Origin of the sequence: Psychrobacter nivimaris (assembly GCF_904846365.1) — a bacterium.
GTDB lineage: Bacteria > Pseudomonadota > Gammaproteobacteria > Pseudomonadales > Moraxellaceae > Psychrobacter > Psychrobacter nivimaris_B.
On record NZ_CAJHAL010000029.1, the window covers coordinates 1 to 42,146 of the forward strand.

General features: G+C 42.5%; 30 protein-coding genes. 18 read left to right on the forward strand and 12 right to left on the reverse strand.

All coding sequences use genetic code 11. The annotated features are described in order from the left end of the window. Nucleotides 1-180 precede the first annotated feature (180 nt). Nucleotides 181-1,431 carry a sulfate adenylyltransferase gene (gene sat / locus JMX63_RS11575; protein ID WP_201572501.1) on the reverse strand — a complete coding sequence of 417 codons (1,251 nt, stop codon included), beginning with the start codon at nucleotides 1,429-1,431 and terminating at the stop codon, nucleotides 181-183. Nucleotides 1,432-1,774: 343 nt separating this feature from the next. On the opposite strand from sat, the gene JMX63_RS11580 reads away from it, so the two are divergent. The 3 genes from JMX63_RS11580 to JMX63_RS11590 all read left to right on the forward strand — a co-directional run bounded on the left by JMX63_RS11580 (nucleotide 1,775) and on the right by JMX63_RS11590 (nucleotide 4,802). Beyond that, entirely contained in the window at nucleotides 1,775-3,466 is a 1,692-nt protein-coding gene (locus JMX63_RS11580; RefSeq protein WP_201572503.1) for a nitrite/sulfite reductase, read from the forward strand. Beyond that, nucleotides 3,459-4,079 carry a DUF934 domain-containing protein gene (locus tag JMX63_RS11585; RefSeq protein WP_201572505.1) on the forward strand — a complete coding sequence of 207 codons (621 nt, stop codon included), beginning with the start codon at nucleotides 3,459-3,461 and terminating at the stop codon, nucleotides 4,077-4,079. Before JMX63_RS11580 ends, JMX63_RS11585 begins: the two co-directional genes overlap by 8 nt. Nucleotides 4,080-4,163: 84 nt before the next feature. Beyond that, a complete protein-coding gene (locus JMX63_RS11590; RefSeq protein WP_101205909.1) occupies nucleotides 4,164-4,802 on the forward strand; it encodes a phosphoadenosine phosphosulfate reductase domain-containing protein in 639 nt (212 codons plus the stop codon). Nucleotides 4,803-4,875: 73 nt separating this feature from the next. Here JMX63_RS11590 and JMX63_RS11595 read toward each other — a convergent pair whose 3' ends face one another. After that, nucleotides 4,876-5,844 carry a WG repeat-containing protein gene (locus tag JMX63_RS11595; protein ID WP_102093561.1) on the reverse strand — a complete coding sequence of 323 codons (969 nt, stop codon included), beginning with the start codon at nucleotides 5,842-5,844 and terminating at the stop codon, nucleotides 4,876-4,878. Between the two features lie 246 nt (nucleotides 5,845-6,090). On the opposite strand from JMX63_RS11595, the gene cysG reads away from it, so the two are divergent. The 3 genes from cysG to JMX63_RS11610 all read left to right on the forward strand — a co-directional run bounded on the left by cysG (nucleotide 6,091) and on the right by JMX63_RS11610 (nucleotide 13,463). Then, nucleotides 6,091-7,731 carry a siroheme synthase CysG gene (gene cysG / locus JMX63_RS11600; RefSeq protein WP_201572507.1) on the forward strand — a complete coding sequence of 547 codons (1,641 nt, stop codon included), beginning with the start codon at nucleotides 6,091-6,093 and terminating at the stop codon, nucleotides 7,729-7,731. A 153-nt stretch (nucleotides 7,732-7,884) separates the two neighbouring features. After that, the gene (locus JMX63_RS11605) at nucleotides 7,885-9,504 is read left to right on the forward strand and encodes an exonuclease SbcCD subunit D C-terminal domain-containing protein (RefSeq protein ID WP_201572509.1); all 1,620 of its coding nucleotides are present in this window, start codon (nucleotides 7,885-7,887) and stop codon (nucleotides 9,502-9,504) included. A gap of 83 nt (nucleotides 9,505-9,587) precedes the next feature. Next, the gene (locus JMX63_RS11610; RefSeq protein WP_201572511.1) at nucleotides 9,588-13,463 is read left to right on the forward strand and encodes an AAA family ATPase; all 3,876 of its coding nucleotides are present in this window, start codon (nucleotides 9,588-9,590) and stop codon (nucleotides 13,461-13,463) included. A 124-nt stretch (nucleotides 13,464-13,587) separates the two neighbouring features. On the opposite strand, the gene JMX63_RS11615 is transcribed toward JMX63_RS11610, so the two are convergent. Further along, on the reverse strand, nucleotides 13,588-18,435 hold the full coding sequence (locus JMX63_RS11615) for an NAD-glutamate dehydrogenase (protein ID WP_201572513.1): 4,848 nt from the start codon (nucleotides 18,433-18,435) through the stop codon (nucleotides 13,588-13,590). Nucleotides 18,436-18,889: 454 nt separating this feature from the next. Here JMX63_RS11615 and purD point away from each other — a divergent pair, with 454 nt between their 5' ends. Further along, complete coding sequence (purD, locus tag JMX63_RS11620; protein WP_201572540.1) at nucleotides 18,890-20,206, forward strand: phosphoribosylamine--glycine ligase; 1,317 nt, start codon at nucleotides 18,890-18,892, stop codon at nucleotides 20,204-20,206. A gap of 449 nt (nucleotides 20,207-20,655) precedes the next feature. Next, entirely contained in the window at nucleotides 20,656-22,050 is a 1,395-nt protein-coding gene (locus JMX63_RS11625) for an ABC1 kinase family protein (RefSeq protein ID WP_201572515.1), read from the forward strand. 134 nt (nucleotides 22,051-22,184) lie between these two features. On the opposite strand, the gene JMX63_RS11630 is transcribed toward JMX63_RS11625, so the two are convergent. Next, nucleotides 22,185-22,859, reverse strand: a complete 675-nt coding sequence (locus tag JMX63_RS11630) for a class I SAM-dependent methyltransferase (protein WP_201572517.1) — start codon at nucleotides 22,857-22,859, stop codon at nucleotides 22,185-22,187. A 189-nt stretch (nucleotides 22,860-23,048) separates the two neighbouring features. Here JMX63_RS11630 and JMX63_RS11635 point away from each other — a divergent pair, with 189 nt between their 5' ends. After that, on the forward strand, nucleotides 23,049-23,240 hold the full coding sequence (locus JMX63_RS11635) for a DNA gyrase inhibitor YacG (protein ID WP_201572519.1): 192 nt from the start codon (nucleotides 23,049-23,051) through the stop codon (nucleotides 23,238-23,240). A gap of 40 nt (nucleotides 23,241-23,280) precedes the next feature. After that, complete coding sequence (locus JMX63_RS11640; RefSeq protein ID WP_201572521.1) at nucleotides 23,281-24,462, forward strand: aspartate aminotransferase family protein; 1,182 nt, start codon at nucleotides 23,281-23,283, stop codon at nucleotides 24,460-24,462. A 120-nt stretch (nucleotides 24,463-24,582) separates the two neighbouring features. Here the strand turns inward: JMX63_RS11640 and JMX63_RS11645 are convergent, their stop codons facing one another. From JMX63_RS11645 to JMX63_RS11670, 6 genes are all read right to left on the reverse strand, one after another. Then, nucleotides 24,583-25,482 (reverse strand): LysR family transcriptional regulator, encoded by a 900-nt coding sequence (locus JMX63_RS11645; protein WP_057760292.1) that lies wholly within the window; start codon nucleotides 25,480-25,482, stop codon nucleotides 24,583-24,585. Nucleotides 25,483-25,715: 233 nt separating this feature from the next. Further along, nucleotides 25,716-27,731: a DNA polymerase III subunit gamma/tau gene (dnaX, locus tag JMX63_RS11650; protein ID WP_201572523.1), complete on the reverse strand. Its 2,016-nt coding sequence runs from the start codon at nucleotides 27,729-27,731 to the stop codon at nucleotides 25,716-25,718. Between the two features lie 69 nt (nucleotides 27,732-27,800). Next, on the reverse strand, nucleotides 27,801-29,063 hold the full coding sequence (locus JMX63_RS11655) for a hypothetical protein (RefSeq protein ID WP_201572525.1): 1,263 nt from the start codon (nucleotides 29,061-29,063) through the stop codon (nucleotides 27,801-27,803). 115 nt (nucleotides 29,064-29,178) lie between these two features. Further along, complete coding sequence (gene lysS, locus JMX63_RS11660) at nucleotides 29,179-30,717, reverse strand: lysine--tRNA ligase (protein WP_102090341.1); 1,539 nt, start codon at nucleotides 30,715-30,717, stop codon at nucleotides 29,179-29,181. A gap of 130 nt (nucleotides 30,718-30,847) precedes the next feature. Beyond that, entirely contained in the window at nucleotides 30,848-31,939 is a 1,092-nt protein-coding gene (prfA, locus tag JMX63_RS11665; RefSeq protein ID WP_057760300.1) for a peptide chain release factor 1, read from the reverse strand. Between the two features lie 234 nt (nucleotides 31,940-32,173). Continuing rightward, on the reverse strand, nucleotides 32,174-33,319 hold the full coding sequence (locus JMX63_RS11670; RefSeq protein WP_201572527.1) for a beta-ketoacyl-ACP synthase III: 1,146 nt from the start codon (nucleotides 33,317-33,319) through the stop codon (nucleotides 32,174-32,176). Between the two features lie 296 nt (nucleotides 33,320-33,615). Between JMX63_RS11670 and pnuC the strand changes: the two genes are divergently transcribed. The 4 genes from pnuC to creD all read left to right on the forward strand — a co-directional run bounded on the left by pnuC (nucleotide 33,616) and on the right by creD (nucleotide 37,285). Next, entirely contained in the window at nucleotides 33,616-34,326 is a 711-nt protein-coding gene (gene pnuC / locus JMX63_RS11675; protein ID WP_201572529.1) for a nicotinamide riboside transporter PnuC, read from the forward strand. After that, nucleotides 34,298-34,885 carry an AAA family ATPase gene (locus tag JMX63_RS11680; protein WP_228153160.1) on the forward strand — a complete coding sequence of 196 codons (588 nt, stop codon included), beginning with the start codon at nucleotides 34,298-34,300 and terminating at the stop codon, nucleotides 34,883-34,885. The genes pnuC and JMX63_RS11680 overlap by 29 nt, the downstream gene beginning before the upstream one ends. A 96-nt stretch (nucleotides 34,886-34,981) precedes the next feature. Then, on the forward strand, nucleotides 34,982-35,506 hold the full coding sequence (locus JMX63_RS11685) for a TIGR00645 family protein (RefSeq protein WP_102093027.1): 525 nt from the start codon (nucleotides 34,982-34,984) through the stop codon (nucleotides 35,504-35,506). Nucleotides 35,507-35,665: 159 nt separating this feature from the next. Continuing rightward, nucleotides 35,666-37,285 (forward strand): cell envelope integrity protein CreD, encoded by a 1,620-nt coding sequence (gene creD / locus JMX63_RS11690; protein ID WP_201572531.1) that lies wholly within the window; start codon nucleotides 35,666-35,668, stop codon nucleotides 37,283-37,285. 137 nt (nucleotides 37,286-37,422) lie between these two features. On the opposite strand, the gene JMX63_RS11695 is transcribed toward creD, so the two are convergent. After that, nucleotides 37,423-38,106 (reverse strand): DUF421 domain-containing protein, encoded by a 684-nt coding sequence (locus JMX63_RS11695; RefSeq protein WP_101204363.1) that lies wholly within the window; start codon nucleotides 38,104-38,106, stop codon nucleotides 37,423-37,425. A gap of 320 nt (nucleotides 38,107-38,426) precedes the next feature. On the opposite strand from JMX63_RS11695, the gene JMX63_RS11700 reads away from it, so the two are divergent. Beyond that, nucleotides 38,427-39,344 carry a DMT family transporter gene (locus JMX63_RS11700; protein WP_201572533.1) on the forward strand — a complete coding sequence of 306 codons (918 nt, stop codon included), beginning with the start codon at nucleotides 38,427-38,429 and terminating at the stop codon, nucleotides 39,342-39,344. Between the two features lie 171 nt (nucleotides 39,345-39,515). On the opposite strand, the gene JMX63_RS11705 is transcribed toward JMX63_RS11700, so the two are convergent. Further along, nucleotides 39,516-39,929: an organic hydroperoxide resistance protein gene (locus tag JMX63_RS11705; RefSeq protein ID WP_101204365.1), complete on the reverse strand. Its 414-nt coding sequence runs from the start codon at nucleotides 39,927-39,929 to the stop codon at nucleotides 39,516-39,518. Nucleotides 39,930-40,095: 166 nt separating this feature from the next. Here JMX63_RS11705 and JMX63_RS11710 point away from each other — a divergent pair, with 166 nt between their 5' ends. The 3 genes from JMX63_RS11710 to JMX63_RS11720 all read left to right on the forward strand — a co-directional run. Next, nucleotides 40,096-40,947 carry an AraC family transcriptional regulator gene (locus JMX63_RS11710; protein ID WP_201572535.1) on the forward strand — a complete coding sequence of 284 codons (852 nt, stop codon included), beginning with the start codon at nucleotides 40,096-40,098 and terminating at the stop codon, nucleotides 40,945-40,947. 342 nt (nucleotides 40,948-41,289) lie between these two features. Continuing rightward, a complete protein-coding gene (locus JMX63_RS11715) occupies nucleotides 41,290-41,541 on the forward strand; it encodes a hypothetical protein (protein WP_201572536.1) in 252 nt (83 codons plus the stop codon). Nucleotides 41,542-41,623: 82 nt separating this feature from the next. Then, nucleotides 41,624-42,146: transposase (locus JMX63_RS11720; protein ID WP_201572538.1), on the forward strand; the 523-nt coding region annotated here is incomplete at its 3' end.

Below are 42,146 nucleotides of genomic sequence, written 5' to 3' on the forward strand. Positions count from 1 at the left end.
CCAAAAAGTGGTCGATGCCAATCCGTAACTGGACGTCTGCTCTGAATCGTTTTATGATTATGTTTGATGACCGTATCAGCAAGCATTTAATCTAAACGGCAGTTACACAGAATTCGGGATGGTCTCGACACCTTTTTTACGACTGATTCAGTACAAGTTTTTTATACTGACGATCTGCCTTTATACCGCAGATGCACCCGTTAATTTAACTTCAGCACGCTCTTCTTTTGCGATGCCGGCATAGTAGTCACGCAAAATCTGTAGTACTTCTGGACGGCTAAAGTTTTCTGGTACATCTTCATCTTCCGATAGTGCTTTACGCAGCTTAGTACCTGACACTTTAACGTGCTCAGAGGCGTCATGCGGGCAAGTCTTATCAGAGGCCATCGCATTACAAGCATTACACCAGAACGTCCAGCCAATTTTGAGCGGTTGGGTGATAAGGTCATCTTTACCAACGTGCTCAAAAATCGTTTGCGCATCAAATGCACCGTAGTAATCGCCGACACCCGCATGATCACGACCAACAATCAGATGGCTACAGCCGTAGTTTTGACGGAATAGCGCATGTAATAACGCTTCACGTGGACCAGCATAGCGCATATCTAACGGATAACCTGCTTGAATAACAGTATCTTGTCTAAAGTAGTTATCAATTAGCGTTTTGATGGCTTCTTGACGGACTTCTGCTGGGATGTCGCCAGGTTTCAATGCGCCTAATAATGAATGAATCAATACACCATCACAGATTTCAATTGCAATTTTAGCCAGATACTCATGTGAGCGGTGCATTGGATTACGCGTTTGGAATGCCGCCACTGTTTTCCAGCCTTTAGCATCCAAAATTGCGCGCGTTTCTGCTGGCGTTTTGTAGATTTCTGGATATAACGTTGGGAACTCACCTTCGCTAAGTACTTCAACACTACCGGCAATATTGACTGCTTCTTGGTTCAATACTTGTTGTACGCCTGGATGCTCTGAATCCGTGGTCGTAAATACTTGCTGACACTCGTGCTCTTTATCGATGGTATAAGTCTCTTCTACCGTCAAGATACCCATGACTTCACCATCTTGAGCGACCAATGCTACTTTGTCACCTTGGCTCAAACTATCCGCAGTTTCTTTTGGCGCAGACAAAGTGATAGGAATTGGCCAAAACAAGCCAGCGTTTTCACCGCTTTGCAAACGCATGGTATCAACCACACCTTGCCAGTTGGCTTGATTCATAAAGCCATTTAACGGAGTGAAACCGCCGATACCGAACATGATTAAATCACCGCGCTCACGTGAGCTTAGAGTGATGGTAGGCAATGTGCTAGCAAGCTCTAATGCTTGATCACGTGCATCGCCTTCTAACAGGAGTGGCTTTAGCTCGGCACTGCCATGTGGAGGAACAAGTTTTGATTGGGTTGGGCTTTGAGTTTGAGACATATAGTTATTAAAACCTCTTATTAGAAAGAATGGTCGATGAAAACAATCAACAAAGTAAGCAGCTGATAAGCCAGCCACGAATAGATGATAATGAGAATAAAGCGCGAAAAAGCGCGAACGATCAGGCGTTAAATTTGATAAGCATAGGCTACCTAACTTTCGTTATGAAAATTTATGCTGTGTTTGGATATGGATATGTCTGAAAGGAATTTATGTTTCTGGGTACAAGCTTATATGATGTATAGCTGAATTATTTACATTGCGAACGGCAATAAAACCTATTACACACGCAAATCATTTTCGTCGCTGATTTTAAGATTAAAAACAAAACTGAGATTACGTCATGTATCAATATAATTACGCTGACCAGACTTTGGTAGAGGAACGAGTTGCCCAATTTCGCGACCAAACCGAGCGGTTTTTGGCAGGTGAGCTGCCAGAAGAGCAGTTTTTGCCATTACGGTTGCAAAACGGCCTGTACATCCAGCGTTATGCGCCGATGTTGCGTATCGCCATTCCTTACGGATTGCTTGCCAGCTACCAGTTACGCAAATTGGCCGAAATTACTCGCAAGTATGATAAAGGCTATGGACACTTCACGACCCGTACCAATATTCAGCTGAACTGGCCAAAGCTAGAAGATGTGCCAGATATTTTGGCAGAGTTGGCATCAGTACAGATGCATGCCATCCAAACCTCAGGCAACTGTATTCGTAATACCACCACCGATCCATATGCTGGTATCCATAAAGAAGAAATCGCTGACCCACGTCCTTACTGTGAGATTATCCGTCAGTGGTCAACCTTCCACCCTGAGTTTGCTTTTTTGCCGCGTAAATTTAAGATTGCTGTGATCGGTACTAATGATGACCGCGCGGCAACCCAAGTACATGATGTCGGTCTACACGTAAAAACCAATGATGAAGGTGAGATTGGTTTTGAAGTATTGGTTGGCGGTGGTCTAGGACGTATTCCTGTCCTTGGTAAAGTCATCAATAAATTCTTGCCACGTCAGCATTTGCTGAGTTATTTAGACGCCATCTTGCGTGTCTATAACTTGCATGGTCGCCGTGACAAAGGCAGCAAATACAGATCACGTATCAAAATCTTGGTCGAAAGCATGGGCGGTCCAGCCTTTGCTAAATTGGTCAATGCCGAGTGGGAAGCCCATACCAAAGATGGCCGACTTACTTTGACTGATGAGAACTTTGCCACAGCGAGCAGCTTCTTTAGTGAGCCTGACTATGTCTCATTTGACGCACTACAAGTACAGTCTGAGCTACAACAGCAACTGAGCGCTGATAAAGATTTTGCCAATTGGTATAACCAAAACACCGTAGCGCACAAAATAGCTGGCTATCGTGCCGTGGTTATTTCTCTTAAGGCAGGCTTGGTCGATGGCAAATATGTACCATCCGGTGATGTCAGTGAATCACAAATGGATGCTCTGGCTGACCTGTCTGACAAATACAGCTTTGGTGAGCTACGTGGTACTTATCAGCAGAACCTAGTATTCGCTGATGTGGAGACCAATAAGCTTTATGAGTTATGGCAGCAGCTATCAGAATTGCATTTAGCGCGCGCAAACATCAATACCCTAACGGATATGATTGTCTGCCCAGGTTGGGATTATTGCTCGCTTGCCAATGCAACGACGCACAACATCGCTGAGCAAATCGAAAAACAGTTCGATGACCTAGACTATCTATACGATTTGGGTGAGATTCGCCTAAACATGTCTGGCTGTATCAATGCTTGTGCGCACCATCATACAGGCGATATTGGTATCTTGGGTGTCGATAAAAAAGGCGAACATTGGTATCAGATTAGTCTTGGCGGCAACTCTAGCGACGACGCCAAACTTGGTAAAATCTTAGGCAAATCTGTGCCTGCTCTCGAGGTTGCTAACACCATACAGCAGATCGTTGATGTCTATGTGGAATTACGTGCCAGCACTGATAACGATGTAGAGAGCTTTGGTCAATTGGTTGAGCGCGTTGGTATTGATCCATTTAAGGAGAAGGTCTATGGCTAATCACCATATTTTGGACAGTCATGGCGTCGATATTGGCAGTCAAGATACATGGCATGTACTCATTACTGATGCACTACCAGAGAGCATCGTATCGACTAACATTACGTTGCTTGAGCTACTTCAAAAACAAGAGAAGCCGGACGTCATCGTGCCACTTGTTGATCTGTTAGATACGACAGGCGCACAAGCTGGTGGTCTGATCAAAGAAGTCTATGAGTTGATCGTACAGCACAGTAGCCGACTTGGATTGTGGGTTACTGCCGATACTGACGCTGATGCCCTAGAAGGACTTAGTGAGTTCTTATCAACGCACGCGCTTATCGTGATTGATGTGCCTAAGTTCGCTGATGGTCGTCACTTTAGCTTTGCACGTACGCTGCGCCAAATCGGTTATACAGGCGAGATTCGAGTGGCTGGCGCGTTTGGCCGCGATCAAATTGCTTATATGCTACGCACTGGGATTGATAGCTTTGTATTGAGCGAGCATGACCTAGAAGCCGATTCTAAGTTTGGCATTGAGCAAGCCTTTACTGCCCTTGCCAGCAGCTATGACGGTCGAAGCGCTTCAGATTTACCGATGTTTGCACAACCGTCAGAGCCTTCAGTCGCATAACTGTCGCATTGACCACAATTTTTATAGTAATACACAATATTTTTAATCAACCCTTTTATATTAACAACAATTAAGGAACGTATCATGAGCCAATTACACCCAAACCTAGATATCGACCAAGCAAACCAAGATTTGCAAGGTAAATCACCTGAGCAAATCGTTGAGTGGGCATTGACGCAAGCCAAAAACCCAATCATCACCACCAACTTCCGTCCTTATGAGTCAGCGATCTTGCATTTGGTTGCCAAGCAGCGCCCTGACATCACGGTATTGTGGGTAGATTCAGGCTATAACACCGATGCGACCTATCAGTTTGCCAACAAATTGATTCGTGATCTTGATCTCAACGTCGTGACGTATATTCCAAAACAAACCGCTGCCCATCGTGACGCCACCATGAATGGCATCCCAGGCATTGACAACCCGCAACATGGCGAGTTCACTGAACAAGTGAAACTTGAGCCATTCCGCCGCGCCCTTGCTGAGCTAAAACCAGATGTGTGGTTCAATGCTATTCGTAAAGACCAAACTGAGTTCCGCCAAGGTCTTGATGTACTTAGCTTATCAAAAGACGGCGTACTAAAGGTAGCGCCATTGTTTGAAAAAACAGATGCTGATCTAGACGTGTACTTAGATGAGCACAACTTGCCAAACGAGCATGACTACTTTGATCCAACGAAAGTAGAAGAAAGCCGTGAGTGTGGCTTGCATACTCAGCTGTAATTTCAGCTGTTTATGAATTTGAAAAGCCCTTTCTTTTATTTAAGAAAGGGCTTTTTTCAGTTTTTCATTGGACTTAAAACTTTTTTTCTACACGTTTACCTTGTCTATTAATGTAGAACCATTCACCATCTTTTTTGACATAGGCGGTACCATCTTTAAAAGGATCAATAAATGGAATGTCATCATAGTCTAATTCAATTGCTACATCACCATTTTTGTCAATAAATCCATGCTTACCGTTATCATAGACAAGTGCTAATCCGTTAATGAAGGGGAAGACCATTGCATAGTCTAGCTCTTTGACTACTTGATTCGACCTATTAATGATCATAAACTTATCATCATTATTAACGACGGCTAAACCACCTGAAAACCAAGTCACACTATAATATTCAATGGGTATCACGATATTATTTAGCCTATCTATAAATCCGAACTTTTCATTTTTTTCAACTGCTGCTAGGCCTTCTGTAAAGGAAATAGTAGAATCATATTCATAAGGAATAACTAACTTATTATTAATATCAATGTATCCATACTTCCCTTCGTTCTCAACTGCAGATAAACCCTCATTAAAACCCATTAAATCATCGTACATTATCGGAATAATTATCTGTCCCTGTTTATCAATGACTCCTCTTCTATTATCTACCACAACCACAGCTAAACCATCTTCAAATGGATAAGTAAGGCTGTATTTGAGAGGTATAACAACTTCACCCTGCATATTAATGTATCCGGATAAGTTGTCCTTATGAACACTTGCTAGACCTTCTACAAAAGCAATTGGAAAGTCATACTGTGTTGGTATTTTTATCACACCTTGCTTATCGATGAATCCATACTTACTACCTTTTATTACGGGCGCGAGTTCACCATCAAACTCACAGTGTTCATCAAATACAACCCCATTTGGTAACTTATAACCTTCAGCCAACGCGCATTCTGCTAGTACATCTGAACTAACTAGCAACCCTAAAATAAGTCCGAAAAAGACAGTACTTGATTTTTTTAGTCTATTAAACGTATTGTTTTGACTCATTATGATGCCTTCATAATTGTTCTGAATTAAAAAATATAAAATTATGCCCTTCTAAACCTCTAGTACGCCTATCATATCTCATAAAATCTATTCCCTTTCTCACAAAAAACCATCATTAACATGACAAAAACGAATATACTAATGCCAATTCACTAGGTGAGAGTGTGCCTGTGATACCTCATAATGGCGACATTCCTTATATCTTTTCTACCTTTTATAATAAACAATTAAATATATGGTGACATTATGAACACCTTCCCGCTATTTTTTAAATTAGAAGACCGTAAAGTGCTTATCGTGGGCGGCGGCGAAGTGGCACTGCGTAAAGCGGACTTGCTCAGCCGTGCAGGCGCCTGTATCACTATACTTGCACCCGATATCAGCCACGAGCTACAAGCCTTACTCACTGACAGCAAACATGAATTTATCTATGAGAACTATAATAAAACCTATATGTCAGGCGCACGGGTAATCATTGCCGCGACTGACGATGAGACGCTGAACCACCAAATTCATGCAGATGCGACTGAGCTAAACATTCCAGTCAATGTGGTCGATACCCCGCATTTATGTGACTTTATCTTTCCAGCCATTATCGATCGCAATCCCATTGTGATTGGTATCTCATCAAATGGTAAAGCGCCAGTATTGGCACGTCTATTACGGGCACGCCTTGAGACATTAATCCCGCAAGGCTATGGAAAATTAGCCAAGCTGGCAGGTGAATTCCGCAGTGAGGTAAAAGCCAAGATACCAACGCTTACTGGCCGTCGTCAGTTTTGGGAGCGCGCATTTGAAGGCCAAGTCAGTCAGCTAATGTTCGCCGGTAATGAAACTGAAGCGACTGCACAACTGCAAGCTGATTTGGATAGTACTGCCGCTGCTATCAGTAAGAAAAGCGACGATACAGACTCGGTTAGAGAGTCAGATGCCATCAAGAACGTCGCACCGGATGAGTCAGAAAAAAGCTTACCAGCCGTTGGTGAAGTCTACATTGTGGGCGCAGGCCCTGGTGATCCAGAACTTTTAACCTTTAAAGCACTGCGTCTAATGCAACAAGCGGACGTGGTGTTTTATGATGCTTTAGTCTCACCGCAGGTCTTAGACTTATGCCGCCGTGATGCTGACAAAGTATTCGTCGGTAAAAAACGCAGCAATCATACAGTTGCGCAATTAGGCATCAATGAGCTGCTCGTCAATCATGCCAAACAAGGTCGCCGTGTGGTGCGCTTAAAAGGTGGCGATCCATTTATCTTTGGTCGTGGCGGTGAAGAAATTGAAAGCCTGCGCGCTCATGGTGTGCCGTATCAGGTCGTACCAGGGATCACCGCTGCCAATGCCGCTGCTAGCTATGCTGGCATACCCTTAACTCACCGTGACCACTCACAGTCCGTACGTTTTGTGACAGGATTTTTGAAGGCTGGTGCACCCAACAGTAATTTTGAGAACTTTTTAAATACTGATGAGACAGTCGTATTTTACATGGGTCTGCACTCGCTGGCACGTTTGACTGAAGGCTTGGTTGACGCTGGTCGTAGTAGCAAAACGCCGATTGCTATCGTCTCTAATGCGAGTATGCCCAATCAGCAGGTATTGACAGGTACGCTTGCAACGATTGTTGCCAAACAAGAACAAGCACAATTGCCAACGCCTGCCCTCCTAATTATGGGCGACGTGGTCAGCTTGCATCATGATTTGGCTTGGTATAATTTACAAAATCAGCAGCACAGTCAAAACAGCGATGATATAGCTAAAAATTGGTTGCGTGAAGGCTCAAGAGGTGAAGCAATCAAACAGCCCATAGATCAACAAGCTCATGCGCTATCGATGATTGCAAATCTTGCGACAAATTTAGGGGACGATCTAGAGCAGCTCATCATCGATTAATCTTCTGTGTTTTATTATTACCTGTACCGCAAAGCGACCCTGTCAATTATCTATTGGTAGGGTTTTCTTTTGGCAACAGAGAAAATCTCAACGATTCTTGCTAGAATGGAAGCTACCTAATTAATGTTCTGACGTTTAATGATAAGCCAAACTATGCCCCTATCTATTGCTTCTAAATATATCTCTGTTAGACCTTTGACCATACTGCATACCTCAGACTGGCACTTGGGGCGACGCCTATATGGGCGTCTTCGTTACGAAGAATTTGAGTCATTCCTGCATTGGTTACAAGACACCATCAGCGCACAAAAAGTAGATATATTGATTGTTGCGGGTGATATCTTCGACACCATGACCCCAAGCAATAAAGCCCAATCGCTATATTATGAATTTTTGGGTAAGGTCTCACGATCGTGTTGTCAGCATGTGGTTATTGTCGCAGGGAATCACGACTCACCAACATTTTTAGATGCACCCAGTCAGATGCTTAAGTTCTTAAACGTTCATGTGATTGGCACGGCTTGTGATGATTTGAATGATGAAGTATTAGTCTTGGGTGATGACGACAACAATCCTCATTGCATTATCGCCGCTGTGCCTTATCTGCGCGATCGGGATGTGCGTAGCAGTAGCGCTGGCGAGTCCGCAGATAGCAAAGACGCCAATGTTATCGCTGGTATTTGCGAGCATTATGACAATGTTGCAGATATTGCGAAGGCTAAGCAAGCCAACTTAATCAAAACGCATCAGCGATATATTCCTATCATCGCGACAGGACACCTATTCGCGTCTGGTGGCAAAACAACCGAGGATGATGGTGTACGCGAGCTATATGTCGGATCACTAGGTAAAATATCTGCCGATATGTTCAATGATGGCTTTGATTATGTCGCTCTTGGGCATTTGCACGTACCGCAGCGCGTTGGCGGTCGTGAGAGTATTCGCTATTCAGGCTCACCCATCGCGATGGGTTTCGGAGAGGCCAAACAGCAAAAGCAAGTATTGCTGGTACAGTTTGGTGCCGCAGAGCATTTTGATAACGACATTTTAGGGTTAAACGTCGCACCTGATAGTATTACTCCTCATGCTATCCGTACAGCTGCTGACATTGAAGTCGCCCAAGTGAAAAAATCAGTAGATAAATTAGCAGAAAAAACCGCTAAAAAAGTGTCTAGTCAGGAACTGCCTTTCATGGATGACTTGTTTGGCTTTGATGAGCCATTAGAAGATGAGGAAGTTAAAAAATCTACTGTCGTAGAAAATACTCCTATTCAGCCTGAGCAATATAAAAGCATTCGAGAAACTTCTACTGACGCCGTGAATAGCAATAAAATACTACATCGCGATGACGCTAATCAGATGCAAGTAGTATCCCTACCCATTCCAAAGTTCCAACAATTGGCGCAAATATCTGGTGACCTAACCACAATTGAACAAACCATTCAAGCGCTTACACAATCGGACTCTATTTACTCTATTTGGCTAGAGATTGTCTATACAGGTAACGAAATCGTCAGTGATTTGCGTGAGCAAGTGCAAGCAATGGTAGAAGGGTTGCCATGTGAAGTGCTTAAGATAAAAAACACTCGTACTTATAATAAAGTCCTCAATCAGCAGCAAATATCTGAGAACTTGCAGGACTTAAATGAGATGGAAGTGTTTGAGCGCTGCTTGACGATAAATGATGTGGCTGATTCTCAAAAAGACTCATTGCGCGATGCCTATGGTCAGATACTTTATAACTTACGTCATGAAGACAAACAGGCAGAATGATATAAGTGACATATCATGACCACACTTCCTTATCTCTCTCAATTTTTCGCAGTTGCGGCTATTACTAATATTAAGACTTATCCATGCGCCTAATCGAACTCAGACTAAAAAACCTCAACTCCCTAAAAGGCGAATGGCATATTGATTTTGCTGATACTGCCTTTACCAATGAAGGTATCTTTGCTATCACTGGGCAAACAGGTGCTGGCAAGACCACCATATTGGATGCTATTTGCTTAGCGCTATATGGTGAGACGCCAAGGATTAATAGTATCAGTAAGAGCAGTAATGAGGTGATGACGCGGCAGACGGCAGAGTGTTTCGCTGAAGTAGTGATTGACTTAAATGGCGAGCAATATCGCTGCCGCTGGGGACAGCGCCGTGCTTACAATAAAGCAGATGGCAATCTGCAAGATGCGACTCATGAAATCGCTAAGATAAACGTCAATGACTCGTCGAAAGAGGATGAGCTGTTAGAGAGCACCTTAAAGCATACCAAAAACAAGATAATTGAACTGACTCGGATGGATTTTCAGCAATTTACTCGCTCTATATTGCTGGCTCAGGGCAGTTTTTCAGCGTTTCTAAAGGCAAAGGCTGATGAACGCGCAGATATTTTAGAAAAAATTACGGGCACTGATATTTACGCGACTATCTCAACACAGGTTCATGATAAGAAACGTACCGAAGAAGAAATTCTCAGCAAGCTACAATACGGTTTAGATGGCTTGATGCTTTTAGATACCGTTGAAGAAAATCAGTTAAAAGCCGATTTACAGTCGTATCAAAGTGCCCAAAGTGAACAGCAGCAGACCATTCAAGATTTGGCCGAAAAAATAAAGTGGCTAGATAGCGTCACAGAATTAAAAGAAAAACTGAATACTTATCAAAATGATCTAGATCAGGCTCAGCAGGCTCAGCAAGACTTTATCCCTTATGCCAAACGCTTAACCGCTGCTAATAAGGCATTGGAGATTGATAGTCAATTCAGCCAACTTGTCCATAGTCGAGATAATCTAAAACATTTACACGAAGAACAGCAGCAAATCAGCAGCATCCTACCGCAAAAACAAAATGATCTAGAGCAAGCAACCATACATCTAGAGACAGCAAAAACTCATGCGCAAGCTACCCATGAAACTTTGCAAACGGCTCTACCCAATATTGCGCTGGCGCGTAGACTAGATATAGACATTACGCAGAATAAGCATGTCCTAAAAGATATTGAGCAAAGACAGCAAACTCTAACGGGCAGCACTCAACATCTAAATAAAGAGATAGACAACCATAAACAACAGGCTGCACAAAATAAAACCCAGCTCGCAAGTGTCGAAAGCTATCTTAATGACGCCCATGAATTAAACACTATCGATAGTGATATAGCGAATTTTAAGAGTCATTGCGGCCGACTAAAAGCCCTATTGCAAGAGAATACCGCCCTATCAGATGATAAAACAAGCCAGCAGCAACAGATCCACCAGTATCGCGCCAATCTTGACGTCTTAAATCAACAGAAAAAGACAAAAGACACCACCATGTTGTCTATACAGGATAAATTAGCCGCTTTACAACAAGAGCAAGCAGCATTAACCCAAGTGCAGTCATTGGCTGATATGCGAGATGAGCAAGAGCAGATTGATGATATCAACCGTCAACTTGACCAAGTGAGCGTTAAGGCAAAACAGCAAGATGAGCTTAGCGTACAAGTAGAGAAAATAGTTGCGACCTTGCCAGTAATGAGTAACGACCTCACAAAGTTGGCAGGCTTAATCGCTGATAATGAATCGGCTATCAGCGCTGCCAAAGAAAAGCGTCAAGACAAACAAGCCCAGCTGCATTTACTACAAAAAGTCGCCAAGTTAGAAGACTATATCGCTGACCTAAAAGATGGTCATCCCTGCCCGCTTTGTGGATCGCTAGAGCATCCTTATAGTGCAGACCACCCACATTTGATACAAGAAACGGAAGCAACGCAAACTCAGCGGCAAATAGCAGAGCTGGATACGACTATATCCAACTTAGAAGATACTTTATCTAAACGTCGTATTACTCAGGCAACTGTAAGGCAGCAGTTCTCGCAAGCGGAAGAGCAACAAACCCTGCTAAATCACCAAATACAAAAGTTAAAGACAGATATCGACCAGTTGGTCAGTTCAGTACTAAATAAAGGCTATTCTCAATTTGTTGCTGAAACATTAAAACCATTGATGCAGATTGAGACGCATGTAGATGCGCTGTCATTATTAGACAGTAGCAAAATCGAGCTAGGTAAGCGTAGAGAATCTCTTAAAAATACGTTAACTCAATATGAAACGCTTAGCGAGTCGCTCTCTACGATGCGTAATGACATCGAAGCGTTAGACAAGGAGCAGCGTGAGCTAACCAGCACTATTAACGAGATTGAGAGCAATAGTGAAAAAATAGCATGGGCTATAGAAAACTTAGACAAGAAATCTGCTGATAATTTTTCTGAATTGACTGTGCTCAAAACCGATATATTAGCTCCGTTAAATAAATATTCCGCTGACAAACATCAGTCAGATGCAAAAATGGCGATACGTTCTTCACTGCAATCATTACAACCGTTGATAACCAGTATTGAAGGCCAAGCCATACTAAGTGAAACGGAATATCAGTCGCATATCAACACCCTGCGCCAATGTCACAGTGCCTTTTTACAAATCAAGAAACAGTTCAACGACTATAAAGAGGATCAACAAAACCTAAAAACATCACTCAGTCGTCTAGAAACACAAATCGAGACTAAGCAGTCTCAGCTCGACAAAGAAAAAAATGAGCTTGGTAAACTGGTTCAACTCGTGGCAGAAAGAACTGAGGCGATTGAGAAATTACAAACAGATAGAAAGTATGTTTTTGCTAATAAAGATCCTGAAACAGAAGAAAAGCGTTTACGTGATGCGTTAGATCAGGCTAAAACCACGCAGACCTCTACGCAAAGACAGTTAGACAATGCTGAGCACATACTTAGTCAATTGCTGGATAAGCAACGTCAGGTGACTGAGCAAATGACTACTGTAAGGATTACACTTAGCAGCCAAGAAGATACCTTTAAGTCAGCGCTTGCCGCCTCTGATTTCGCTAATGAAATAGATTTCACTAATGCACGCCTGCCCATAGATGAACGCAATGCATTTAGACAGCAGCAACAGCATATCGATTATGCGCTAAAGCAAGCGCAGTCTTTATTAGAAGAAACACAAAAAACACTTGCAGATAAACAAGCCAATCCGCTGACAGTAGACGATAGAGAAACACTTGTCCAACAGCAATCACAAGCCCAAGATGAATTTAATAAACGAATTGAGTCAATCGGTGCAATCAGTCAGCGTCTAAAGGACAATGAAGATAAGAAAAACACTCAACAGGCGCAGCTTGATGCCATCACTATAAAAAAGGATAAACTGCAAGTTTGGCAACAACTGCATAAATTGATTGGCTCATCTGATGGCAAAAAGTTCCGTACTTTTGCTCAAGGGCTAACCTTTGATCTCATGGTCACTCACGCTAATACGCAGCTGCAAAAAATGAGCGATCGCTATTTGCTGGCCCGTGATGATAATAGTCCACTTGAGCTAAATGTGATTGATAACTATCAAGGTGGTGAAATTCGTAGCGCTAAAAACCTCTCAGGCGGCGAAGGTTTTATCATTAGCCTAGCATTAGCATTAGGGCTTTCACAGATGGCCAGTCAAAATATACGTGTGGATTCGCTATTTTTGGATGAAGGCTTTGGTACATTGGATGAGGAATCTTTAGACATTGCGCTTGATACGCTGACCAATCTACAGCAAGAAGGTAAATTAATCGGGGTGATATCCCATGTTCAGGCGCTAAAAGATCGCATTTTAACCCAAATAAAGGTCGAAAAGCTCTCAGGCGGATTTAGTCGAATTAGTGGTCAAGGGTGTCATAAAGTCGTCAGTGAAAAAGCATCATAAGTTAGGTTAATCACTTTACTACTTAATACTTTCAATTAAACTATTTCTTTTAGACAATGAAAAACCACCGAACATTAAGGACGGTGGTTTTTTTGTGCGACAGTTTGGGAGTGATATTACTTCATTACTTAGTAACTAAACCACTAAGCTCACTCATCAATACTGACAGCGTTGACAGACCAATTTGACCTTCTTCATCGTTGCTATGCAGCTCATCTAACTTATTCATCTCTGTCGTGACTGCTGCAAGCTGATCGACGTGTCTTGCTTTCCATTCACTAAATGCTTGCTTGGCATCTGGTTTAGGCAGTACCGCATCCATTAGTAGGCGCAAGCTACGTGACAACTCGTTCACTAACGCATGGCGTGCACGGCGATCCCAGTAGTCTTGCTGTGGTAAATTGGCAATATTGCCCATCATCCAATCTAACTGCAACACTTGATAGGCTTCAAAGTATAGGGTTGCAATCTCATCAACAGGACGCTCATATTGCTCAGCCAGCAATGCAGCATCAAGCGCATCGACATGATACGGTAGCATCGCAAATAGCGTAGCATCATTATCAGACAGCTCTTTTTGCATCAAGCGTTTGGTATCTTCTTGCAGATATTGGGCAAACTGCTGCTCGATAAAGCCACTTGGCTTGGTCAGTTTTTCTACACTTTCACTAAAGCGGCTAATCATATCAGCGACTTGCAAGTTTTGACCAAAGGCGTTGATAAACCAGACCACACCGCGCTCAAGTGAATCACGTAGACGTAGCTCAAGGTTCAGCAGTAATGTGGCCTCAACTTGATTGTCTAATGCTTCAAGTGCTTTCCAAGCACGCGATACGTTGAATACATCACGGCTAATCGCATAACCACGTACGATAGTGGCTAGTGATTGATCGGTTTCCTCAAAGAGACGGAATAGCGCTTCAATACCTAAACGGTTGACCACACTGTTGGTCAAGTAAGTACTGATAATCTCGCGATGCAAACGGTGCTCAGTCATCTCATCGAAGAAGCGTGACGCAAGCTCATCTGGGAAGTACTTACGTAGCTCATTGATAAAGTACGGATCATCTGGTAAATCAGATAGTAGTAGATTGTCATAAACCCACATCTTGCCATAAGCCAAGACCACTGCTAGCTCAGGGTTGGTCAGACCAGTATCCGCTTTTTGACGCTTCGCAATCTCTTCGTCTGATGGTAGATACTCAATCGCACGATCCAGACGCCCTTCACTCTCTAGCATCTGAATAAAGCGCTGATGATCACTCAAATTAGCTGCTGCACGAATATGGCTCAGCTCAATCGCTTGTGGTTGCAAGTAGTTTTGACGTAATACCAGTTCTGCTACGGTGTCAGTCATACTCTCAAGCAGCTCATTACGTTGCTTCAGCGTCATATCGCCTTGCTCGACCACTTTGCCAAGTAGGATTTTGATATTGACTTCATGATCCGAGCAGTTAACACCGCCTGAGTTGTCGATTGCATCTGTATAGATACGTCCACCCGTTTGAGCGTACTCGATACGGCCTTGCTGAGTTAGACCTAAATTACCACCCTCACCAACGACAGCTGCGCGTAGCTCATTACCATCGATACGCAGCGAATCATTCGCACGGTCGCCCACGTCAGCATGCGTTTCGTTTGCACTTTTGACATAAGTACCGATACCACCATTCCAAATAAGATCGACAGGTGCCCGTAGTAACGCACTGATCAAATCATTCGGTGCAAGGCTATCTTCACTGATATCGAAGAGCGATTTCATTTCAGGACTGATAGCGATGGTTTTGTCTTGGCGCGAGAATATCCCACCACCTTGACTGATCAATGATGCTTCATAATCTGCCCATGATGAGCGTGGTAATTCAAACAAGCGTGCGCGCTCAGTGTATGAGGCCGCCGTATCTGGATTAGGATCAATAAAGATATGCAAATGGTTAAAGGCAGCAACGAGCTTAGTATGCGTTGAGAGCAACATGCCATTACCGAATACATCACCACTCATGTCACCAATACCGACAACGGTGAAGTCATCACGGTTTTGGATGTCCATACCGCGCATACGGAAGTGACGTTTGACCGACTCCCATCCACCGCGAGCTGTGATACCCATTGCTTTATGGTCATACCCTACTGAGCCACCTGATGCAAAGGCATCATCTAGCCAGAAGTTGTACTCTGCTGCTAACGCGTTGGCTATGTCAGAGAAGGTAGCTGTACCTTTGTCTGCTGCAACAACCAAGTACGGGTCGTCTTCATCATGGCGTACCGTGTTGGCTGGCGGGACGATGTTGCCATCTACAATATTGTCTGTGACATCAAGCATGCCGCGTAAGAATGTCTGATAGCAAGCGATACCTTCTGCTTGGAACGCCTCACGACCATCAGCCATGCTCTTGGTTTTTACAATAAATCCGCCTTTAGAGCCTACAGGGACGATTACTGCGTTTTTGACCATCTGTGCTTTGACGAGGCCAAGTACTTCGGTACGGAAATCTTCCATACGATCTGACCAGCGCAGACCACCGCGAGCGACTTTGCCGCCACGTAAATGCACAGCTTCGACGCGCGGTGAATACACAAATATCTCAAACATTGGCTTTGGTTTAGGCAAGTTTGGAATGTCTGCTGCCAAGAATTTAAATGACAGACGATCTTTACGTTGACCATCGCTATCGACTTGGTAGAAGTTGGTACGTACCATCGCATTGATCAAATCTAAGTACCAGCGCAAGATACGATCTTCGTCTAGACTATCGACATCTGCTAGCGCAGCTGTGATTTGCTCTTGAATGGTAGCAGCCTTTTCTTGACGTTCTTCTTCGCTATACTTAGGATTCATACGTGCGTCAAACAAACTACCTAACGCGACACTGATATCACTGTTTTTGACCACAGTTTGCTGAATATAAGCACTCGAGAATGGCGCACGTGCTTGCAGCATGTAGCGAGACAATGCACGCAATACGACGACATCATAAGTATCGAGCTTGGTCGTTAGTACCAATTCATTGAATGAATCGCTTTCAACGCGACCTGCCCAGATTTGCTTGAGACTGTCTTCGAACTGACCACGAACGACTTGCATATTGACCGTATCGACATGCTCTAAGGTCAGCTCATATTCTTGCATCCAGATAGGCTGCTCTGGCAAGTCAAACTCATAAGTCTGTGCTGAGATAACTGACACACCAAAGTTTTCAAGTATTGGTAGTACTTTTGACAAGATAACCGGCTGTTCGCGACCGTATAGCTTTAGGTGAAGCTGGTTACGTGCATCGCCTGTCGACTGGTATAAGTGCCAAAGCATCGGCTGCTCTGCGGTCAGTCCTGCCAGACGCTTCGTGTCTTCGACTGCGGTACGAGCATCAAAACGCTCTTGGTAGGCAGCAGGAATATAGTTTAAGAAGCGACGATTTAAAGCATTGGCTTGTTGCTCACCCACATTGTCGAGTAGCATTTTTTGATAATTGTCATCCCATGACTGCATGAGTGCTGATAACTTGGCTTCAAGTGTGGCGATATTGACGTCATTTACTTGACCAGGCACGGTACGTACGTGGACATGCACACGAGCATGCGCAGATTCATTGAATTCAGTAGTAAACCCTGAAGACATACCGTTATAGGCGTCTTTTAGGACGTTTTGTACTTTAATACGTAGCTCGGTGTTGAACTTATCACGTGGGATATAGACCAAGCACGAGACAAAACGCTGATAATGGTCGATACGGCTAAATAGACGTAAGCTCTTTTTGTCTTGTAGTTGAGTAATGCCCGAAACAATTGGATATAGCTCTTCGACGCTGGCTTGGAACAAATCATCACGCGGTAAGGTATTAATCACATGCATCATCTTATGATGAGCATGACCGTCACGTGGCAAGTCTGCCATTGCCATAATCTTATTGGCTTTTTCGCGCAACAGCGGTATTTGCTGTACAGTCAGCTGATAGGCTTGTGACGTTAGCAAACCGATAAAGCGGTATTCACCAATTAGGTTGCCGTTATCATCGAACTTATGAATGCCCAAAAAGTCCATATATACTGAACGATGCACAGGTGATACACGGCTTGATTTGGACAGCATCAACACGCGCGGCTCAGTCAATAATTGCTTTAAGCCTCTAGGCAACTGGCTAAAGCTTTCTGATAGCTTGTCTTTTTCAGAACCACGTAATAGACCAAGACCACTGTTACCGATTGCGAATAAATCTAAATCGGTCGGCTCAGAAGTCACTTCGATAGACTGACCACCTTCCAAGCGGTATTCACGATACCCTAAGAATATGAAGTGATCGTCTAAGATCCAATCTAAAAATGCTTGGATTTCTTGTTGTGAATAGAATACTTCTGGTAGTGGCTTAGTTGAAAGCTCAGTTTTGATGTCATTCAACTGCGCACGCATCTGTTTCCAGTCGCCAACGACCGTATCAAGCGTGTCAATTTTTGACATCAGCATTTGTTGCAGCGCTTCCAAGTCTTCGTTGTCTTGGTAAGCAATTTCACAATGAATCAATGACATATGTGAAGTGGCACTTTCATGTGCGCCTTCGATATGCGTAATAGCACCATTGTCATCACGCTCAACACTGATAATGATGTTGTAAGTACGATGAACATCGATACCTTCAGCTTCTAGGCTCATCAAAATCGTATCAACTAAGAATGGTCTATCATAAGCTGCGATTTGAATGACAGTGTGCGAGCTATGAAAGTGCTGCTCTTCTGCTGCTGGGTTTAGTACTGTCAGCTGCGGCTTGCTGCCGTCGTAAGCTTTGAGTAGTGTAAAGTGATGTAGCGCCATGCCCGCCAAGTCAGCATTACTAATCGCCTCTGCAGTTTCTTGATGCAGCGGCTGATAATAGCTATGAATAAAATGATCAAATAGCGATTTGTCTTTTTGTACATAACTGGTAGCAATATCGCTTATCTGGCTAATGCGCTCTTTTGCGATACTGAGGGAGTTTGGCATTTCCTGCGTCCTTTTTTTATAGATTTAGTTTAACATTTATTTAAGTTTATCGATTTAGATTGACTACTGTTACTGCATATTCATCATTGGTGCAACGGTGCAGTATTTCCATTCACGCGACTTATTTTATTTTTATAACAGTTAGAAATTTTCTCCTTTTTTGCTCTTATTTTTTATTAATATGTAGCCATCAGAATTTAATACTACCAATATAGTGAAGTGTAACGCACATAAGGCGCGAGCTAAAGTGTACAACATCATTTCATGAATCAGCGATGTGTCGATAACCTTTACTAATGAGACAATGCGGTTTTGGACATCGATATGGATGATTCGGTGCTGGCAGGCGGATACTCATGGTAATTGAAGGCGTTTTTTTGTTAGAATATGCCAACATATTTAAGAGCGTACGACTCGCTCACTATTAACTTTAATGCTAAGGGCAAAAGGTATGATGAATATTTTGGTGGTTGGCTCAGGTGGTCGCGAACACGCATTGGCATGGCAATGTGCAAAAGATGACAATGTAAAAAATGTCTACATCGCTCCTGGTAATGCTGGCACCGCCCTTGAGCCTAAATGCCAAAACGTTACGCTAGAGTCTACCGACGCTGACGCAGGCGAGCATAGTGCTGTTATCACGTTTTGTCAAAACAATGATATCGACATGGTGATTGTTGGTCCAGAGGCGCCTTTGGTTACGGGTATTGTTGATGCTTGTCGTGATGCAGGTATCAAAGCATGGGGCCCAACAGCGTACTGTGCACAGTTAGAAGGCTCAAAAACTTTTGCCAAAGAGTTCATGGAGCAAAACAACATCCCAACCGCTGCTTATCAAGGTTTTACAGACGCAGTCGCTGCAAAAGCCTATGTCGATGAGCAAGGCGCGCCTATCGTTATCAAAGCAGATGGTCTTGCTGCAGGTAAAGGCGTTATCGTTGCTGAAACGATCGAACAAGCACATGAAGCTATCGACGATATGTTAGCGGATAATAAGTTCGGTGATGCTGGCAGTCGCGTAGTTATCGAGCAGTTCTTACAGGGTGAAGAAGCCAGCTTTATCTGTATGATTGATGGTGACAACATCTTGCCAATGGCAACCAGCCAAGATCACAAACGTGCTTTTGAAGGTGATACCGGTCCAAACACTGGCGGTATGGGTGCCTACTCTCCTGCTCCAGTTGTTACCAGCGATGTTCATAACAAAGTCATGCAGCAAGTGATTCAACCAGTAGTTGATGCCATGAAAAACGCAGGCCATCCTTATACTGGCTTCTTATACGCAGGTCTTATGATTGATAAGGCAGGCGACCCTTATGTCATCGAGTTTAATTGCCGCTTTGGTGATCCAGAGACGCAGCCTATCTTGATGCGCTTGCAGTCATCAATGGTAGACTTGGTCGCCCAAGGATTAGACGGTCAATTGCCTAGCGAAGCCAAATGGGACAACCGCCCTGCCTTAGGTATCGTTGTCGCATCAAAAGGCTACCCTGAAACTTCATCTAAAGGTGATGTGATTGCTGGCTTGCCAGAACTAGATCCTAACAACGACGAAGCTGTGAAAGTTTTTCATGCTGGCACGGCATTTTCTAACGATAATGATAAAGAAATCGTCACAAACGGCGGGCGCGTCTTATGTGTAACTGCGTTAGCAGATAGCATTTCTGATGCTCAGCAAGCCGCATTAGCAGTAACCGCTGCTATTAGCTTCGATGGTGCGCAGTACCGCCGTGATATTGGTCACCACGCCATCACTCGCGAAAACGCTTAGCAGCTAATGCATATCAAAAGACATATTGAGTAGCGTCTTGGGCAATATTTTAGAGAATGCGAAGGTTTCGCTCAATGTGTTTGATTAATAATATTTCTATACTTTATAGCTCTACATCATTATTTGACCTAGCATCATGCTAGGTCTTATTTTTTAGTATCTTTTTAATACTAATCTATTGGTTATAAATAGATTTTTCTAAATTTTAATAGTCAGTTAACTTGCTAGAAAAATCTAGCTATTTATAAATCATACTTAAATTAGTAATCGCCTATTTATCAATAGTTACCACTAGATATTGGCTTACAAAGTAACTATCAATGGCCAGCTCAGGCTCATAAAACCAACGCGCTTTATATGATACAATTTTGTACCTGTGCATCACGTCTCCCTTGTATTGTAGGTTTCGAACCCGCAAATCAATACCAATTGGATGAATGATTATACTTATGGCAAATGATACGTCTAAACCTTTTAGCAACAAGCAATCAATCGATAGCCTAAAAACCTCAGGGTTTGATCGTCGTATGTCGATTGCAAAAACTTCTTTGAATATTGGTCGTCGTTGGGCGGGTAATAGCGTGTCTGGTATGTTCTTAAATAAAGAAGCACGTACTGCACGTAATCAGGCATTTATGGAAACTCAGGCAAATTATCTGGCATCAGAGTTAGGTAAATTGAAAGGTTCGGTCGTCAAGATTGGTCAAATGCTAGCGATTTATGGTGAGCATATACTGCCGCCAGAGATTACGCGTGCTTTGCAAACCCTTAATGATGACACGGCGACATTGACTTGGCCGACGATTGAGCAAACATTACGCCAGTTACTGGGCAACAAACTAAACGAGCTAGACATTGATCCTGTCCCCATCGGAACTGCTTCTCTTGCTCAAGTTCACCGTGCGACCGTACTCGCCACTGGCGAACAAGTTGTATTAAAAATTCAGTATCCGGGTGTGGCAGATGCTATCAACTCTGATCTTGCCTTGTTCAAACGATTGTTAAAAGTAAGTAATATCGTCCCTCAAACACGGGCACTCGATGCTTGGTTTGAGGAAATACGTGACCTACTCCATCACGAAGTCGATTATGAAGCGGAAGCGGCTACGACAGAGCGTTTTTATGAGCGTTTAATTGATGATCCGCGCTATATCGTGCCTAAGATTAATCGCACTTATTCTAAAAAACGTCTGCTATGCATGTCATACGAGCCAGGTATCACTGTGGTATCAGAAGCATTGCAATTATTACCTCATGAACGCCGCAATGCTATTGGTCAAGCGGCCATAGAAATTATGATGCAAGAGATTTTTGTATGGGGTGAGATGCAGACCGATCCCAACTTTGGTAATTACTTAGTGCGTGTGAGCGAAAACGAAGAAGATATCGATAGATTGGTTTTGCTAGATTTTGGAGCGATTCGTCAGTTTGATGGTAACTTATTAACGATTGCCCGTGGTTTACTACGCGCAGGATATCGCCATGATCAGCAAGCAATGAGCCTTGCTATGAAAGGATATGACTTTTTCGATAGCATGAGTAACAAAGTACGTTCAGATATTGCCTCGTTATTTTTACTTGCTACCGAGCCTTTTAGTGACCCTGAGAAAAACGCTAATATCCCTAGTGAATGTTTGGATGAGCAGAATCGCTATATTTGGGCTAACAGTAAATTACATTCACGCCTATCTACTACGGCCACACGTGCAATGCAATCTTTTGAATTTAATCTACCACCAAAAGAATTTATGTTTATCAGCCGTAAGTTTATCGGTGCATATACCTTTTTAACTGTTTTAGATGCGCATACCAACTCTAATAGCCTCGTAAAACCTTATTTATAAACCGTGCAAATTTTTAGCCGTCCTTTAGTGACGGCTTTTTATCGTTTTAATTTTATTTGCTTAGGCTATTTTATGTCTAATACTATTACCTTTATTGTAGAGCACTGACATAAGCCCTATATTCACCTAGGCTATTATTTTTTGCTTATAACACTTACCTGCCAATCATCAAATCTTGTCTTATACCACTTTGGCTTACGAATACTTAGCTCCCAACATACCTCTCGTCGGGCAAGGTATTTCACTTCGAAATGAGTGCGCTGACTGGTCGCTGGTACTCGAGAACGTGTTGATGGTAGACACCATACTTTGGTCGCTTGGTGTTCTGCATTGTCCATATAGGATTCGATATTAGTGACTAATATCACTTCTCCGCCCACATGCAAGCGTGATAATAAAAACTCAAAAAAAGGCATATTCAGCCATTGCTGATTTGGATTGTGCTGTTCAGGATTGGGATAAAGAATGAAGATTTTAGCCAAGCTATTCGGTTTAATGGCATGCACTGTCCATGCAATCGCATCCGCGTGAATCGCGTCTAGGTTTGATAGATTTTGTAAAGTGGCTAATTTTGAGAATGCTTCAAATTTATTACGCGTGCGTTCAATGGCTATCAGATGCATATCAGGATTTTGTGCGGCAAAGCTAAGTGCATGCTTACCCTTCCCTGCCCCAATCTCTAGCATCAACGGTTTTTCACTTTTATTGTCATTAATGATATTTGGAATAATAAAGTCACGCGGTGCTGACAGTTTTTGTGGTTGAAAGGCACGCTCTTGCTGATGCGTGAGATCAATATTGTCGGTCATCTACTATCCTTAAAGCATTTGTCTTTTGTCATTATTCGGCCCCATGCTATTATATAGTCAATCCAATTGAATAGTAATACAGCGACAGCAAGTACGCCTCGTTTCGTCGTAATTTAAATGACGAATGCGTCTACTGCTCGTGCCATATGCAACCGATACTAATAACATTTAGGACATTGCTCTTTTCTTATGACTGACTCTACTGCAAATACGCCCCTAAAGACCTATCCTTGTCCACGTTGCGGCACTCAGACGACTTGGCAAGACAATAAATATAAGCCGTTTTGTAGCAGTCGCTGCAAGCTGATTGACTTAGGTGCTTGGGCAAACGAAGATTACACCTTACCTGCAGAAACCACGCCTTTTTCTGACGAGCTATAATCCACACTTTTACTCAATTATTATACCAAGGATGTTTTACATGTCTGCTACTTACCTGATGCCCACTTATAATCGTCAACCAATCAGCTTTACACGCGGTGCAGGCAGTTGGCTCTATACCAAAGATGACACGCCTTACTTAGATGCCTTAACTGGTATCGCGGTATGCGGCTTAGGACACTGTCATCCACAAGTCACTGACGCGATTCAGCAGCAAGCAGGTATGTTGATTCATACAAGCAACTTGTTTGGCATTGATTGGCAAGAGCGTGCTGGAGAGATACTATGTACCGCCGCCCAAATGGACAGTGTGTTTTTTGCCAATAGCGGCGCCGAAGCCAATGAAGCTGCATTGAAACTGGCACGTTTATACGCCTACAAGCAAGGTTTTAAACGTCCAAAAGTTATCGTAATGGAGCAATCGTTCCATGGTCGTACGTTATTATCTTTGTCAGCTACTGCAAATCCAAAGGCGCGTGAAGGATTTTATACGCTAGATGAAGACTTTATTCGTGTGCCATTTGGCGATATCGCTGCCGTCAAACAAGCTGCTCTAGAACATGATGATATCTGCGCTATATTTGTAGAGCCGATCCAAGGCGAAGGTGGCCTAAACACTGCAGCCAATGGCTTCACTTATCTTGAAGAGTTACAAGCGGAATGTGACGCTCATAACTGGTTATTTATGCTGGATGAAGTGCAAACAGGTAATGGCCGTACGGGTAAATACTTTGCTTATCAACACAGCAATGCTCGTCCTGATGTGTTGACGACAGCCAAAGGTCTAGGTAATGGCTTCCCAGTCGGTGCGTGCATGGTACGTGGCCGTGCCAACGGTTTGTTTGGTGCTGGTAGTCATGGCTCTACTTACGGTGGTACACCATTGGCCAGCCGTGTGGTACATAGCGTATATGACGTGCTAGCAAATAGTAACATTATGGAAAACGCAGTGACTGAGGGCTTATTTATCAGAGAAAGTATCGTTGATACATTTGGCCAACATGGTGTTAGCAGTCGCGGTGCAGGTATGATGATTGGTATCGCGCTACCTGAAGATATGGATTGTAGCCAACTGGTAGATCGTGCCCGTGATGAGCAAAAGCTGATCATCAATGTGACGGGTGGTCATGTTGTACGTTTGCTGCCGCCACTTAACATGAGCCGTGATGAAAGCACACAAGTCGCTGAGCGTTTAATCAATCTGTTAAAACCATCATTTTAAAGCATGCTTCAACGTTAATAACAGACAACAAAAAAGCCTATAGATGATTCATTATCTATAGGATTTTTGCTAACTGCTTATTGCTAACTAAAAACGTTTCGTGCGTAGTGAGAACAACACTTAGTTTGCATGGAAGTATTTTTTCAGTACTTCTAGGCAACGAGTAATTTTAGCTGGCTGTTGGTCGCGATTTAAAGTGACCGCATATAGCACAAAGCTTGGCAATTGATAGCCAGTCAACACTTCTACCAGCTCTCCACTTTCAAGCTCTTTTTTGACGTCCATTTCTAACATTCTAACCAAACCATGACCTTCTTTAGCCAACGTCGTTGCCATAAACACGTTATTGGTATAGATACGTGAGTTCATTTTGACACGCGTTTTTTTGCCAGTTTCAGTCTGAATCATATCGATCTGATTGGCATCTTTCATGATTTCAATACAGATTAATTGATGCTCAGCCAAATCTTTAGGCGTATTTAGCTTACTGTGCTGACGCAAATACTGAGGTGAAGCAACCAACAGTTGGCGCACATCGGTCAATGGATGACTGCTCAAACTAGAATCATTAATCGATGGACTCATGCGAATAGCAATATCAATACGCTCATCAATCATATCAATATAATGATTGTCAGCTAGATAGGTGACGCTTAAATCATCATGTGCCGCCATCCACGTAGAGAGTGCCGGCAGTATGTGATTAACACCAAGCTCAGGAGTCGTCGATACACGCAAGCTACCTGCTAGCTCATCACGCAATTGATTAACTTTGATACGCCCTTGCTCTGCTGCACTAACGACATCTTTTGCCGCTTCATAAAAGCTCTCACCAGCTTCTGTTAAGCTTAGCTTACGAGTTGAGCGATGTAGCAATACCACGCCAAGCTCGTTCTCTAACGAACGAATTTGCTGACTGACTGCACTGGTTGTAATACCTAGCTCACGTGCTGAGCCACTAAAAGAGCCATGTCCGACCACACTGGCGAACACAGCCATACCGCGTAAATTATCCAACATATTCTCACCTAAACGTCATTTCAGTTTTTAATATAACTTAACCATTATAACGACTTTACATTCATCTTATCGTTATCAAATGGTTCTCTCTTGTTTGATAAATATATTTTAAGCCGTAATAAAAACAAAAATATCAAGGTGATATATTGCTATCACCTTGATATTTAATATAAAACTACGTTCAATATATAAATATACTTTTAGATACTTTGAGCAAACACTGCTCCAAAATCTCAATACAGCTGTACTTTACCCATTTTCCCCTCACCGCGTTCAGTTAAATACTGCATTACTGGTGTTTTTAGTAATTTCGTTTCAGCAACGGTTTTCGCTTGCTCTAAACGTTTTTTCTGTCGACGCTCTGGGGTTTTATCTTCGGTCTGCATGATACTACTATCAATTTTCAAGTCAATGTCAGCTTGCGTAAATTGCTGTTGTAGCTTAGCTGCCAATTGCTGAAAAGTGACCTGCAAATGTTTACTATCGACACTAGTCAAAAACGTGGCTTTACCATTGCATTGTCCAGTCATTGTACCTTGCCGTGCCAGTGCTAGCTCATCTTGTGCCAATACCTCGCCTTCACGAGCAGTTTGCAACCAGTAATCCCACTTTTCTGGGTTCCACTCGCCTGTCAGTTCTTGAGGTGGACAACGCAGCAACGTACGTGGATCTTCATCAGAGTGTGCTATTAACTGAGAATCATTTGCGCCAAGCTCAACAACTGGTTCAGGCTCAACAACTGGTTCAGGCTCAACAACTGGTTCAGGCTCAACAACTGGTTCAGGCTCAACAACTGGTTCAGGCTCAACAACTGGTTCAGGCTCAACAACTGGTTCAGGCTCAACAATTGGTTCAGGCTCAACAATTGGTTCAGGCTCAACAATTGGTTCAGGCTCAACAATTGGTTCAGGCTCAACAATTGGTTCAGGCATAGCACTAGCCACTGATTGTGCTAAATTGTCATTATAATCAATACCGCTTTGTAACTCATCGTGACTTGGTGTCTGATAATCAACAATATAAAGCTCTGGCGGCGGTGCTGACGCTTCATGTGCAATAGCATCTAGAGCCGATGTAGAAGATACTGGCTCTATAGCTGGTACTTTGGTAGCAGACCCATCATTATCACAAGTATTGCTCAAGACTTCATTGACTGGCAATGGACGAAACGCCAGTAATCGTAAAATGCACATCTCAAGCGCTTGCATCGGTGTACTTGCAAGCTTGACACCTTCACGTGCCTGTACAACAATCTCATAATACAGTTGCAAAACATCAGGGCTGATATGCTGAGCTAGCGTATAAATATCTTTTGCTTGCGCCTCATTGACATTAAGAGCGACCTCGGGCAACAGCTGAGTTAATGCCAACTGATGTAACAGTTCAGCAAGCCCATCAAACATACTAGTCGCATCGACCATTTGCGCGCGCATTTGCTCAATATGAGCAGCAACCGCCGACTTATCATGGTTATAGATATCTGTGATTAGACGCACTAAGTCAGCAGCATCAATAAGACCAAGCATTGCATTGACAGTAGCATCATCCAATGCGCCTTGACCAAAAGCAATGGCTTGATCGGTCAATGATAGAGCATCACGCACAGAACCTTTGGCTGCACTTGCTAACTGCCAAATCGCTGGCTGAGTATAGCCTACCTGTTCTTTGGTCAAGATATTTGCCAAGTGCTCGCTAAGTAACGTTTGAGGTAATGGGCGCAGAACGAACTGCAAGCAGCGCGAAATAATCGTAATCGGTAGCTTTTGTGGATCAGTCGTCGCTAATAAAAACTTCACATGTTCAGGTGGCTCTTCTAGCGTTTTAAGTAGCGCGTTAAAGCTGTGCGTAGACAGCATATGTACTTCATCAATCAGATAGACCTTATAACGTCCTTGGCTAGGCGCATAAGGCACATTGTCTAATAGCTCACGCGTGTCTTCAACCTTGGTACGAGAAGCGGCATCAATCTCAATAAGATCAATGAAACGCCCCTGATCAATAGCAACGCAGTTATCACATACACCGCAAGGGGTACTAGTAATACCTGTATCACAGTTCAAGCATTTAGATAAAATACGCGCAATCGTTGTCTTACCCACACCGCGCGTACCTGTAAACAGATAGGCATGATGCAAACGATTATAATCAATCGCATTAATCAACGCTTGAGACACATGCGTCTGCCCAATCAACTCGTGAAAGTTTTTTGGTCGGTATTTGCGAGCTAAAACTTGATATTGCTGCGTCATAATAAATGCCAATGTAAATAATACAAATATAGAGGGAGCGTCGGGTTAATGAATCATACTATGTTTAGGTTATAACTGAGCTTGAAGTTGGGCCAGCCGGTCATATAAGCGTTGAGTACTTTCATCAATCAATGAACCTGCTTGATGAAATATATCCAGATAAACCTCAGTGTTTACACTGTCTTCACATGGCCGAAACTCTACGCCCAGTAAAAATAAATCGTCCATTACAGGCTCCTGTAATTGGACATTAATATCTGACAATAAATCTTTATAAGAGCGCCTAACGTTTTCTGCGCTTAGTGAACTGCTATCGTCTTGCGCATAAAACACCATGAGATAATGGCGTCCAAATACATGATAAGAATGCTCATGACGGACATAACCATTCCAGCGCGAGTCTTGATCCATGGTTCTATAAGCTAAGATTTTTTCTACTAGACACGCATAGGTATACATTGACTCATCTACCAAAATATCAACCTGCTCATTTGGTAAAGGTCTACCCGCTTCATAATAACGCTCAAGAACACTGTTAAACAGCTTGAACCACATCCGAGTATTTTTTTGCATCTCAGCCATTAAAGCATCGGCATACACGGTCTGATTCGGCTCTACTGCTTTAAGTAAGCGTAGTTCAACTTGCTCAATTAACTCACTATCAATTAGCTGTTCTTGTATCCTAATCGCTCTTTGGTGAAAGTCCGGTGATTGTAGAAATTGTTTAAGCAATGTTGATTCGTTTTGAAATGATGCAAAACTAGATAGTTGACGACGATGGAAGTCTAAAAAGGTTGTCAAATCACTTGGCGTCACCAATTGATTGAGGATATCAACGAAGGTTTGATGACTAAAGACTTGTAGGATATTTTGCTCATCATCTAAGTCTAAAACACAGTCTTCTGCAAAAAACCGACTGCCATATTCGTAGCCAACTGCATAAGATAAATGGCCCAATTGATCTTCTTGATGATTGATAGATAATGATGTTAAACCGATAAAATAAACCGTTTTATCAGTTGTCACGGTACTTCTATCTACAATTAGGCTGTCGTTCTTTTGATAAATCTGAGCGTGGCGTTTGATAAGTTGGTTAACAACTTCTTTTCTCCACTCACGAACTCTAGCATTATCCACTTCTTGCTTAGTTGCCTGCATCACGACGGTATTGACGAGCAAATAAATAGTAGCGCCGGAAAACTCAAAAACAAAATCATAACCCTGAAAATGATCAGAGTCAGTGATTTTGTCATCAGGCAACTCATACAATGATAAAAAACATTGCTGAATCATTTTTTGCCATAGCGTATATGATGCTTGCTGAATATCCATAATACCTCTATAAACGATATTTCACAAAAAAGCTGATACCCATTCTGTGAAAATGAGCAAAAGCTTTTTATGCTGAGTTAAGTATCAGTTTGGATTTATAGCAAGCAAACCCATCTTAGCTGTCTTGTTTGCGGCGCATGTGCGGGAACAAGATCACATCACGGATACTAGCAGAGTCGGTAAATAGCATTACTAGACGATCGATACCAATACCCTCACCAGCTGTCGGTGGCAGACCATAAGACAATGCTTCGATATACTCTTCATCGAAATGCATGGCTTCATCATCGCCAGCGTCTTTTTCAGCAACCTGACCACGGAAGCGCTCGGCTTGGTCTGCTGGGTCATTAAGCTCACTAAAACCATTGGCCAACTCACGACCACCAACGAACAGCTCAAAGCGATCGGTAATCTCAGGATTGTCATCACTACGGCGCGCTAGTGGTGAAGTCTCAGCAGGGTACTCAGTAATGAACGTTGGCTGACGTAATTGATGCTCAGCCGTTTCTTCAAAGATAATCGTTTGTAGTTTACCCACACCGAACACATCTTTGACTTGTTGCTTAAGTGTCGTAGATGCATATTCTGCTAGGTATTCACGATCATTGATACGTGTCATATCAAAGTTTTCAGCATATTTTGCAATCGCATCAGACATTGATAGACGAGCAAATGGTGCTTTTAGGCTAATGGCTTCTTCTTGATAGGTCAGCTCTGTTGTGCCTAGCACATCTATTGCTAACTGATTAAACAGACGCTCAGTCAAATCCATCAAGTCATGATAATCAGCGTAGGCTTGATAGAACTCAATCATGGTGAATTCAGGGTTATGACGGGTTGAAACGCCTTCGTTACGGAAACTACGGTTAATCTCAAATACGCGCTCAAACCCACCAACAACCAGACGCTTAAGATAAAGCTCAGGCGCGATACGTAGATATAAAGGCATGTCTAATGCATTATGATGTGTCTCAAACGGACGGGCTACTGCGCCGCCTGGTATCGGATGCATCATTGGCGTTTCAACTTCCATAAAACGCTCATTAAGCATAAATTGACGAATACCACTCACGATCTGACTACGAACCATAAAGGTATTGCGAGTCGTCTCATTGGTCATCAAATCAAGATGACGATTACGATAGCGCGCTTCTACATCAGCCAAACCATGGAATTTGTTTGGCATTGGACGTAATGATTTGGTCAGTAGCGTAATTTCTTCAATATGCACATACAAATCGCCTTTACCTGAGCGACCGATATAGCCTGATACACCAACGATGTCACCCAAATCTAGTGATTTGATGCTTGCACGCGTTTCCTCATCAAGCTCTTTACGTGCTACATATAGCTGAATACGGCCTGTCATGTCTTGAATCACGATGAACGAACCACGGTTGAGCATGACTCGACCTGCCACGTTGACCTGTGTTTTTTCACCATTTGCTGCTTTTTCTTCAATTTCCTGCTTTGAGACACCATCAAAAGCCGTCTGTAAGTCTTGCGCATAATCAGTGCGTTTGAACGTATTAGGATACGGCTGTTTACCTGAAGCACTGATATCATCTAGCTTGGCTTGCAGTTGTGCGATTAGCTCGTTAGCATCTTCTACGACTGGGGTTTGATCTTGGTTCTGATTATTGTGCTTTGACATAACACTCTCAATATTTTTAGGTAATTAAATGGATAAACGAAAACAGAAAAATTAAATCAATACTTATTATTATAAGAACAGACATGGTGATAAAAACGATAAAACTACTGGTACTCTTAAAGACTAGCTACTAGTCATTGCCACCGATACTGGCCATCAAATCAGCCTGATGCTCACGCAGTAGTGCATCAAGAATCTCGTCCAAGTCGCCTTCCATAATGGAATCAAGCTTGTATAAGGTAAGGTTGATACGGTGATCGGTCATACGACCTTGTGGAAAATTATAGGTACGGATACGCTCAGAGCGATCGCCACTACCGACCAAGTCACGACGTATAGAGTCCGCCACATCGACCTGTGCTTGCACTTTGGCTTGTTGAATTTTAGAGACCAGCATTTTCATAGCATGCGCACGGTTTTTGTGTTGGCTACGCTCTTGCTGACACTCTACCACGGTACCTGTCGGAATGTGTGTCAAACGTACGGCAGAGTCAGTGGTGTTCACGTGCTGACCACCAGCGCCGCTTGAGCGGAAAGTATCCATTTTGATATCAGCAGGATTGATATCGACGGTATCATCAATCTCAACTTCCGGCATGACCGCAACCGTACAAGCTGACGTATGCACACGACCTTGGCTCTCGGTTTCAGGGACACGCTGTACGCGGTGAGCGCCTGATTCAAACTTTAGACGACCATATACACTATTGCCAGATACACGAGTGATGATTTCTTTATAACCGCCATGCTCACCTTCATTTGCAGAGAGCACTTCTAGTGTCCAGCCTTGGCTCTGCGCGTATTTTTGGTACATACGGAACAAGTCACCAGAGAAAATCGCTGCTTCATCGCCACCTGTCCCTGCACGAATCTCTAAAAATGCTGGTACTTTATCGTTAGGATCTTTTGGTAGCATCATCAGATTAAGCGCTTCTTCCATCTCTACGATGGTATCACGCGCACTCTCAATCTCATCGATCATCATCTCTTTCATGTCAGGATCTGTTGCATCGGCTAGCATCGCTTCTGCATCAGCCTGATCCGTTTCTGCACCCACGTAGTTTTGCCACAGCGTCGTGATCTCCATCAAGTCGCTGTGCTCAACAGACAATTCACGGAACTTATTATTATCACTAATGACACTAGGATCTGATAATAAAGCGGTGACCTCTTCATAACGGTCTACCATCTGGTCTAAACGCAGGCGTAAGGATTCTTTCATAAAAGGACTTTTAATTAGATAAGAGGAATAAGCCCGTGATTATAGCAAATTTTTTGGGGTAAATTAAAACCTCTAATCATTCTTGTTGATATTGTCGGTAATCTCGATGTTATCTTCTCCAACATCTCTGTTTATATTTAGATGTCACAGCTTAATTTCAATAGCAAAAACAACAGACAAAAAAATAGCTAAGAATATTCTTAGCTATTTTTATCAAAACAAGTAGTCAAAGTATTAGACCTTGCGAACTAAGACCGATCCAATAGAGTAACCTGCACCAAATGAGCAAATAACGCCCAGATCGCCTGATACTAAGTCATCTTTGTGGCGATGGAATACAATCATAGGACTCGCTGAGCTAGTATTGGCAAATTCAGCAATAACACTCGGAGCAATCGATTTATCGGCATCTTTACCAACCACGGTACGTAGAATCAAATCCAACATATTGGCATTGGCTTGATGCAACCACATCATCTTAACATCAGATGTTGGGATGTCGTTTTCTTGCAAGTGCTCAGTGATAATCTCTGACACTTTCGGACAGACTTCACGGAATACTTTACGACCGTTTTGCAAAAACAGCTTGTCAGTGACCGGTGCTTTGATATCTGGATACATTTCAGTCTGTGCTGCTAGATACTCTGAGCGATCCATAAAGCCATATTCGTTTTTGATGTTGGTCGAAAACTGAGTAAACAGTTTAGAGTTTAGAATCTCATAGCCTTTTGGCGTGTCTAGATCTTCTACGATAGACGCAGTCGCTACATCACCGAAGATAAAGTGGCTGTCACGGTTGCGCCAGTTTAGATGCGCTGAGGTAATCTCAACGTTGACCACAGCAATACGCTTGGCCAAACCAGAGATGATAGAACCATGTGCTTGTGACAGACCAAACGTCGCCGCACTACACGCAACGTTCATATCATAAGCAAAGCCGCCAATCATACCAATTTCGTTTTGGATTTCGATGGCAACCGCAGGATAAGTACGTTGGAAGTTTGAGCAAGCAAGGATGATACCATCTAAGTCGTTGGCCTCAAGTCCAGCATCAGCCAAAGCGTCTCTCAGTGCTGCTGCACCCATTTCGGCCATGACTGACAACTCTTCGCCCAAGTTGCGGTAAGGGATAACTGGCGCCATGATTTCAGTATTTAAGATACCTTCTTTTTCCATCACATAACGTGATTTGATACCAGATACTTTTTCGATGAAGGCAGCTGAAGAAGGCTCAAGTGCCGTCACTGTCTCTGCAGCTATCTCTTCAGCATGTTCGGTATTATAGTTTTCAACATACTGGTTAAATGACTCAACTAGCTCTTCGTTACTAATGCTGTAAGGTGGGATATAAAGACCAGTGCCTGTGATACAAGTCGTCATGATAAGCTTCCTTGTCTACTACTGTGGTGCTTGGAATAAGCATAAAAGTGGAAAAATAATAGCCATTCAAATTCAGTGAATAACTGTAAACTTAAAATCAGTGTGTTTATTATGCCTGAATATTATAATTTTTCTAATACTTTGTTACAAATAATCTGTTTCTTGCCATAAATTAGCAAAGACTGCCGTCCTTTTGCGATAGCTACGTTATAATTGGTATCATTTTGGTCTGTACTATTCATCGAACTATCTTAATTATTCAGAACATTGATACACGCTCATACTTAGGAATGCTAATGGCAGAACTTCTCAACTGGTTATTTGGTCAATACGCTGACTACTCTACGATATTCATCATTCTTGAACTGATTGCCGTTGTCTTCGGCATAGCAAGTGTCTTACTCGCCAGCAAAACCAATATCCTAGTTTTCCCTATCGGTCTGGTCAGTACTGCTATATTTGTGTACCTACTGTGGAAATGGCAACTGTTTGGCGATATGTTCATCAATGCTTACTATACCGTGATGAGCTTGTATGGCTGGATTAACTGGTCAAAGAATAAGAAAAACCAGTCTGTTGAGCACAAGCAGTCAAATGCCAATAATGTCCGTATTGAGCATTTGCATGCAGGTGACATCCCGATACTATCTGCTTTGGCAGCAGGAACGATAGCTTTTGTAGGATTGGTTTATTACTTCCGTCCAGTGATTAATAATGGCTTTAGCCTAGACGGTGCGGTACTTGGACTCCATTTATTTACTTGGGTCGATTATACTGACATGCTCACTACCGCTTTATTTTTGATGGCAATGTGGCTCATGGCACGGCGCAAAATCGAGCATTGGATACTCTGGATCATCGCTGATGCGATATCGGTACCACTATACTTCTATAAAGGTTTTACTTTTACCGCGCTACAATATGTAGTCTTCACTCTTATCGCAATCTGGGCATACTATGAATGGCAACGACGCTACCGTGTACAACCTCGAGCAGCATACGCCTAAATCTGTCATCAACGTCGCGGTTTTAGGGGCAGAAAGTACGGGTAAGACGACCTTATGTCGTGATTTGGCCGAGCATTTTGATACTCCTTGGGTGTCAGAATACATGCGCACCTACTTACAGGCAAAGTGGGATGATGAGCAGCTGACTTGTACGTGGGAAGATCTGCTCCCTATCGCACAGGGGCAGGTTACACTAGAGAATACCTTAGCCAAACAAGTCGCTCAGTCGTCTAATGCCAGTCATTATTTGTTTTGCGATACCAGTTTGTTTGAGCTGATGGTTTATTCTTATTGGTATTATGGCGACTGCCCTACGACCCTTGAGCAAGCAGCGTTGGCGCATCACTATGATTTGATATTATTGACTGAGGTTGATACGCCATGGGTGGCTGATGACTTGCGAGACAGTCCACACCAACGCGATGAGATAAGCGACTATTTCGCCAGTCAATTAAGCAAGCATCAAAAACCATTTCAACGCATTAGTGGCGATAGAAAAGCGCGCGTTCAGCAAGTAGTAGCGCAGCTCGCTAATATAGATAATATATCGCCTGACTAAAGCTAAATAGCTATACCCAAAAAATTATTCATATTTGTGTCTTTAAGACGTTCTTGTCTTTAAAACTTTTTTGTATTTGAAACCTAAGAGATACCCATGCTAAAGAAGTTTGAGCTTTATTTAGAAAAAACCATATTTAATAGCCGCTGGATACTGGCGCCTTTTTATCTAGGATTAGTGCTAGGCATTATTTTATTATTTATTAAGTTTGTCCAAAAACTATGGCACATGTTTGCTGACATTCTGACGGCTTCTGAAGCCAGTGTGATTGTAGATATATTGGTATTGGTTGATATCTCTCTAGTTGCCAGTTTACTGCTTATCATTATATTCAGTGGCTATGAGATTTTTGTCTCAAAAATCGATACTGGCACCCATGATGATCGTCCTAGCTGGATGGGCAAAGTGGACTTTTCGGGTCTAAAGCTCAAAGTCATCGGAGCGATCGTCGCTATCTCGGCAATTGACCTTTTGAAATCCTTTATGGATATCTCTAGCGGAATGAGTGAACTTGATGCCGACAAACTCATGTGGAAGGTTATTATTCATATGACCTTTGTATTGTCTGGCTTGTTATTCGCTATTATGGATAAAGTCGTTGGCGATACAAAAAAGCATTAACACTTGAAAGTAGTTATCCGAAAATATCAACTTTCGCCCTTTCACTGTTTTTCCATATTTCCTGCACATCTTCTCGTTATGCCCTCTCTATGATGTCTTTTAAAGCCACAGTCTGCTATCTCGGCAGCTGTGGATTAAAGACATTTAGGAGGCGACCACATGCAAAAAACATTATTGACGAAATTATCCATCATTATAGGACTGTGTATTGTCTGTTCAATCGGACTCACCATGATTAGCGATATTATATACGAGAGGCAATACTACGCAGAGTCAGTGATAAAAGAAATCACCCAACAGCATGTCAATCCACAAGAAGTCATTAACCCATTTATCGCCATTCCTACGACAGTCACATCGGCATGTCAGTCAGATACACCAAATATAAAGGGTAAATGCGAACCATCATACTCGAAAATCGAGACGGTATTTGCCACTCAAACGCAGGCAACACAGAACCTAAAAGTAAACACAGATACTTATAAACGCGGTATCTATAGTGCCACTAGTTATGAGGGTCAGCTGACATTCGACCAAAGTTATATGTCTGCAGACAATGCAGACAAAACAGCAACCCTCCTTGGCAACGATTCAGAGTCAGTCACTACCTCTCTCAATACAGATAAAACGCCATTGGCCAAAACGATTATCCACTGGAATAAAGCTAAACTTATCATTCCTGTATCTGATTTACGCGGTGTCGCGACCCTACCTACCATCACAATCAATCAAAAATCGATAAAAGCACACTATCCACAAATACCAATGATAGACAACTTAACCTATGTTGAAGTAGCTATTCCTAAAGACGTACTGGATCAATTGATAAACCCTACTCGCCAGCAGAATAAAGAACCTCGTGTTGTCGCAGGCTCAATAAATACAGATCTAAATAAATCAGAGGTGAGTAGCAAGTTATCTAATCCTAGAGACAATCAAGCGCTCAATATTGTGATCGACTTACCATTAGTTGGCATTAGTAATTTAACGACTGTCCCAACTGGGCAGAACTTTACTCTATCTATGCACAGTGACTGGCAGACTCCAAACTTCATCGGTAAAGCGTTACCAAATACCAAGAGCATTACCGCTGTAGGATTCGATGCCAGTTGGCAAAATCAGTATCTAACCGTTGCCAATAACCAATACCTTTCTCAATGTCTCAGCGCGCCTAACCACCAATGTACTGTCATAAGTGAATCAACGCTCAATACCGATAGTCATTCGTACAATCCTAATTCGTTTGAGGCATCAAGAAATCCGACGACAGACAGTGCAGCAGTAGCTGGTAGTAATCAAAGTGTTCTGCTAAACAGCTTTGGCGTTAGTTTTGCGAGCCCCAACGATGTCTATCTACAAACTGAACGAGCCATGAAGTACGCCTTGTTATTAATGTTGGTATCGTTTGGTACTTTCTTTTTATTTGAAGTGCTCAAATCAAGTCGCATCCACCCTATTCAGTATCTGTTAGTCGGCTGCGCACTATTTGTCTTTTATATCTTATTACTGCCGCTTGCAGAACAAATCGCATTTTGGCAAGCCTATATGGTAGCAGCCAGTGCTTGTGTTGGGCTTATTGGCTGGTATAGCTACTATGTATTTGGCGGTTTCAAACGGGCTTTAATCTTTACCGCAACGCTTGCTGGACTATATGCTGCGTTTTTCGGTATTTTAAGTACAGAAGATCTCAATCTATTACTGGGTGCGATATTCTGCTTTGTGATACTTGCCTGCGTGATGGTGATGACTCGCAAACTTGACTGGTATAAAGTGACATAAATGATGAGAGCCATGCGCTGTATAAAACAAGTCAGACAAACTGGTAGTAGATAGTATATTTTGAGCTGGCAATTTAAAGGAAAAAAGCACTTGGCTGCCTTAGTTTATCAACTGAGCTAAGGCAGCTAATCGTTATATTATTTGACGATATGATTGTTTAACGCTTTAGCCCAATTATTGCAATTATCCTCACAGCGCGGACAACAATGATTGGGGTCAGATATTTCATCGACGTAACCGCAATACATACAAGCATAATAAACCCCTGCTTCTACTTGCTCGACCGGTCGATATTGCTTAGGGAAAAGCGGCATACCGTAGTCTGTCTTTTCAGAGGTGTGCAATAAAATACTAAAATTGCCATCAGTCTCGAGCAAACCGGTACGCACTTGACCTAAATGCTCAACCCCTTGTTGGCGCATTTCAGCAAAAAACTCATCATGTGACATTTCCCCCTGTTTAATCTTATCAAGCACCAGCATGCCATCTTCTACAATATACATTGAGCGCCCCTCTAGCAGGTCCTCAAAAGGCTGGAACTTCATCATCGCCCAAGTACAGAGCCTATAAAGTGAAATGACCGTACCCATGATTAATACCGCTTGGATAATAGGCAGGTCTTCGGTGAACATGGGATCACCTGCGATAGAGCCTAACGATAAAATGATGGTTAACTCAAAAATAGAAAGCTGACGAACGCCGCGCTTACCAGTGAATCGCAAAAATGTGATAATTAATACAAACATGACAGTGACACGTATTAAAATTTCTACGGCAAACCACCAAGTTGTGTCATAAATAAAAATACTTGCCCAATTCATACTATCTTTCCTATTTATTTATCTAATTATTGTGTTTCATGAGTGTTGTTCTAATAGTTCATTTGACGCGAAGCACATCATCCCTATTTTTAGACCTTATCGTCAATACAACTATCGTTATTCTGATTTAAAAGAGACTTTTTGCCATAAGTACGACAAAATATCCTGTCTTGTGAAACGGCTATAGATTAGATTAATCAGTTATAAATCTATTATCTTTGCTAAGAATAAACGTTCGTTATAACAGCGTATCTTAAGACCTAAAACTAAAATCCTATGTTTGCCTGTTTTGTGCCATTTATTCATTGTAGGAATTACTTTTGAAAGCCACTATTTATACCATTATTGCGTTAATCGCCTTTGCTGCAAACTCCCTGTTTTGCCGAATGGCATTGGCGGAAGGCTACATCGATGCTTGGAGCTTTACCATCATCAGGCTAGTGAGTGCGACGGCCTGTCTAGGCGTTATCATGGCTATACATGCTTACAGACTGCAACGCCAAACGCCCAATCATGACGAATCTACTGTCCACGCTATATTAAATGACAAAGGCAGTTGGTTAAGTAGTCTCAGCTTGGTGATTTATGCGCTGTGCTTTTCAATTGCGTATGTAGAGCTGGATACTGGCACTGGGGCATTGATTTTGTTTTCAGCGGTTCAGCTGACGATGATTGGCTGGGGTATCTATAAAAAAGAACAGCTCAGCGCGCTACAATGGTTAGCGTTTGTCGTTGCAGTGGCGGGGTTTGTATATCTGATGTTGCCATCCGCTGCCATACCGTCACCATTGGCTGCAGCGTTAGTGGCTATGAGCGGCATAGCTTGGGGAGTATATAGTATACGCGGCAAATCATGTGTCTCACCGCTGCGAGCGACAGGGTTTAATTTTGTGCGTAGTTTAGTCGCTGTGCCTATACTACTACTGGTAGGTATGACGTATCTAGATGACTTAGGTTTGAAAAATATCAATTTGGATGGTATTACCATTGAAGGTGTACTACTCGCCTGTGCATCCGGAGCGATCGCCTCAGGGTTGGGCTATAGTATCTGGTATACAGCGATGCCACTATTGAAAAACACACAAGCCGCTATCGTTCAGCTATGTGTCCCTGTGATTGCTGCGTTGCTAGGTGTGATATTTTTATCTGAGCAGTTAACTATGCCCTTTATTATCGCAAGTACGGTCATTTTGGGCGCGGTCTTGGTGTTTACCTTAAATAAAAAAGTACCGGTATAAAATAATGCTATTAACAACCTATCATTAGCTAAACTGCTCAGAAAAAGTTCCAGCTTATGATTCTACCAGACAACATAAAACGCCCCGACTCTTATAAATCGAGGCGTTTTATATTCGAGTTATTATTTTAATATTGCTAGTCTACGGTCAACAGTCGTTGAACAACAGCATTTAAGCAACAGTAACTTCTAGACGAGTATCGACATTGCCGCGAGTAGCATTAGAATACGGGCACACCTGATGCGTAGCTTCGATCAACTGCTGCGCCTGCGCTTCATCAATACCTGATACTTCTACAGACAGCTCTATCTCTAGGTTGTAGCTACCGTCAGCTTTCATACCGATACCTACTTGCGCAGAGGTTTTTGAAGCGGTAACAGGCAATTTCATGTGCTGTGCAGTCATGCTCAAAGCGCTATCAAAACAAGCCGCGTAACCCATGGCAAAAAGCTGTTCTGGATTCACGCCTTCTTTGTCTTGCTCTTGAAAAGATACCAAGTCAAATCCTAAAGAACCATCGTCTAATCCAGTATGGCCAGAACGTCCACCAGTAGCGGTTGCACGCGTTTTATAAAATATTTTCATGAGTAATTATTCCTTGTTTCATATTATTAGAGGTCGTACTTACGCTGTTGCGATGAGATTATTATAGAATCCTCTGCATTTATACGTTAGAACAAACCTCTATAACTCTTGCCTAATCCTACAAATATTTATACTATCAGGCAACTCTATAAAATAAGCACTCGTGATGAATCAAACGACTATTGCCCAACTTCTTACCGTACTACCTAGAAATAAAACCATCGAGTCCGCTGTTTCAGGCTTGTTCTTTTACTGCGCGGACAAACCAAGCAAAGCCGTAAGCTATATTCAAGAGCCAAGTATTTGTATTGTATTGCAGGGAGAACGCGAGATTTATTTGGGTGCTGACTGTCAAAGGTTTGACAATAGTAACTTGATGTTCTGTCCAGTTAATATACCGCTAAGTATGCATATCAAGCACGCTTCGATAAAAAACCCTGTCATTGTTTTATCAATGAAATTAGATTTAGCCATGATTAGAGATGTATTAGCGCAGCTACCGACCACACAACCAATGGCAGGCAGCCATTTAGGGATAAAGTGGCACCTAGATGACACCATAATGGACGCGTTTGATCGATTGATACGCTTGCTTAATTATCCAAACGATATTGATTTTCTGTCTTCTTTAATTCAACAAGAAATATACTATCGCCTACTCTTGGCTGAGCAAGGCAACAAACTTAAGCAATTGGTCGTTAGCGGTAGCCATACACACCGCATTGCTCAAGCGACTGACTGGATAAAGGCACATCTAGATGAACCTATTATGGTTGAGAGCTTGGCTAGTAGGTGCGGCATGAGTGTCTCAGGGTTCCATCAGCACTTTAAAGAAATAACCCAGCTGAGTCCGCTACAGTATCAGAAAAGCTTACGTTTAATAGAAGCCAGACGCTTAATTAAGATGCATGGGGCGCAAATATCACAAATAGCGATGCAAGTAGGCTACGAAAGCCCTAGTCAATTTAGCCGAGAATATAAGCGGTTTTTTGGTCTGAGCCCGAGTAACGAGTTGTAGTTATAATCTTATTTTTTAATAGAATAAATTTAACTCGCTTAGGCTACTTTCTATTATATCTATGAAATTCTTCCTCAAAAAACTTCATTTTTAAATTGAATGATTTATAGAGTATTTTAAATAAATAGAAAAATTGGTTGACTCGACTATATATTCGTATTATAACATATTATATATATTTAAAAAAATGAATGTATGGGAGTAGCTTTATTCTGCGTACGATCGATGTAAAGCGATCAATAGAAAACTTAGGGAGGAGATAACATGATTCGTTTAAGCTACACTCTCAAATGTTGGGCACTTGGCATTACTTTTTTTACAGTGTTCTACTTTATGGTAGTCATGAGTGACCCTGGATTTAGTAAGTACATTTATGTGTTAGCTTTTAGCACCTTGCTATTCCCTATTGCTAAGCGTGCAGTCGATGTCATGACCGATTTTTTCGCACCAGATATTGAATTGTTCAATGGATTGCTACCATCACTTTTAATCAATATTGTGATTTGGATGCTTACTCCATTTATCGTCGCATTAACCGTGATTGCCTATGTACTTTATAGCATGGGTGTACTGACAGAAAAGATTAGCCATTAGATATTATACAAATAGAAAGGCTAGATGGGAGTTTCCTAAAAACTGTGTAACTGCTTATAATCCACTAACAGGAGAATAAGCAATGACTAACCAAACTGACATCAAGAAACTGGCTGAGCAAATGGCTGGTAGCATGAAAAGCTTCGATGACATCAAAGACTTTCAAAAGCAGCTCATGCAATCTTTTATCGATACTGCCTTGGAAGCTGAGATGGAAGACCATCTTGGCTACCCTAAGCATGAGAAAGCAGATAAGCCAAATAAACGCAATGGGCATACTAAAAAGACCGTCCGCAGTGACACAGGCGATCTTGAGATATCCACCCCAAGAGACCGTCATGGTGACTTTGAACCTACACTCGTGCGCAAGCATCAAACTCGTATCTCAGGCCTTGATGACAAGATCATCTTCCTTTACGCCAAGGGTCAAACCACCACTGAGATCGTAGAGAGCATTAAAGAGCTCTACGATGTCGATATCTCAAGCTCTCTTGTCTCAAGAGTCACCGATAACATATTAGAGGACATCACTGCTTGGCAGAACCGGCCGCTGAGCAGTGTTTATCCTATCGTCTATCTAGACTGCATCGTCGTGAAGATACGTC

Coding starts and splice junctions, on each gene's coding strand:
- purD (WP_201572540.1), top strand. CDS start 18,890: ATGAATATTTTGGTGGTTGGCTCAGGTGGTCGCGAACACGCATTGGCA.
- JMX63_RS11640 (WP_201572521.1), top strand. CDS start 23,281: ATGTCTGCTACTTACCTGATGCCCACTTATAATCGTCAACCAATCAGC.
- pnuC (WP_201572529.1), top strand. CDS start 33,616: ATGGCAGAACTTCTCAACTGGTTATTTGGTCAATACGCTGACTACTCT.
- JMX63_RS11635 (WP_201572519.1), top strand. CDS start 23,049: ATGACTGACTCTACTGCAAATACGCCCCTAAAGACCTATCCTTGTCCA.
- JMX63_RS11630 (WP_201572517.1), bottom strand. CDS start 22,859: ATGACCGACAATATTGATCTCACGCATCAGCAAGAGCGTGCCTTTCAA.
- JMX63_RS11715 (WP_201572536.1), top strand. CDS start 41,290: ATGAGTGACCCTGGATTTAGTAAGTACATTTATGTGTTAGCTTTTAGC.
- JMX63_RS11585 (WP_201572505.1), top strand. CDS start 3,459: ATGGCTAATCACCATATTTTGGACAGTCATGGCGTCGATATTGGCAGT.
- JMX63_RS11610 (WP_201572511.1), top strand. CDS start 9,588: ATGCGCCTAATCGAACTCAGACTAAAAAACCTCAACTCCCTAAAAGGC.
- JMX63_RS11615 (WP_201572513.1), bottom strand. CDS start 18,435: ATGCCAAACTCCCTCAGTATCGCAAAAGAGCGCATTAGCCAGATAAGC.
- JMX63_RS11595 (WP_102093561.1), bottom strand. CDS start 5,844: ATGAGTCAAAACAATACGTTTAATAGACTAAAAAAATCAAGTACTGTC.
- JMX63_RS11685 (WP_102093027.1), top strand. CDS start 34,982: ATGCTAAAGAAGTTTGAGCTTTATTTAGAAAAAACCATATTTAATAGC.
- JMX63_RS11605 (WP_201572509.1), top strand. CDS start 7,885: ATGCCCCTATCTATTGCTTCTAAATATATCTCTGTTAGACCTTTGACC.
- lysS (WP_102090341.1), bottom strand. CDS start 30,717: ATGTCAAAGCACAATAATCAGAACCAAGATCAAACCCCAGTCGTAGAA.
- sat (WP_201572501.1), bottom strand. CDS start 1,431: ATGTCTCAAACTCAAAGCCCAACCCAATCAAAACTTGTTCCTCCACAT.
- JMX63_RS11590 (WP_101205909.1), top strand. CDS start 4,164: ATGAGCCAATTACACCCAAACCTAGATATCGACCAAGCAAACCAAGAT.
- cysG (WP_201572507.1), top strand. CDS start 6,091: ATGAACACCTTCCCGCTATTTTTTAAATTAGAAGACCGTAAAGTGCTT.
- JMX63_RS11710 (WP_201572535.1), top strand. CDS start 40,096: ATGAATCAAACGACTATTGCCCAACTTCTTACCGTACTACCTAGAAAT.
- JMX63_RS11625 (WP_201572515.1), top strand. CDS start 20,656: ATGGCAAATGATACGTCTAAACCTTTTAGCAACAAGCAATCAATCGAT.
- prfA (WP_057760300.1), bottom strand. CDS start 31,939: ATGAAAGAATCCTTACGCCTGCGTTTAGACCAGATGGTAGACCGTTAT.
- JMX63_RS11645 (WP_057760292.1), bottom strand. CDS start 25,482: ATGTTGGATAATTTACGCGGTATGGCTGTGTTCGCCAGTGTGGTCGGA.
- JMX63_RS11695 (WP_101204363.1), bottom strand. CDS start 38,106: ATGAATTGGGCAAGTATTTTTATTTATGACACAACTTGGTGGTTTGCC.
- creD (WP_201572531.1), top strand. CDS start 35,666: ATGCAAAAAACATTATTGACGAAATTATCCATCATTATAGGACTGTGT.
- JMX63_RS11705 (WP_101204365.1), bottom strand. CDS start 39,929: ATGAAAATATTTTATAAAACGCGTGCAACCGCTACTGGTGGACGTTCT.
- JMX63_RS11580 (WP_201572503.1), top strand. CDS start 1,775: ATGTATCAATATAATTACGCTGACCAGACTTTGGTAGAGGAACGAGTT.
- JMX63_RS11655 (WP_201572525.1), bottom strand. CDS start 29,063: ATGGATATTCAGCAAGCATCATATACGCTATGGCAAAAAATGATTCAG.
- dnaX (WP_201572523.1), bottom strand. CDS start 27,731: ATGACGCAGCAATATCAAGTTTTAGCTCGCAAATACCGACCAAAAAAC.
- JMX63_RS11670 (WP_201572527.1), bottom strand. CDS start 33,319: ATGACGACTTGTATCACAGGCACTGGTCTTTATATCCCACCTTACAGC.